Raw genomic sequence first — 57,671 nt, 5'->3', positions numbered from 1 at the left:
GCAGGACGAGCTGCAGCTCGTCGCCCGACCGCTCGTACGCGGGGCGCGCGACACGTGGATCCGGGCGGATGCCACCTGGGACGCGGTCCGCCGATCCACCGGCCGCTTCGACCCGACGCACGCCGCGTGGTTCGCCGAACTCCACGCCCTCGCCCAGGCCATGCGCACCACCGGACCGTTCGTCGCCGCGAGCGACACCGTCGCCCTCGACGCGATCGCCTCGCCACTCCTCTGGCCGCACCTGCGGGCGGCGGCGGGGCTCGGCATCCCTCTCGTCTCCATGCACCCGCAGCAGAACGTGCTGCTGGCGTCCGAGGCGTCGGCGAGGGTGGCCGTCGACACCGGTGCGGGCGGCGCGCTGCGCCTGTCGGCGGCGATCGAGATCGACGGACGAGCGGTGGATGCCACGCGCGTTCGGCCCCTCGGCACGGCGGGGCTCTTCTGGTTCGAAGTCGACCGCGACCCGATTCCGGTGGTCCTCGCCCCCGCATCCTTGCCGGCACCGCTGCCGGCGCTGCTCGCCGACGGACCCGTCATCGTGCCGGCGGAGGACGCGGGGGAGTTCCTCCGGGACGCGTACCCGAGGCTCGCGCGGCGGGGGCCGCTGGCCGTGGGGCCGGGCGTTCCCGCCCCTCCGCCGCCACGACCGACGCTGGAGGCGACGGTGTCGTACCTCGACGACGAGTCCGTCGAGTATGCGCTCGACTGGGTCTATCCGGGCGGCATCCGCGCCGCGTACGGACTGCCGGCGGACGACGAGCGCGACCCGAGGGCCGAGTCCGAGATCGCGAGGCGCGTCGAGGCCGCATGGGCTGAGCGCGCCGATCTGCCGGTCAGGGCGCGAGGGGTGCTGCGCGACGCCGACGCCGCCGCCTTCGCGACGCGCGTGCTTCCCGCCCTCGACCTCCTCGACGACGTGCGCGTGGTCACCCGCGGCACCGTCCCCGCGTTCCGTGAACTGCGCGGCGACCCGTCGCTCACGATCACCGCGGTGCCGTCGCCCGAGCGCGATTGGTTCGACCTCGGCATCGTCGTCGTGATCGACGGGCGGACCATCCCGTTCGGCACGCTCTTCTCGGCGCTCTCGCGCGGCCGCACGCGCATCAAGCTCTCGGACGGGGCGTGGTTCTCGCTCGCGCATCCGTCGCTGCAGCGGCTTCGGGATCTGCTCGAGGAAGCCGCCGAGCTCGACGAATGGGAGACCGGACCCCGCATCCCGCGCCGCCACCTCGCCCTGTGGAGCGACTTCGAAGACCTCGCCGACGAGTCGAGCGCCGCCACCGAATGGCGCGACCTCGCGCGAGCGCTGCGCGACGTGGCATCCGTCCCCGCCGTCGAGACGCCACCCGGGTTCCGCGCCGAACTCCGGCCGTACCAGCGCGAGGGTCTCGCGTGGCTCGCGCTGCTGCACGCGCACCGGCTCGGCGGCATCCTGGCCGACGACATGGGTCTCGGGAAGACGGTGCAGATCCTCGCGCTCATCGCGCACGCGCGGGAGACCGGGGAGCGTCGCCCCTGGCTCGTCGTCGCGCCGACGTCGGTCCTGCCGACGTGGGGCGCCGAGGCGGCCCGCTTCGCGCCCGACCTGCGCGTCGTCACCGTCGAGGCGACCTCCGTGCGGCGCACGCGGACGATCGCGCAGCTGGCCGACGGCGCCGACATCATCGTCGCGCCGTACGGCGTCGTGCGCACCGACGAGGCGGAGTTCGCCGTTCCGGCGTGGGCCGGGGTCGTGCTCGACGAAGCGCAGTTCGTGAAGAACCCCGCGACGCGCATCCACCGAGCCGTCGCCGCGCTCCGCGCCGACTCGGTCTTCGCGGTCACCGGAACCCCGATCGAGAACGGCCTCGACGATCTGTGGGCGCTGCTGGCGCTCGCGGCACCGGGACTGTATCCCTCGGCGCGACGGTTCCGCGAGGAGTACGTCCGCGCGATCGAGCAGCTGCCGTCCGACGCCCCGACCGAGCTGTCGGCCGCCGCGGCCGAGGAGCACCGGCGCGGCAGCCTCGCGCGTCTGCGTTCGCGCGTCCGCCCGTTCCTGCTGCGCCGCACGAAAGACGTCGTGGCCGCCGACCTGCCGCCGAAGCAGGAGCAGACGATCGCCGTACCCCTCGCCCCCGGGCATCGCGAGCTGTACGACCGTGTGCTGCAGCGCGAGAGGCAGAAGGTGCTGGGGCTCCTCGACGACCTCGACCGGCAGCGCTTCATCGTGTTCCGGTCGATCACGCTGCTGCGCATGCTCGCGCTCGCCCCCGGCCTCATCGACGAACGCGACGCGCACCTCGGCTCGGCGAAGCTCGACGTCCTGCTCGAGCGTCTGGTCGAAGTGGCATCCGAGGGTCATCGTGCGCTCGTCTTCAGCCAGTTCACCTCGTTCCTCGATCTCGCGGCCGAACGCCTGGATGCCGCCGGCCTCGCCTACGCGCACCTCGACGGCTCGACCTCCCGGCGCGGCGAGGTCGTCGAGGGGTTCCGCGGGGGAGACGCCCCGGTGTTCCTCATCAGCCTCAAGGCGGGCGGGTTCGGACTGACGCTCGTGGAGGCCGAGTACGTGTTCCTCCTCGACCCGTGGTGGAACCCCGCCGCCGAGGCGCAGGCCATCGACCGCACGCACCGCATCGGGCAGACGAACAGCGTGTTCGTCTACCGCCTCATCGCCGCGGGCACCGTCGAGGAGAAGGTCCTCGAGCTGCAGCAGCGCAAAGCCGCCCTCTCGCGCGCGGTGCTCGACGACGGCGCGGCCTTCGCGAACGCGCTGGATGCCGACGACATCCGCAGGATCCTCGGCGGCTGAGGCGGGCGCGGGGGACGCGGGACCTTGTGCCCACCGTGTGCACAGTCACCCCCGCGTAGACTCGACGGGTTCTCACGGACAGGAGCGATATGAAGATCACTGGCCTTGGCCACGCGGGAATGTTCATCGAGACCGCGGGCGGCAGCATCCTCTGCGACCCCGTGATCGGTCCGAGCTTCTTCGGCTCGTGGTTCCCGTTCCCCGACAACCGCGCGCTCGATTGGGAGCGCTTCGGCAGGGCCGACTTCCTCTACATCTCGCACCGCCACCGCGATCACTTCGACCCGGCGATGCTCCAGCGCTACGTCTCGAAGGACATCCGGGTCCTGCTCCCCGAGTACCCGACCGATGACCTCGAGCAGGACCTCATCGCCCTCGGCTACACGAACCTCGTCCGCACCGAAGCGGGTGTGCCGCTGCAGTTCGGCGACCTGAAGCTCATGGTCACCCCGCTCCGCGCGCCCTCCGACGGCCCGATCGGGGACTCCTCCTTGTCGCTGGACGACGGCACCGCCAGCATCCTGAACCAGAACGACTCGCACCCGCTCGACCTGGAGACGCTGTTCGACTTCGGCAAGCCCGACGCGTACTTCACCCAGGTCTCCGGCGCGATCTGGTGGCCCATGGTCTACGACCTGCCCCAGGACGCCAAGCAGAACTTCGCGCAGCTCAAGCGCGACGCGCAGAACAAGCGTGCGATGTACTACATCGAGAAGGTGGATGCCGCGCACGTCTTCCCCATGGCGGGTCCGCCGATGTTCCTGCGCGAGGCACTGTTCCGCTACAACGGCACGGGCCTCGACAACGACTCGATCTTCACGGACCAGCGCGAGTTCCTCGCGCATATGAAGGAGCAGCGGCCCGAGCAGAACGGGTACCTGTTCCTCCCCGGCACCGAGGTCGAGGTGCGGGGATCCGACGTCACCGTGACCCAGACCCTGTACACGGATGCCGAGATCGACCGGATCTTCGGCGACAAGTGGGACTACCTCGCCGAGCAGCGCGACAGCCGCCAGGCCGAGATTCAGGCGGAAGAGGCATCCCGTGCCGAGATCATCCCGCCGGCCGAGATGCTCGCGGCGCTGAAGGAGTGGTGGGAGCCGCTGCTGCGGCGCGCCCGCACGATCCGCAACGGCGTGGGCGGCGTGGTGCGGTTCCGCATCGGCGAGCTCGACATGGTCGTGGACTTCCCGAAGGCGAAGCTCCGCGAGTACGCCGGCGAGGAGTGCATCTACTGGTACACGATCCCCGCCGACCTCGTGTCGACGAACATCCGCGATCACGAGATCGACTGGTCGAACTCGATCTTCCTGTCGATGCAGTTCGAGGTGGGCCGTTCGGGCAAGTTCAACGAGTTCCTCACGACGTTCCTGAAGTGCCTGTCGCGCGACCGCATCGAGTACGTCGAGAACTGGTACGCCGAGCAGTCCGACCAGACCGAGGATGCCGAGATCGACGGCTGGACCGTCCAGCGCCGGTGCCCGCACCTGCGTGCCGACCTCACCAAGACCGGCAAGATCGAGGATGGCGTCCTCACCTGCTCGCTGCACGACTGGAAGTGGGACCTCGCCTCCGGCCGCTGCCTGACGACGACGGGTCACCCGATCCGTTCGACGCCGAGCGGCGAGCGCGCCGCGGCCGCCGCCGCCGAGGTCGCCGCGGGCTGAGCGCCCAGGCCCGCGGGCAACGCAGACGCGAGCGGAGGAGATTTCGCCGGGGGAGGACCGCATCCGTGGCATCCGTCCTCCGCCCGCCGTATCTCCTCCCGTCCCGCCCGGCGCTCGCTCGCCCGCCTCGGCGCACCCCCTCCTGCACAGCACGGGGCGCCCGGCATCCGTCATCCACACCCGCTACACTCGACTCAGAACCACGGCAACCTTTAACCCCGTCCCGTGAGGCGGAGAAGGGAGCGGCGGATGAGTACGCGCACCGTCATGCACGATGCCGACATCGCCCGCGCTTTGACGCGAATCTCGCACGAGATCCTGGAGTCCAACAAAGGACCGGAAGGACTCGTCCTCCTCGGGATCCCGACGCGCGGTGTCACCCTCGCCGAGCGCATCGCCCCGCTGATCAGCGAGTTCGGGGGAGCAGCCGTTCCGGTCGGCGCCCTCGACGTCACGATGTACCGCGACGATCTGCACCGCAATCCGACGCGCGCGCCCCAGACGACCCGCATCCCCGCGGGCGGCATCGACGGCAGAGTCGTCGTGCTGATCGACGACGTGCTGTTCTCGGGTCGCAGCATCCGCGCCGCCCTCGATGCCCTGCAGGACATCGGGCGCCCCGCCGCCGTGCGGCTCGCGACGCTCATCGATCGCGGCCACCGCGAGCTGCCGATCCGCCCCGACTTCGTGGGCAAGAACCTCCCGTCGGCGCGCGACGAGCGCGTGAACGTGCGCCTCGCCGAGGTCGACGGCATCGAGGAAGTGACGATCGAGTCATGAGGCACCTGCTCGATACGCGCGACCTCACCCGCGCGGAGGCGCTCGAGATCCTCGACGTCGCCGAAGACATGGCCGACACGCAGCGGCGAGAGGTCAAGAAGCTCCCGACGCTCCGCGGCAAGACCGTGGTGAACCTCTTCTTCGAGGACTCCACGCGCACGCGCATCTCGTTCGAGGCGGCAGCGAAGCGTCTCTCCGCCGACGTCATCAACTTCTCGGCGAAGGGCTCGAGCGTCAGCAAGGGCGAGTCGCTGCAGGACACCGCGCAGACCCTGCAGGCGATGGGGGCGGATGCCGTCGTCATCCGCCACGGCGCCTCCGGCGCCCCGCGCACCCTCGCCACGTCCGGGTGGATCACCGCGGGAGTGGTGAATGCCGGGGACGGCACGCACGCCCACCCCACGCAAGCGCTGCTGGACGCGTTCACCATCCGCAAGCGCCTGTTCGGCGCGGACAGCCGCGGGCGCGGGCTCGACGGCATCCGGGTGACGATCGTCGGCGACGTGCTGCACTCGCGCGTCGCACGCTCGAACGTGTGGCTGCTGCACACCCTGGGCGCGCACGTCACGCTCGTCGCGCCGCCGACGCTCGTGCCGCAGGACGTCAGCGGGTGGCCCGTCGAGGTGGATTACGACCTGGACCGTGCGATCGCCGCGGGTCCCGACGCGCTCATGATGCTCCGCATCCAGCTCGAACGCATGAATGCCGCGTATTTCCCGACTGAACGGGAGTATTCCCGCCGCTACGGCCTCGACGCGCGGCGCTTGGACGCCCTGCCGGACGGTAGCATCGTTCTACACCCGGGCCCCATGAATCGCGGCCTGGAGATCTCCGCCGAAGCCGCCGACTCGCCGCGCTCGACGGTTCTCGAGCAAGTGGCGAACGGCGTCTCCGTGCGCATGGCCGTGCTGTACCTGCTGCTGGCGGGCGCGCGGACCGACTCCGAGAAAGAGGACCTTCGATGAGCCACGCCCCCTCCCACACCCTGCTGGTGCGCGGCGCGCGGATCGAGGGTCAGGATGCCACCGACCTGCTCGTCCGCGACGGCGTGATCGCCGAGACGGGCACCGGACTCTCGCACGCCGGTGCCACGGTCGTGGATGCCGACGGCCTCATCGCCCTGCCCGGACTCGTCGACCTGCACGTGCACCTGCGCGAGCCCGGGTACGAGGCCTCCGAGACCGTCGCCACCGGCTCCCGCGCCGCGGCGGCCGGCGGCTTCACGACCGTCTTCGCGATGCCGAACACCTCGCCGGTCGCCGACACCGCCGGCGTCGTCGAGCAGGAGCTCGCGCTGGGCGAGGCCGCGGGCTTCGTGCACGTGCAGCCGATCGGTGCGGTCACGGTCGGGCAGAAGGGCGAGCGACTTGCCGAGCTGGGCGCGATGGCCGACTCGCGCGCCCGCGTCCGCGTCTTCAGCGACGACGGCTTCTGCGTCTTCGACCCGCTCATCATGCGGCGGGCGCTGGAGTACGTGAAGGCCTTCGACGGCGTGATCGCGCAGCACGCGCAGGACCCGCGACTCACCGAGGGCGCGCAGATGAACGAGGGCGCCGTCTCGGCGGAGCTCGGGCTCACCGGCTGGCCGGCCGTCGCCGAGGAGTCGATCATCGCCCGCGACGTGCTGCTCGCGGAGCACGTGGGCTCGCGCCTGCACGTGTGCCACCTGTCGACGGCGGGATCGGTCGACATCATCCGCTGGGCCAAGAAGCGCGGCGTGAACGTCACCGCCGAGGTCACCCCGCACCACCTGCTGCTGACCGACGAACTCGTGCGCGACTACGACGCGCGTTTCAAGGTGAACCCGCCGCTCCGCCGCGAGGAAGACGTTCTCGCCGTGCGCGAGGGTCTCGCGGACGGCACGATCGACATCGTCGCGACCGACCACGCGCCGCACCCCGCCGAGGCGAAGTCGTGCGAGTGGGCGGCCGCGGCGAACGGCATGGTGGGCCTCGAGAGCGCGCTGCGCGTCGTCCACGAGGCCATGGTCTCGACCGGCCTCCTCGAGTGGAGCGACGTCGCCCGCGTGATGTCGCGCACGCCCGCCCGCATCGGCCGCCTCGACGGGCACGGCACTCCGCTCACGGAGGGTCGGCCCGCGAGCTTCACGCTCTACGACCCCCGGCCCGCGCGGACCTTCGGGCTCGGCGACCTCCGCGGGCGCAGCAAGAACTCGCCGTACCTCGGCCGCGAACTGCCCGGCGAGGTCCGCTGGACCGTTCGTTCCGGCATCCCCACCGTCGTCGACGGCGCGGTGCTCGATGCTCCGGGCGTGCTCTCGTGAGCCGCGAAGGCGCACTGCTGGTCGTGGCCGCGGTGGCCGTGGTCCTGCTCGCGGTGCTCGCGGTGGCGTGGCTCCGACGAACGCGGCGCGATGCGCGCTACTCCGCCCCGGTGGGAGAGCTTCCCGACGGCGCCGTGGAGACGGGCGTGTTCCCGGGGCTCTACGTCGCGACCACGCGTCACGGCGAGCCCCTCGAACGCCTCGCGATCCGCGGCCTCGGGTTCCGCTCCCGCGTGGACGTCACGGTCACCTCGGCCGGGATCGCCCTCGACCTGCCGGGCCAGCCCCGCATCGCGCTCACCCGTGACCGCCTCGTCGACGCGGCTCAGGCGACCGTCGCGATCGACCGTGTCGTCGAGCGCGACGGCCTGACGCGCGTCAGCTGGCGCATCGACGACGACACCGTCGTCGACACCTACCTCCGACCCCAGGATGCCTCGGCCCGATCCCTCGCCGACGCCATCCGTCCGCTCATCACGACAGGAAGCGACGCATGACCGCCCTGATCTCCCCTCCGCGCCTCTCGCGCGAACCCGCCGTCCTGGTACTGGAAGACGGCACCCGTTACCCCGGCCGCGCCTACGGCGCCCGCGGCGAGACCTTCGGCGAGGTCGTCTTCGCCACCGGCATGACCGGGTACCAGGAGACGCTCACCGACCCGTCCTACGCCGGCCAGATCGTGCTGCAGACCGCTCCGCACATCGGAAACACCGGTGTGAACGACGAAGACCCCGAGTCCCGCCGCATCTGGGTGGCCGGCTACATCGTGCGCGACCCCTCGCGCGTCGTGTCGAACTGGCGCGCCAACCGCTCCCTCGACGACGCGCTCGAAGACGACGGGATCGTCGGCATCTCCGGCATCGACACCCGCGCGCTGACGCGCCGCATCCGTTCCTCCGGCAGCATGCGCGGCGGCGTCTTCTCCGGCGACGCGGTGAACCTCGACGAGGACGAGCAGCTGCGCCGCGTGCTCGCCGCGCCCGGGATGGCCGGCCGGAACCTCTCGGCCGAGGTGTCGGTCACCGAGGTCGAGATCACCCTCGCGACCGCCGAGCGCATCGGCAACCTCGCCGTGCTCGACCTCGGCGTGAAGCAGTCCACGATCGACAACCTGGCCGCGCGCGGGTTCGACGTGCACGTCTTCCCGCAGTCCGCGTCGATCGACGAGATCCGCGCGATCGAGCCGGTCGCGGCGTTCTACTCCAACGGCCCCGGCGACCCGGCCGCGAGCGACCAGCACGTCGAGCTGCTGCGCGCCGTGCTCGACGAAGGCCTGCCCTTCTTCGGCATCTGCTTCGGCAACCAGCTGCTCGGCCGCGCCCTCGGCTTCGGCACCTACAAGCTGCCGTTCGGTCACCGCGGCATCAACCAGCCGGTGCTCGACAAGACCACGGGTCGCGTCGAGATCACCTCGCAGAACCACGGCTTCGCCGTCGAGGCGCCGCTGGACGCGGTCGTCGACAGCCCCCACGGCTACGGCCGCGTCGAGGTGAGCCACATCGGCCTCAACGACAACGTGGTCGAGGGCCTGCGCGCCCTCGACATCCCGGCGTTCAGCGTGCAGTACCACCCCGAGGCCGCCGCCGGACCCCACGACGCCAACTACCTGTTCGACCGCTTCCGCGACATGGTGCTCGCAACTCAGGAGACGAAGAAGAATGCCTAAGCGCGACGACATCCGCTCCGTCCTCGTCATCGGCTCCGGCCCGATCGTCATCGGTCAGGCCTGCGAGTTCGACTACTCCGGCACCCAGGCGTGCCGCGTCCTCCGCGAGGAGGGCGTGCGCGTGATCCTCGTCAACTCCAACCCGGCGACGATCATGACCGACCCCGACTTCGCCGACGCGACGTACATCGAGCCGATCACCCCCGAGGTGATCGAGACGATCATCGCGAAGGAGAAGCCGGATGCCATCCTCCCCACGCTCGGCGGCCAGACGGCGCTGAACGCGGCCATGGCCCTCCACGACCGCGGCATCCTGGTCAAGTACGGGGTGGAGCTCATCGGCGCCAAGGTCGACGCCATCCGCAAGGGCGAGGACCGCCAGATCTTCAAGGAGCTCGTCATCGAGTCGGGCGCCGACGTCGCCGACTCCGTGATCTGCCACTCGATGGAGGATCTGCTCGCCGGGGCCGAGAAGCTCGGCTACCCGCTGGTCGTGCGTCCCTCCTTCACCATGGGCGGCCTCGGATCGGGCTTCGCGTACGACGAGAACGACCTCCGCCGTATCGGCGGCGCGGGTCTGCACGACTCGCCGACGCACGAGGTCCTGCTCGAGGAGTCGATCCTCGGGTGGAAGGAGTACGAACTCGAGCTCATGCGCGACACCCACGACAACACCGTGGTGGTCTGCTCGATCGAGAACGTCGACCCCGTGGGTGTGCACACCGGCGACTCGATCACCGTCGCCCCCGCGCTGACCCTCACCGACCGCGAGTACCAGAAGATGCGCAACATCGGCATCGACATCATCCGTGCCGTGGGCGTCGACACCGGTGGCTGCAACATCCAGTTCGCGGTCGACCCGGCCACGGGGCGCATCATCGTCATCGAGATGAACCCGCGCGTGTCGCGCTCCTCGGCGCTCGCGTCGAAGGCCACGGGCTTCCCGATCGCGAAGATCGCCGCGAAGCTCGCGATCGGCTACCGCCTCGACGAGATCCCCAACGACATCACCAAGGTGACCCCGGCGAGCTTCGAGCCCACGCTCGACTACGTCGTGGTGAAGGTGCCGCGGTTCAACTTCGAGAAGTTCCCCGCCGCCGACACGGCCCTCACCACCACCATGAAGTCGGTGGGCGAGGCGATGGCGATCGGCCGCAACTACACCACGGCGCTGCAGAAGGCGCTGCGCTCGCTCGAGAAGCGCGGCTCCAGCTTCCACTGGGGCGAGGAGTCGCGGTCGGTCGAGGAGCTCCTCGAGATCTCGAAGACGCCGACCGACGGGCGCATCGTCGTGCTGCAGCAGGCGCTGCGCCTGGGCGCCACGCCCGAGCAGGCGTTCGACGCGACCGCGATGGACCCGTGGTTCATCGACCAGATCGTGCTCATCAACGAGGTCGCCGAGATCATCCGCGCGGCCGGCGAGCTGGATGCCGACACCCTCCGCCTCGCCAAGGAGCATGGCTTCAGCGACGCCCAGATCGCGCAGATCCGCGGGCTCGACGAGGCCGAGGTGCGCGGCATCCGGTATGCGCTGGACGTGCGCCCGGTCTACAAGACGGTCGACACGTGCGCGGGGGAGTTCCCGGCGCTCACGCCGTACCACTACTCCAGCTACGACTGGGAGACCGAGGTCACCCCGTCCGACCGCACCAAGGTCGTCATCATCGGTTCGGGCCCCAACCGCATCGGCCAGGGCGTCGAGTTCGACTACTCGTGCGTGCACGCGTCGTTCGCGCTGTCGGATGCCGGGTACGAGACGATCATGGTCAACTGCAACCCCGAGACCGTGTCGACCGACTACGACACGAGCGACCGCCTGTACTTCGAGCCCCTCACGCTCGAGGACGTGCTCGAGGTGCTGCACGCCGAGAGCCGCTCCGGCGAGATCCTCGGCGTCGTCTGCCAGCTCGGCGGACAGACGCCCCTCGGCCTGGCCAAGGGCATCGAGGCCGCCGGGTACACCATCCTCGGCACCAGCCCCGAGGCGATCGACCTCGCCGAGGAGCGCGAGCTCTTCTCGCGCCTGCTCGACGACGCCGGGCTCGTCGCTCCGCGCAACGGCACCGCGATCGACGTCGAGGGCGCGGTCACGGTCGCCGAGGAGATCGGCTACCCGGTGCTGGTGCGGCCGAGCTTCGTGCTCGGCGGCCGCGGCATGGAGATCGTGTACTCGACCGAAGCGCTGCGCGACTACTTCGTCCGCGTCGCCGACCAGGCCATCATCGGCCCCGGGCTCCCGCTCCTGGTCGACCGCTTCCTCGACGACGCGATCGAGCTCGACGTCGACGCGCTGTACGACGGCACCGACCTGTACATCGGCGGGGTCATGGAGCACCTCGAGGAGGCCGGCATCCACTCCGGCGACTCGTCCTGCACCCTCCCGCCGGTGTCGCTCGGCCGCACCGAGGTCGACCGCGTCCGCGAGGCGACGCTCGCGATCGCGAAGGGCGTCGGCGTCCGCGGGCTCCTGAACGTGCAGTTCGCGATCTCCGCCGGCGTGCTCTACGTGATCGAGGCGAACCCCCGCGCCAGCCGCACCGTGCCGTTCGTGTCCAAGGCGCTCGGCATCCCGCTGGCCAAGGCCGCGAGCCGCATCATGGCCGGCAGCACCGTCGCCGAGCTCATCGCCGAGGGCCTGCTGCCCGAGAGCGACGGTTCGCGCGTGCCGCTGGACGCCCCCGTCGCCGTCAAGGAGGCCGTCCTGCCGTTCAAGCGGTTCCGCACCGCCGACGGCCGCACGGTCGACTCGGTGCTCGGCCCCGAGATGCGTTCGACCGGCGAGGTCATGGGCATCGACCGCGACTTCCCGACCGCGTTCGCGAAGTCGCAGGAGGCCGCATACGGCGGCATGCCGACCTCGGGCACGGTGTTCATCTCCGTCGCCGACGCCGACAAGCGCGCCGTGATCCTGCCCGCCCACCGCCTGCAGGAGCTCGGCTTCGAGCTCATGGCCACCGAGGGGACGGCCGAGATCCTCGCCCGCAACGGCATCCGCGTCCAGGTCGTCGAGAAGTACTCCGAGACGCAGGGCTCCGGTCAGCAGAACGTCGTCGACCTCATCAACGACGGCAAGATCGACATGATCGTCAACACCCCGAGCGGGGGCACGGCACGCGCCGACGGATACGAGATCCGCGCCGCAGCCGTGGCCGCCGACAAGGCGCTGTTCACGACCATGGCCGTGCTCGGCGCCGCCGTGAGCGCCCTCGGCGCGATGAAGGACGGCTTCGAGGTCCGCAGCCTCCAGGAGTACGCCGTCGACCGCGCGGGTCGCCTGTGAGCGAGACGTTCGGGCAGCGGCTGGCGACAGCCCTCCAGACCCACGGCGCCCTGTGCGTCGGCATCGACCCCCACGCCGCGCTGCTGTCAGCGTGGGGGCTGGATGCCACGCCCGACGGCGCACGCACCTTCGGCCTCCGCGTGGTCGAGGCGGCCGCAGGACGCGTCGGCGTCGTGAAGCCGCAGGTGGCGTTCTACGAGCGCTACGGCTCGAAGGGCTTCGCCGCGCTCGAAGACGTGATGGCCGCGGCGCGCGCCGCGGGACTCATCGTGATCGCCGACGCCAAGCGCGGCGACATCGGCACCACGATGGAGGGCTACGCCCACGCCTGGCTCGAGCCCGGATCGCCCCTGGAAGCGGATGCCGTGACCCTGACGCCCTACCTCGGCGCCGACTCGCTGCGCGAGACGCTGTCGCTGGCGGTGCACCACGGCAAGGGCGCTTTCGTTCTGACCGCGACGAGCAACCCCGAGGCCCGGGCGGTGCAGAGCGCCGTCGTCGACGACGCGCTGGCCGTGGGCGACCACGAACACGTCGCCGCCCGCGTGGCGCACGACGTGAACCAGGCGAACATCGGCGCACCCGGGGCCCTGGGCCCCGTGGGTGTCGTCGTCGGCGCCACCGTCGATCGCGCGGCCTTCGGCCTGGGCGACATCGCGCTGGCCGGTATGCCGATCCTCGCCCCGGGGTTCGGGGCGCAGGGCGCCGATCCCGCCGACCTCCACCGCCTCTTCGGCTACGTCGCCAAAGCCGTCGTCGCCAACGAGAGCCGCAGCGTGCTCGCCGTCGGTCCGGCCCGGCTCGCGGAGCGCATCGAGACGCGCGCCGATCTGTACCGGGAGGCCCTGCATGGCTGACTCGCGTCGTCCCCCCGAAGTCGACCGGGCGGCGGCCTCCCGCCGCGCCGTCGCCGCGCGCCGCGAACGCGCCGCCCTCAAGCGCGACGTCTCCACGCGCGTGATCACCCCGCAGGAGCTCCTGCGTCGCGGACTCGCCGACCCGCTGTCGGCGGCCGGTGCCATGCGGGTGACCGAGTTCCTCACGGCGATCCCCGCGATCGGCGAGAGCAAGCGGGACCGCATCCTGACCTCCCTCGGGATCTCGCCGGTGAAGCGTCTCGGCGGTCTCGGCTCGCGCCAGCGCGACGCGCTCCGCGACTACCTCGACGCCCGCTGGCCCGAGCCGGGTCCGCGCGAGGGTCGCAGCCGTCTCGTGGTGCTCGCCGGTCCGACGGCCGTCGGCAAGGGCACGGTCGCGGCGCACATCAAGGAGCACTTCCCCGAGATCCACCTGTCGGTCTCGGCCACGACCCGTGCGCCGCGCCCCGGCGAGGTCGACGGCGAGCACTACTACTTCGTCGACGACGCCGAGTTCGATCGGCTCATCGCGGCGGGAGAGCTGCTGGAGTGGGCGACGGTGCACAACGCCCACCGCTACGGCACGCCCCGCGAGCCCATCGACCGCGTCCTGGCGGCCGGTGGCACGGCTCTGCTCGAGATCGATCTGCAGGGCGCCCGCCAGGTGCGCGCCGCCGATCCGTCCGCCACGCTGGTGTTCCTGCTCCCGCCGAGCTGGGACGAACTCGTCCAGCGCCTCGTGGGCCGGGGGACCGAGGATGCCGAGGAACGGGCGCGGCGCCTCCGCACCGCACGCACCGAACTCGCCGCGCAGAACGAGTTCGACTACCGGGTCGTCAACGACGAGGTCGCGCGCGCCGCGGCCGAGGTCGTGGCCCTCGCCGCACGTCGCCCCGACGTCGGATAGAATACGAGGATGCTTCGGCGCCGACGGGCGCCGCATCCACCCCATCCCGCCGAACCAGGAGGTTCCCCATGGCCGGACGTGACAAGGGCATCATCGACCCGCCCATCGACGCGCTGCTCGACAAGGTCGACTCCAAGTACCAGCTCGTGATCTACGCGTCCAAGCGCGCGCGCCAGATCAACGACTACTACTCCGACCTTCACGAGGGCAACCTCTTCGACAATGTGGGCCCGCTCGTCGACTCCACCGTCGAGGACAAGCCGCTGACGATCGCGCTGCACGAGATCCACGAGGACAAGCTGCGCCTCAAGGCTGCGGAGTAATCCACAGCCGACGCATCTCGTGATCTGTTCACAGATGTGACGATGCCCCGGGCGGCTGTCCGCCGTCCGGGGCATACTTGTGCCCGTCCCCAGCCCGAAACCGACCGGGAGTCGTCTTGACCGACCTGCGCCTGTTCACGTCCGAGTCCGTCACGGAAGGACACCCCGACAAGATCTGCGACCAGATCTCCGACAGCATCCTGGATGCCATCCTCACCGAGGACCCGTCCGGACGCGTCGCCGTCGAGACCCTCGTGACCACCGGCCTGGTGCACGTCGCGGGTGAGGTCTCCACGAGCGCATATGTCGAGATCCCCGCGATCGTGCGCGACGTCGTCAACCGCATCGGGTACACCTCCAGCGAGACCGGCTTCGACGGCGACTCGTGCGGCGTCAGCGTGTCGATCGGCGCGCAGTCGTCCGACATCGCCGCCGGCGTGAACAAGGCGTTCGAGCAGCGCGAGCGCGGCTCGATCGATCCGCGCGACCTGCAGGGCGCGGGCGACCAGGGCATCATGTTCGGTTTCGCCACCAACGAGACGCCCCAGCTCATGCCGATGGCCGCGTGGACGGCTCACCGCATCGCCGAGCGCCTGGCCTCCGTCCGGAAAGACGGCACGCTGCCGTTCCTGCGTCCCGACGGGAAGACCCAGGTCACCCTGGGCTACGACGGCCACACGCCGCGGACGGTCGACTCCGTCGTGCTCTCGACGCAGCACCACCCCGACATCTCGCAGGAGGAGTTGCGCGCGCTCGTGCAGGCCGAGGTCATCGACCCGGTGCTGCGCGACACCGGTCTCGACCTGCCCGACGTGCAGTACTACATCAACCCGGCCGGCCCGTTCGTGATCGGCGGCCCCAAGGGCGACGCCGGCCTCACCGGCCGCAAGATCATCATCGACACCTACGGCGGGGCCTCGCGTCACGGCGGCGGAGCCTTCAGCGGCAAGGATCCGTCCAAGGTCGACCGCTCGGCGGCCTACGCCATGCGCTGGGTCGCGAAGAACGCCGTCGCGGCGGGCCTGGCCGACCGCCTCGAGGTGCAGGTCGCGTACGCGATCGGCAAGGCGAACCCGGTGGGGCTGTACGTCGAGTCGTTCGGCACGGCGCACGTCGCCGACGAGACGATCGTGAACGCCATCCGCGAGGTGTTCGACCTGCGCCCGAAGGCGATCATCGACCAGCTCGACCTGCTGCGCCCGATCTACGCGCAGACCGCGGCGTACGGTCACTTCGGCCGCGAACTGCCCGACTTCACGTGGGAGCGCACCGACCGCTTGGACCCGCTGCGCACCGCCGCCGGTCTCTGACGTGGGGGCGCCCGCGCCGGGCGTGCACCGCGTCGCCGCAGCCCTGGCATCCGTTCCCCGCGCTCCGCGTCGCCGTGCGCGCCGGAGTGCGGACGGAGCCGCCGCGTGAGCGCGCGCCGCGTCGCGCGGGTGCAGCTGGACTCCCCGGTTCCCCAACTCGACCGCCTGCTCGACTACGCGATTCCGCATCCGCTGGTCGCGGACGTCGTCCCCGGCGTGCGCGTCAAGGTGCCGCTGCGGTCCGCCGGACGGATGATGGATGCCTTCGTGATCGAGGTCGTGTCCGACGACGGCAGCGAACGACCGCTGTCGTCGGTCGAGAGTGTCGTCTCGACGATGCCGGTGCTCCCGGAGCGGCTCTTCGCGCTCGCGCGCAGGGTCGCCGACCGTGCCGCCGGGTCGGTGAGCGACGTGCTGCGCCTCGCCGTCCCGAAACGCATGGTGCGGGCCGAGAAGGCCTGGCTGGCGTCGCCCACGCCCGAGGCGCCGGTGGTGCCCGCGGCATCCCTGGTTCGTGCCGACGCGCTGCTGGCGCCTTTCGTCGGCCTGCCGGACGCCCTCGACTCCGGCGAGCGCATCGCGCTCGACGCCCCTCCGCACACGACGGGCGACCTTCCGCGCGGCGCGTGGGCCGATGTCCTCGCCGCGGCAGCGGTGCACACGCTCGCACGGGGGAGGAGCGCGGTGCTGGTCGTGCCCGACTACCGCGACCAGGCGCAGCTCATGGCGGCACTGGCCGACCTCGTGCCACCCGAGGCCGTGGTCCGCGACGACGCCGACCAATCGGGTCCGGTGCGTTACGGCCAGTACCTGCGCACCCTCGCACCCGTCCCGGTGATCGTCGTGGGGCGCCGCTCGGCGGTGTACGCCCCCGCCCACGACACGGGCCTCGTCGCGCTCTGGGACGACGGCGACTCGCTGCTCGCCGAGCCCCTCGCCCCGGGCGTGCACGCGCGCGACGCGGCGCTCGTGCGGCAGGAGCTGGAAGGGTCCGCGCTCGTCTTCGCCGGCCACACGCGCTCGACGGACGTGCAGCGCCTGGTCGAGGTGGGCTACGTGCGGGAGGTGGCGCCGAAGCGCCGACAGAGTCCGCGGGTGGTGCTCAGCGCGACGAGGGAGGGGGAGTCGCGCCAGGCACGCGTCCCGTCCTCGGCGTTCGCGGCGGCGCGCGAGGCGCTCGCCCAGGGGCCCGTCCTCGTGCAGGTCGCCCGCCCCGGCTATGCGCCGTCGCTGGTCTGCGCCGACTGCCGTCGCCCCGCGCGCTGCGCCCACTGCGCCGGCCCCCTCCGGGCCGCACGTCCGGGTGCGGTTCCGGTGTGCGCGTGGTGCGGTCGCAGTGCCCACGCGTGGACCTGCGGGCATTGCGGCTCCGCGAAGCTGCGGATGGCCTCGTCGGGCAGCGAGCGCACGGCGGACGAACTGGGCCGCGCCTTCCCGAACACGCGCGTGATCATCGCCGACGGCGCCCACCCGGTCGCGGAGGTGGATGCCGCCCCGGCCCTGGTGATCGCCACGCGCGGGGCAGAACCGATCGCGCGCGGCGGATACCGGGCCGTGATCCTGCTCGACGGCGACCGCATGCTGCAGAACGAGGCGCTGCGGGTCGGCGAGCACTGTCTGCGCTGGTGGTCGAACGCAGCCGCCCTCGCCGCCCCCGGCGCGCCCGTGCATCTGGTGGGCGTCGCCGGTCCCGTGGCCCGCGCACTCGCAACCTGGACCCAGCCCGCCTACGCCCGTGCCGAGCTGGTCGACCGCGCACCTCTGCGGATGCCGCCCGCCGTGCGCGTCGCGAGCGTCGAAGGACACGCGCGGAGCGTCGACACGCTCCTCGCCGAGGTGCGCGCCGCGGTCCCCGATCTCGATGCCCTCGCCGTCCTCGGCCCGGTCGACACGTCCACGGCGCCCGATGCCCCGACGTCGCGTGCCCTGGTGCGGTTCGACTACGCGCACGGCCGCGCCGTCGCGGACGCGCTCCGCGCCGGCGTGATCGCCGACGCCCTGCGTGCGCGCAAGTCGACGAAGGAGAAGGGGCCGAGACCGCGGAATACACTCAGAGTGCGGCTCGACCTCCCCGAGCCCGACCTCTGAGCGCCGCCGCCCGGTCCCACCCACCCGCATCCGAAGCGTGAGGAGAACCATGCGCCTCGTCTTCGCCGGCACCCCCGCCGTCGCCGTCCCCTCCCTCCGCGTCCTGGCGGAGGGTCCGCACGAGATCGCTGCCGTCGTCACCCGTTCCGACGCGCCGCTCGGCCGGAAGCGCCTGCTGACCCCGTCCCCGGTCGCCCAGCAGGCGGAGGAGCTCGGGCTCCCGACGATCAAAGCCGACCGTCTGGATGCCGACGCCACCGCCCGCATCACCGCGCTGGAGCCGGATCTCGGCGTCATCGTCGCCTACGGCGGTCTCGTACGCGAGCCGCTGTTGTCGGCGCCCGCGCACGGCTGGATCAATCTGCACTTCTCGCTGCTCCCGCGCTGGCGCGGCGCCGCCCCCGTGCAGCGCGCGTTGATCGCCGGCGACCGCGAGACCGGCGCGAGCGTGTTCCAGCTGGTGGCCGAACTGGATGCCGGCGACGTCTTCGCCGAGGAGCGGTACGAGGTGCCGTGGAACGCCACCGCGGGCGAGGTCCTCGACGCTCTCGCCGTGGTCGGCGCGCCGCTGCTCGCGCGTGTCGTCGACGGCATCGCCGAGGGGACGGCGCTCGCGGTCCCGCAGCAGGGTGAGCCGACGCTCGCGCCGAAGCTGACCCTCGACGACGGCGCCCTCGACTTCTCGCGGGATGCCGAAACCCTCCGCGCGCGGATCGCCGGTGTCACGCCCGAACCCGGCGCGCACACGACGTTCGAGGGGGCACGGTTCAAGGTGCTGCGCGCCGCTGCGAGCACGGCGGACCCGGTCCCGCCGGGCCGGGTCGTGGCATCCGGTCGCGAGATCCTGGTCGGAACGGCGAGCGCGCCGTTGCGACTCGAGACCGTGCAGCCCGCCGGCAAGGGCGCGATGCCCGCGGGCGACTGGTTCCGCGGCCTCCGCGTCGAGAACCCGGTGCTGGGCTCATGAGCGTGCAGGGAGCGCGCGCCGTCGCGTACGACGTGCTGCGGGCGGTCTCCGCCGACGAGGCGTACGCGAACCTGTCCCTGCCGCACGCGATCGAGCGGGCGAAGCTGGATGCCAAGGACGCGGGTCTCGCGACCGAGCTGACGTACGGCACGCTGCGGCGACGCGGCACGTACGACGCGATCATCGCCTCCGCGGCCGACCGGACCGTGGACCGCATCGATCCGCCCGTGCTCGACGCGCTGCGGCTCGGTGTCCACCAGCTGCTCTCGACGCGCGTGGCCTCGCACGCCGCGGTGAACGAGTCCGTCGAGCTCGCCCGTCGCCACGGCGGCGGGCGCGGGGCCGCGGGATTCGCGAACGCCGTCCTGCGGCGCGTCTCGCGCGAGACGCCCGGGCACTGGATGGACCGCATCACCGCGTCCGCCCGGAGCGACGACGAGCGGCTCGGGCTCACGACCTCCCACCCGGTATGGATCGTGCGCGCGTTCCGTCGCGCACTGGCGGCGGAAAGTCGCGCCGACGAGCTCGACGCGTTGCTGGCCGCCGACAACGACGCCCCGCGGGTGGCGATGGTCGCCCTGCCGGGGCTGGCCGCGATCCCCGATGACGCCCGTCCCGCCCGGTACGCGCCAACGGCGTTCACGACCCGCGGCGGAGACCCCGAGGCGCTCATCCGGGCGTCGGACGGTCGCCTCCGCGTGCAGGACGAGGGATCGCAGCTCGCGGCCCTCGCCCTCAGCCGCTTCCGGCCGATCGAGCCGGGGGAGCGGTGGCTCGACCTGTGCGCCGGGCCCGGCGGCAAGACGGCGCTGCTCGCGGCGGAGGCGCTCGCGGGCGGCGTCCGACTGGATGCCAACGAGATCTCGCCGCACCGGGCCGCGCTCGTCCGCCGGGCCGTGGCATCCGTCCCGCTCGAGGTCGAGGTGACCGAGGAGGACGGCCGTGACCGCGCGGCTCGCACTCCGGGGGAGTACGACCGCATCCTCGTCGACGCGCCGTGCACCGGAATCGGGGCGCTCCGTCGGCGACCCGAGGCCCGGTGGCGGAAGACCCCGGCCGACGTGCCCGATCTCACCGCCCTGCAGCTCGAGCTCGTGCGGGCGGGGCTCGGCGCGGTGAAGCCGGGAGGGGTGCTGGCGTACGTCACGTGCTCGCCGCACCTGGCCGAGACCTCCGGGGTGCTCGCCGAGGTGCGCCGCGAGTTCGGCGGCAGCGTGGAGGAGCTGGACGCGCGCGCCGTCGTGCGCGACATCGCGGGCTCGGACATCGACCTGCCCGACCAGTCCGACGGCTCCCTCCGCGCCCAGCTCTGGCCGCACCGCCACGGCACCGACGCGATGTCGATCGCCCTCCTGCGGCGGGTCTCCTGACGCGTGAGGGGTCAAGATCTGTCGCCTGTGCGCGACCCAAGCGACAGTTTCTGACCCCTCACGCGAGGGTGCGGCGGACCGGGCGCCGATAATGGAGGTGTGCCCCGCATCAATCCGAGCATCCTCGCCGCCGACTTCGTGAACATGCAGGCGGAGCTCGCCCGCATCTCGGGGGCGGACTTCGTGCACGTCGACGTCATGGACAATCACTTCGTGCCGAACCTCACCTTCGGCCCGCAGATGGTCGGTCGCATCCAAGAGACGAGCCCCGTCCCGCTCGACGTGCACCTGATGATCGACGACCCCGACCGGTGGGCTCCGGAATACGCCGAGCTCGGCGCGGCATCCGTCACCTTCCATCTCGAGGCTGCGGCGTCGCCCGTCGCCCTGGCCCGGACGCTCCGTTCGATCGGCGCCCGCGCGGGCGTGGCCGTGAAGCCCGCGACGCCGGTGGAGAACCTGTTCGAGGTGCTGAACGAGTTCGACCAGATCCTCGTGATGACCGTGGAGCCCGGCTTCGGAGGCCAGTCCTTCATGCCCGAGACCATGCCGAAGCTGCGGAGCCTGGCCGACGAGGCCCGCCGCCGCGGGTCGAGCGTGTGGCTGCAGGTCGACGGCGGCATCGGCGAGTCCACGATCGCGCAGGCCGCCGAGGCCGGGGCCGACACGTTCGTCGCCGGTTCCGCGGTGTTCGGCGCCGACGACCCGGACCGCGCGATCCAGTCGCTGCGCTCCGCCGCCGCCCGCCACGCGCACTGAACGCAGCCGTCCCGACCGCGCACGACATCCGGCGCCCCGCCGAGCCGATACCCTAGAAGAGTGAAGACCTTCGACGACCTGTTCGCCGAGCTCAGTGCAAAGGCCGTCGAGCGCCCCACCGGCTCCGGCACCGTTGCCCAGCTCGATGCCGGGGTCCACGCCATCGGCAAGAAGATCGTCGAGGAAGCCGCCGAAGTGTGGATGGCCGCCGAGTACGAGTCCGACGAAGCCGCTGCGGAGGAGATCTCGCAGCTGCTGTACCACCTGCAGACGCTCATGCTCGCGAAGGGCCTGACGCTCGCGGACGTCTACCGACATCTCTGAGCCCGCACCCGCGCTCACCCCCTTCACCTCACACGAAAGCCCCCGTCATGCTGCGAATCGCCGTGCCGAACAAGGGGTCGCTCGCCGAGACCGCCGCCGAGATGCTCTCGGAGGCCGGGTACACCGGACGTCGCGACTCGAAAGACCTGTACACCGTCGACCCCGTCAACGAGGTCGAGTTCTTCTATCTCCGTCCGCGTGACATCGCGACGTACGTCGGATCGGGGGCCCTGGACGTGGGCATCACGGGCCGCGACCTCCTGCTGGACGCGCGGATGCCCGGCGCCCGCGAGGTCGAGTCGCTCGGCTTCGCCGGTTCCACGTTCCGCTTCGCCGGGCGCCCCGGCCGTTTCACCGATGTCGAAGACCTGCAGGGTCTCCGCGTCGCCACCGCGTACCCCGGCCTCGTCGACGCGTTCCTCGACGAGCGCGGCGTCGCGGTCGACATCGTGCCGCTGGACGGCGCGGTCGAATCCGCCGTGCAGTTGGGCGTGGCGGATGCCGTGGCCGACGTCGTCTCGACCGGGACGACGCTGCGCCAGGCGGGGCTGGAGATCTTCGGTCCCGTCCTCCTGGAGTCGGATGCCGTGCTGATCGCCGGCCCCGAAGAGGTCGAGGGCACCGAGACGCTGCTCCGGCGCCTGCGCGGCGTGCTCGCCGCGCGCAAGTACGTCCTGATCGACTACGACCTCCCGACCGCGCTCATCGAGCAGGCGATCGCCGTGGCCCCGGGCCTCGAGTCGCCCACGATCTCGCCGCTGCGAGACCCCGAATGGGTGGCCGTGCGCGTCATGAGCCCCCGTCGCGACGTGAACCGCGTCATGGACGAGCTGTTCGCGATCGGCGCCCGCGCGATCCTGGTGACCGAGATCCTCGCCGCGAGACTCTGATGACCCTCGCCCGCCGCATCATCCCCTGCCTCGACGTCGCCGCCGGCCGCGTCGTGAAGGGTGTGAACTTCCTGGACCTCCGCGACATGGGCGACCCCGTCGAGCTCGCGAAGCTCTACTTCGACCAGGGCGCCGACGAGATCACGTTCCTGGATGTCACCGCGACCGTCGACGAGCGCGCGACGACGTACGACGTGGTCCGCCGCACCGCCGAGCAGGTGTTCATCCCGCTCACCGTCGGCGGGGGAGTCCGCTCCGCCGAGGACGTCGCCCGGCTGCTGTCGGTGGGCGCCGACAAGATCGGCGTCAACTCCGCCGCGATCGCCCGTCCTGCGCTCGTCGACGAGATCGCCGACCGTTTCGGCGCGCAGGTCATCGTGCTCTCGCTCGACGTGAAGCGGGCGGCATCCACCCCCTCCGGCTTCGTCGTGACGACGCACGGCGGCCGCACCGAGACCACGCTCGACGCGCTCGAGTGGGCTCGCGAAGCGGTCGAGCGCGGTGCGGGCGAGCTGCTCGTCAACTCAATCGACGCCGACGGCACGAAGCAGGGCTTCGACCTCGAACTCGTGCGCCTCATGCGCGAGGTCGCCGCGGTTCCCGTGATCGCCTCGGGTGGCGCCGGCGCCCTCGAGCACTTCGCCCCGGCCGTCGAGGCCGGAGCCGATGCCGTGCTCGCGGCATCCGTGTTCCACTCCGGTCAGCTCACGGTCGGCCAGGTGAAGGACGCGATGGCGGCCGAAGGGATCGAGGTGCGCCGATGAACGTCGAGGCGTTCGAGCGCGTGAAGTACGACGCCCAGGGCCTCGTGACCGCGGTCGTGCAGCAGTTCGACTCGCGCGAGGTGCTCATGGTCGGGTGGATGGATGCCGAGGCCCTGCGCCGCACCCTCACCACCGGCCGTGTGACGTTCTGGTCGCGCTCGCGCCAGGAGTACTGGCGCAAGGGCGACACGTCCGGCCACATCCAGATCGTCAAGGGCGCGCGCCTGGACTGCGACGGCGACACGCTCCTCATCGAGGCCGACCAGGTGGGCGCTGCGTGCCACACCGGTGACCACACGTGTTTCGACGCCACCGACCTCGACCCCGTCGTGGGGCAGGGCTGATGCGCCGAGCGCGCTCGCTGTCCGTCGTCGGGATGCTCCTCGCCGGCGCGATCGGGGTGATCTCCTCGACGCAGACGTGGATCGACGTGACCCTCGCCGACGGCGCGCAGCAGACCCTCGCCGTGCCGGGGTCCGACGCGGTGCCGGTACTGACGCCCCTGAGTCTCGCGGCGCTCGCCCTCGGGGCGGCGCTCTCGATCGTCGGTCCGGTGCTGCGCTACGTGCTCGGCGCCATCGCCCTCGCGATCGCGGCTGCCGTCGGCGTCGCGACCGCCCTCGTGCTGTTGACCCTGCCCGTATCGGCGACCGCGGCGACGGTCACCGAGGCGACCGGGATCTCGGGGGCGGATGCCGTCGCCGACCTCGTGGCATCCATGTCACTCACCCCGTGGCCCGCGGTGACCCTTCTGGCCGAGCTGATCCTGGCCGCGGCGGCGGTGTTCACGCTCGTCACGGCGCGCAGCTGGCCTGGAAGCGCCGGCCGAAAGTACCGCACGGCCGCGGACGCCCCCGCGGACGCCTCGCGCCCCCACGACGCCATCGACTCGTGGGACGACCTGTCGCGGGGCGACGACCCGACCGCCTGACTCGGGCCACGCGCGGAACATCGGTTCGATGTTTGCCCTGAGCGCGCTGTGCCCGATAGCCTCGGGACCGCGGGCAGGGTCATCACCTTCTTGTCTGCTCTCTGTGCGACGCGCGAGCCGTGCGCTGCGCACGGGCCCCCGGGGGAGGGACACATGAGCGCGCGCCCACACGTTCGACGACGAGTTCGCATCGATCGTCGTCATGGCATTCTCCGATCGTCGGTCGCGATGCTGATCGTCGCGGTCCTGAGCCTCGGCGCCGCCCCCGCGGCGATGGCGGCATCCACGGCCTCCACCGCCGCCTCTGCCTTCACTTCTGCGCCGAACCCGACGTTCAGCGGAGCCATTTCGGTGGGTTCCACGCTCACCGCGGCCACGGGGACATGGACACCGACCCCCGACACCTTCACCTACCAGTGGAACCGCAACGGCGCGGCGATCCTCTCAGCCACCGCGAAGACCTTCACGCTGAGCGCGGCCGACGTGGGCAAGAAGATCACGGTGACCGTCACTGCCCGCAAGACCGGTTACACCACGACGGCCAGAACGAGCACGGGTCGGACCGCCGTCTCCGGCGTCTTCTCCGTGGCGCCCACCCCGACTTTCACGGGGTCGATCTCGGTGGGTTCCACCCTGACCGCGGCCACGGGCACGTGGACCCCTACTCCCGACGCCTTCGGCTACCAGTGGAACCAGAACGGGGCCGCGATCAGCGGGGCGACCGCGAAGACCTACACTCTGACGACCGCCGAAGTCGGCAAGAAGATCACCGTCACCGTGACCGCCAGCAAGTCCGGATACACCTCTGTCACCCGAACGAGCACCGGACGGACCGTCGTCGCCGCCTTCACCACCGCACCGACCCCCACCGTTTCCGGGAAGACGATCGTCGGATCGACGCTCAGCGCCGCCACCGGAACCTGGGTTCCGTCGCCCGATGCGCTCACCTTCCAATGGAAGCGCGACGGACAGGCGATCCCCGGCGCGACCGTGCGGACCTACCAGCTCGCACCCGCCGACAGCGGGAGAAGGATCACGGTCAGTGTCACGGCGACCAAGGCCGGCTACGCGACCACCACGACGACCAGCGCCGAGCGGGTCCCCGCCCCGGGCCCGTTCACGACGACCTCCGCACCGAGTATCACGGGCACTCCGGAACTCGGCGCGACCGTGACCGCGTCGACAGGGACGTGGACGCCCGCGCCCGACTCATTCACCTACCAGTGGAAGCGCAACGGGTCCGCGATCGCCAACGCCACCGGGAAGATCTACCAGATCGGTGAGCTGGATGCCGGAACGAGCCTCACCGTCACCGTCACCGCCGCCAAAGCGGGGTATGCCTCCGTGACCAAGACGAGCGAGCCGATCTCGGTCCCGGCCAGGCCCGTCGTGCAGATCACCAGCGACATCACTGCGGACACTGCCTGGACCCCGACCGTTCCGACGGTGTACGTGATCAGCAGTCCGATCAGCGTCACGTCGGGCGCGACCCTCACGGTCGGTGGCGCGGCAACCGTGAAGTTCAAGGAAGATGCCGGGCTCAGCATCTCGGGCAGTCTTGTGGCTCACGGCACCACCGGGACGCCGGTGACGTTCACGTCGATCGACGACGGCGGACCGAACGAAATCAAGGTCACCTGGAACGGGATCACCGTTGCCGCCGGCGGAAATCTGTCACTGGAGCAGGCGCGCATCGCCTACGCGCCGGGTGTGACCGGCGACCAAGCCGCCTCGATCCGGGTGACGGAGTCCGACCTCTCCGCCGTCGTCTCCAGCAGCGCACGAGGTGCCGTGACGATCGCCGACAACACGCTCCGTCGCGTCCGCGTCGACCGCCCCGACGGACCCGCGTTCGCGTTCCCCGTCACCGTCACCGGGAACAGCACGGCATCCGGCATCGAGATCTCCTCGCAGAACGCCGGAGCACCGCAGATGGTCGTCACCGGCAACCAGATCACGGGGTACAGCGACGCCTTCGCCCTCCAGATCACCGACGTCCAGCTGCGGCCGAGCACGTTCACCAGCAACATGGTCGTCGGCGGTGCGGCGGGCTTCGTCAGCTACGGCGGAACGCTGGTCGAGAACTGGACCCTCCCGACCTCGGGATCCCAGCTCGTCTTCGATTCCCTCACCGTCGCCCCCGGCGTGACGGTCACGGCCCCGGCCGGGACGGTGACCAAGAATCGATTCAACGCTCGGTGGACGATCCGTGGTTCCCTCGTGATTCAGGGCAACGCGACCTCCCCTGTGACCTTCACGTCCCTGTTCGACGACAGCGTCGGGGGCGAGCCCTATAAGCACACGGGGATCAGCCCGGACCAGTACCCCTGGAAGGGCATCGAGGTCGCCGACGGCGGAAGCGTCACCGGCACCAACCTCGTCGTGCGGTACGCGACCGGCGGCATCACGAGCCCGAACTGAGCGCGCGACCGCCCATGGGTCGACGTCGAGCCATCGGCACCGGCCGCCCCCGCGCGTTTCGATAGACTGGTCCCACGCTGTTCCCCGCGCCCGCGCGCGACTCGAAGGAGATCCATGAGCAACCCCATCGGCGATCCCGGCCACGGACACTCGCCCGCCGCCTGGACGGCCGTGATCATCATCCTCCTCGCGATCACGCTGGGCACGCTGTTCTTCTGGTTCGACATGCCGGTCCTCGTCTGGGCCTCGGTGGGTCTGCTTCTGGTGGGCGCCATCGTCGGCTGGGCGATGACAAAGGCCGGCTACGGCGCCAACGGCGCGAAGTCGAACCCGAAGGCCCACTGACCGTGCTGGCCGATCTGACGGCCGGAGCGGTAGAAGACGCCGAACGGCGCGCCGAGACGCGGCCCGTGGCCGAGGTCGAGCGCGACGCCCTCGCGCAGACCCCCGCGCGCGACGCGCTCGCGATGCTCGCCCCGGCCGAACGGGTGAAGATCATCGCCGAGGTCAAGCGCGCGAGCCCTTCGCGCGGCGACCTCGCGGCGATCCCGGACCCCGCACGCCAGGCGCGCCTGTACGAAGAGGGCGGCGCGTCGGCCATCTCGGTGCTGACCGAGGGCCGGAAGTTCAAGGGCAGCCTCGCCGACCTCGAGTCGGTGCGCGCGGCCGTGTCCGTTCCGGTGCTCCGCAAGGACTTCCTCGCGACGCCGTACCAGGTGCTCGAAGCCCGTGCCTCCGGCGCCGATCTCGTGCTGCTCATCGTCGCCGCCCTCGATCAGAAGACCCTGACCGAGCTCTACGCGCTCACGACCGACCTCGGCATGACGGCCCTCGTCGAGACGCACTCGGCAGACGAACTGGAGCGGGCGGCGGACCTCGGCGCGAAGCTCATCGGCGTCAACGCCCGGAACCTGTCGACCTTCGAGCTCGACCGCGACCTCTTCGGTTCGTTGGCGGACCGCTTCCCCGCGGATGCCGTGAAGATCGCCGAGTCGGCCGTCCTCGCCCCCGCCGACGTGGCCCATTACCGCGCCGCCGGCGCCGACGTCGTGCTCGTCGGCGAAGCGCTCGTGACCGGCGATCCCGTCGCGACCCTGCGCGCGTTCCTCCAGGAGACTGCATGACCACCGTGAGCCTGCGCGACCAGAAGGGGCCGTTCTTCGGCGACTTCGGCGGCCGCTACATGCCCGAATCACTGATCGCCGCGATCGACGAGCTCACCGAGGTGTGGGAGGCGGCGATGGCCGATCCCGCGTTCCTCGCCGAACTGAAAGCCCTCCTGCACGACTACGCCGGTCGTCCTTCGGTTCTCACCGAGGTGCCGCGGTTCGCGGAGCACGCGGGCGGCGCACGCGTCTTCCTCAAGCGCGAAGACCTCAATCACACCGGTTCGCACAAGATCAACAACGTCCTCGGTCAGGCGCTGCTCACCCAGCGCCTGGGCAAGACGCGCGTGATCGCCGAGACCGGCGCCGGCCAGCACGGCGTCGCCACCGCGACCGCCGCGGCGCTGTTCGGCCTCGACTGCGTCATCTACATGGGTGAAGTCGACACCGAGCGTCAGGCGCTCAACGTCGCCCGCATGCGCCTCCTCGGTGCCGAGGTCGTGCCGGTCACGACCGGTTCGCGCACCCTGAAGGACGCGATCAACGAGGCCTACCGCGACTGGGTCTCGACCGTCGAGACGACGAACTACATCTTCGGCACCGCCGCAGGTCCCCACCCGTTCCCCGCGATGGTGCGCGACTTCCAGAAGATCATCGGCGAAGAGACGCGCGCCGAGTTCCTCGAGCGCCTCGGCCGCCTCCCGGACGCCGTGTTCGCGTGCGTCGGCGGCGGATCGAACGCGATCGGCATGTTCGACGCGTTCCTGGATGACGAGGGCGTCGCGCTCTACGGCGTCGAGGCGGCCGGAGACGGTGTCGACACCCCGAAGCACGCGGCCTCGATCGAGCGCGGCCGGCCGGGTGTACTGCATGGCGCCCGCACGTACGTGCTGCAGGACGAGGACGGCCAGACCACCGAGTCCCACTCGATCTCCGCGGGCCTGGACTACCCGGGCGTCGGTCCGGAGCACGCGTGGCTCGCGGACATCGGTCGCGCGCAGTACATCCCGGCGACCGACGACGAGGCGATGCAGGCCCTGCGCCTGCTCTCGCGCACCGAGGGGATCATCCCGGCGATCGAGTCGGCCCACGCCCTGGCCGGTGCCCTCCGCATCGGCAAGGAGCTCGGCCCGGATGCCGTCATCGCGGTGAACCTCTCCGGTCGCGGCGACAAGGACATGGACACCGCCGCCCGCTACTTCGACCTCTACGACGCCGAGCACGCGCCCGCCCCGGAGGGCCACCCGGCCCAGACCGCGGGCGCCGAGGCCGTGGCATCCGCTCCCGGTTCACCGGTGGACGTGACGCCCGCTCCGGACGCCGCCAGCGGTGCGGGGGTCGAGCTGTGACCTCGCGCGTCTCGGCCGCGATCGACGCCGCCCACGCGGCCGGACGCGGCGCCTTCGTCGGCTACCTTCCGGCGGGCTACCCGGACGTCGCCACGAGCATCGAGGCGATCGTCGCCCTCGCCGAATCCGGTGCGGACGTCATCGAGCTCGGACCGCCCTACAGCGACCCCGTCATGGACGGCCTCGTCATCCAGGAAGCCACCCAGACGGCTCTGGCCAACGGCTTCCGCATGCGCGACCTGTTCACGATCATCCGCGAGGTCACGGCGCGCACCGACGTGCCGGTGCTCGTGATGACGTACTGGAACCTCGTCGAGCAGTACGGCGTCGAGCGCTACGCCGACGACCTGCTCGCCGCGGGAGGCGCGGGCCTCATCACGCCCGACATCACTCCCGACGCCGCCTCCGCCTGGATCGCCGTGAGCGAGCGCACCGGCCTCGACCGCGTGTTCCTCGCCGCCCCGACCTCGACCGACGAGCGCCTCGACATGATCGTGCGCGCCTCGACCGGCTTCGTGTACACCGTGTCCACGATGGGCATCACGGGGGAGCGGGCGCAGCTGGATGCCGCGGCCCGCGGCCTCGTCGAGCGTCTGCGCGCGCACGGCGCCGCCCACGCGTGCGTGGGGATCGGCATCTCCAACGCCGAGCAGGTCGCCGGCGTGATCGAGTACGCGGACGGCGCGATCGTCGGCACCGCTCTCGTGAAGGCCCTGCGCGACGGCGGCGTCGACGCCCTGCGGAGCCTCGCACGAGAGCTGTCGGAGGGTACGGCGCGGCGCGCTTAGACTCGTCTGCATGACGTTCGCCCTCTCGAGCGCCGCCTCCGGCGTGCTCGCCAGCATCCCGAGCCCCTCGATCTCGTACATCGACCTCGGACCCCTGCGCATCCATTTCTATGCCCTGTGCATCGTCGCGGGCATCATCGTGGCGGTGTTCCTCACGAACGCGCGTCTGACGCGTCGCGGCGCCGAGAAGTGGGTCGTCATCGACATCTGCCTGCTGGCGGTCCCGATCGCGATCGTCTTCGCGCGGATCTACCACGTCGTGACCCACCTGGGCTTCTACTTCGGCCCCGGCTCCAACCCCTGGAACCCGTTCCAGCCCGGTTCGGTGTGGGCGATCTGGGAGGGCGGCATCGCCATCTACGGCGCCCTGATCGGCGGCGCCCTCGGCGCGTGGCTCGGCTGCAAGTGGACCGGCATCCGGTTCTGGACCTTTGCGGACGCGCTGGCGCCGGGCCTGATCATCGCGCAGGCGATGGGACGCTTCGGCAACTGGTTCAACCAGGAGCTCTTCGGCCAGCCGACCGACCTCCCGTGGGGTCTCGAGATCGCCCGCCCCAACTCGGCGATCCCCGTCGGACTGCCAGAGGGCACGCTTTTCCAGCCGACTTTCCTCTACGAGGTCATCTGGAACCTGCTGGGCGCAGCCGTCATCCTGTGGGTCGGGAAGCGCTTCACGCTGCAGTGGGGCAAGCAGTTCGCGGTGTACCTCGTCTGGTACAGCGCAGGCCGCATCGTGTGGGAATCCATCCGCATCGACCCCAGCGACATCATCCTGGGCCTGCGCACCAACGTCTGGGCCGCGATCTTCGGCGTCCTGCTCGGCATCGCCATCTTCATCGTTCAGACGCGCCGACACCACGGTCTCGAGCCCTCGCCGTACCAGCCGGGGCGCGAGAGCAAGGCTCCCGGGGCTGTAGACTCGACCGACCCCACTGACTTCGTCGACGTGAGCGAGCCGCCCGCGACGAACGACACCGTCGGCACCAGCGCCACAAGCAGCCCCGCCACGAAGTAACTCCCTGGGCCGACGTCGTCCCATTCGCAGCATCAACGTGAGGACGGTTGGTATGGCTTCGAGCTCCCGTTCCGGCGCCGTCGGCGGCGCTTTCCCCGCCCGGCAGGGCATGTACGACCCGGCATTCGAGAAGGACGCCTGCGGCCTCGCGATGGTCGCCACCCTTCGCGGTGAGCCCGGGCACGACATCATCGACCTGGCGCTGACGGCGCTGCGCAACCTCGAGCACCGCGGTGCCATCGGATCGGATGCCGGTACCGGCGACGGCGCGGGCATCCTGACGCAGATGCCCGACGCGTTCCTGCGCGCGGTCGTCGACTTCGACCTGCCGCCGGTGGGGGAGTACGCCGCGGGTCTCGTCTTCCTGCCGCTCGGTCACGAGGAGCGGGAAGCGCAGAAGGCCGGCATCGAGAAGCTCGCCGCGGCCGAGAACCTGACGGTGCTCGGCTGGCGCGAGGTCCCCACCGAGCCCGAGAACCTCGGCAAGCTCGCCTTCGAGGCGCGCCCCGCGTTCGAGCAGCTGTTCGTGTCGCACCCGGCGGTCGGCGATCAGGCCGCGCTGTCAGGCATCGAGCTCGACCGCCGCGTCTACCGGCTGCGCAAGCGCGCGCGTCACGAGCTCGACGCGTACTTCGTGTCGCTGTCCAGCCGCACGCTCGGGTACAAGGGCATGGTCACGACGCTGCAGCTCGAGCCGTTCTACCCCGACCTGCAGGACGAGCGCTTCGCCTCCGAGCTCGCCGTCGTGCACTCCCGCTACTCGACGAACACGTTCCCGTCGTGGCCGCTGGCGCAGCCGCTGCGGATGCTCGCGCACAACGGCGAGATCAACACGGTCAAGGGCAACCGCAACTGGATGCGCGCGCGGCAGTCGCAGCTGGAGTCCGAGCTGATCGGCGACGTGCGCCCGCTGCTGCCCATCTGCACCGACGGCGCGAGCGACTCGGCATCCTTCGACGAGGTTCTCGAGCTCCTGACCCTCACCGGTCGCAGCCTGCCGCACGCCATCATGATGATGGTGCCCGAGGCGTACGAGAAGCAGGCCACGATCGACCCCGATCTGCGCGCCTTCTACGACTACCACTCGATGCAGATGGAGCCGTGGGACGGTCCGGCCGCGCTCATCTTCACCGACGGCACGCTCGTCGGTGCGACGCTCGACCGCAACGGACTGCGCCCCGGCCGCTGGACCGAGACGACCGACGGCCTCGTGGTGATCGGTTCCGAGACCGGCGTGCTCGACTTCGCGCCCGAGCGGATCAAGCGCCGCGGCCGCCTGCGGCCCGGTCGCATGTTCCTCGTCGACACGGCGGAGCGCCGCATCGTCGAGGACGAGGAGATCAAGCAGCAGCTCGCGACGCTCGAGCCGTGGCAGGAGTGGCTGGATGCCGGCCGCGTGCGCCTGTCCGAGCTCCCGGAGCGCGAGCACATCGTGCACCCCATCGCCTCGATCACGCGTCGTCAGCGCACCTTCGGTTACACCGAGGAAGAGGTGCGCCTGCTGCTGACCCCCATGGGTCAGAACGGCACCGAGCCGCTCGGTGCGATGGGCAGCGATGCCCCCGTCGCGGTGCTCAGCGACCGTCCGCGGCTGCTGTTCGACTACTTCACGCAGCAGTTCGCACAGGTCACGAACCCGCCGCTGGACTCGATCCGCGAAGAAGTGGTCACGTCGCTGTCGCTGGGTCTCGGACCCGAGCGGAACCTCCTCGACTGGGGTCCGGAGCACACGCGGACCGTGACGCTCGACTTCCCCGTGATCGACAACGACGAACTCGCCAAGATCCAGCACATCGACACCGCCCTGCCGGGACGTTCGTCGGTGACGATCCGCGGCCTGTACCGCGTCGAGGCCGGCCACAAGGGCATGCAGAAGCGCATCGCGCAGATGTGCTCCGAGGTCGACCACGCGATCGAGGACGGCGCCGAGTTCATCGTGCTCAGCGACCGCGACTCGAACAAGGACCTCGCGCCGATCCCGTCGCTGCTCATGCTCGCCGCGGTCCACCACCACCTCATCCGCAAAGAGACCCGCATGAAGGTCGGTCTCGTGGTCGAGGCCGGTGACGTGCGCGAGGTGCACCACATCGCGACCCTGATCGGGTACGGCGCCTCGGCGGTGAACCCGTACCTGGCCATGGAGACCGTCGAATACCTCGTGCGCGCCGGTTTCATCACGGGCGTCACGCCCGAGAAGGCCGTCAAGAACCTGATCTACGCGCTCGGCAAGGGCGTTCTGAAGATCATGTCGAAGATGGGCATCTCGACCGTGTCGTCGTACGCGGGCGCCCAGGTGTTCGAGGCCGTCGGCCTCTCGCGCGAATTCGTGGATGCCTACTTCACCGGCACCGAGACCAAGCTCGGCGGCGTGGGACTCGACGTCATCGCGGCCGAGAACGCCGCGCGCCACGAGTACGCCTACCCCGAGGATGCCGCAGCCCGCGCCCACGAACGTCTGTGGACCGGCGGCGAGTACCAGTGGCGCCGCGACGGCGCACCGCACCTGTTCAACCCGGACACGGTGTTCCGTCTGCAGCACGCCACGCGCGAGCGCCGGTACGACATCTTCCGCGAGTACACCAAGCTCATCGACGACCAGGCCCACGAGCTCAAGACGCTGCGCGGCCTGTTCTCGCTGCGCACCGGCCAGCGGCCGCCCGTGCCGATCGACGAGGTCGAGTCGGTGTCGTCGATCGTGAAGCGCTTCTCGACCGGAGCGATGAGCTACGGCTCGATCTCCCAGGAGGCGCACGAGACCCTGGCCATCGCGATGAACCGCATCGGCGGCAAGTCGAACACCGGCGAGGGCGGCGAAGACGTCGATCGTCTGCTCGACCCCGAGCGTCGCAGCGCCATCAAGCAGGTGGCATCCGGTCGATTCGGTGTCACGAGCCTGTACCTCACCGAGGCGGACGACATCCAGATCAAGCTCGCCCAGGGCGCCAAGCCCGGCGAGGGCGGTCAGCTGCCGCCGACCAAGGTGTACCCGTGGGTCGCGCGCACCCGTCACGCGACGGCCGGCGTCGGACTCATCTCCCCGCCGCCGCACCACGACATCTACTCGATCGAAGACCTCAAGCAGCTGATCTTCGACCTGAAGCGCGCGAACCCGTCCGCTCGCATCCACACCAAGCTCGTGAGCCAGTCGGGCATCGGCGCGGTCGCGGCGGGTGTGGCGAAGGCGCTGAGCGACGTCATCCTCGTCTCCGGGCAGGACGGCGGCACGGGTGCGAGCCCGATGAACTCGCTCAAGCACGCGGGCACGCCGTGGGAGCTGGGCCTGGCCGAGACGCAGCAGACGCTCATGCTCAACGGCATGCGCGACCGCGTCGTCGTTCAGGTCGACGGTCAGATGAAGACCGGTCGCGACGTGATCATTGGCGCACTCCTGGGCGCCGAGGAGTTCGGTTTCGCGACCGCGCCGCTCGTCGTCTCCGGCTGCATCATGATGCGCGTGTGCCACCTCGACACCTGCCCCGTGGGCGTGGCGACGCAGAACCCGGTCCTGCGCCAGCGCTTCAACGGCAAGGCCGAGTACGTCGTGAACTTCATGGAGTTCATCGCGCAGGAGGTGCGCGAGTACCTCGCCGCCCTCGGCTACCGCTCGATCGACGAGATCGTCGGCCGCACCGAACTCCTCGACGTCAACGGCGCCGTGGAGCACTGGAAGGCGCGGGGTCTCAACCTCGCCCCGATCCTCGAGGGCCCGCGCTTCGCCGAGGACGAGCCGCGTCGCCACGGCCGCAACCAGAACCACGAGCTCGAGGAGCACTTCGACGTTCAGCTCATCGAGCGCGCGCAGGATGTCGTCGCACACGGCGGTCGGATCACGATCGAGCTGCCGGTGCGCAACACCGCGCGCGCGGTCGGGACGATGCTCGGCCACCACGTCACCAAGGCGCACGGCGAGCACGGTCTCACCGACGGCGCGATCGACGTCCGCCTGACCGGGTCCGCGGGGCAGTCCTTCGGCGCGTTCATGCCCTCGGGCATCACGCTGCGCCTCGAGGGCGACTCGAACGACTACGTCGGCAAGGGTCTCTCCGGGGGTAAGATCGTCGTGCGTCCGCCGCGCGGCTCGACGTTCGACGCGTCCGAGAACGTCATCGCCGGAAACGTCATCGGGTACGGCGCCACGCAAGGACAGATGTTCCTCAACGGCGTCGTGGGGGAGCGGTTCCTCGTCCGCAACTCCGGTGCGACCGCGGTCGTCGAGGGCGTGGGCGACCACGCGCTGGAGTACATGACCGGTGGTCTCGCCGTGATCCTCGGTGCGACCGGCCGCAACCTCGGTGCCGGCATGTCCGGCGGGCAGGCGTACGTCTACAAGCTCGACACCGACCTGGTGAACCGTGAGGCCGTGGCATCCGGTGAGCTCGAACTCGGTCCCCTCGGATCGGGGGATGCCGAGATCCTGCGCGACCTGCTCGAGAAGCACGTCGCCGAGACCGACTCCACGCTGGCCCGTCGTCTGCTCGCGGACTTCGACGCCGAGGTGGGGAACTTCGTCCGGGTGCTGCCGCGCGACTACGCCGCTGTTCTGCAGACCCGCCAGGAGGCTGTCGCCGAGGGGCTCGACCCCGACGGCGACGTCGTCTGGACGCGCATTCTGGAGGTGACGGGTGGCTGACCCGAAGGGCTTTCTGAAGACCACGCAGCGGGAGCTTCCGCCGCGTCGTCCCGTCCCCGTGCGGATCATGGACTGGAAAGAGGTGTACGAGCCGGGTGACCCGGCCGTCGTGCGCCGCCAGGCCGGGCGCTGCATGGACTGCGGCATCCCGTTCTGTCACCAGGGCTGCCCGCTCGGGAACCTCATCCCGGAGTGGAACGACCTCACGTGGCGCGGCGAGGGCCGCTCGGCGATCGAGCGCCTGCACGCGACGAACAACTTCCCGGAGTTCACGGGGCGCCTCTGCCCCGCGCCGTGCGAGAGCTCGTGCGTGCTGGGCATCAACCAGCCCGCGGTGACCATCAAGCAGGTCGAGGTCTCGATCATCGACGAGGCGTTCTCGAACGGCTGGGTCGAGCCTGAGCCGCCGGAGCGCCTCACCGGGAAGACGGTCGCCGTCGTCGGATCGGGTCCCGCCGGCCTCGCGGCCGCTCAGCAGCTCACCCGGGCCGGCCACACGGTCGCCGTGTACGAGCGCGATGACCGCATCGGCGGACTCCTGCGCTACGGCATCCCAGACTTCAAGATGGAGAAGCGCCATCTCGAGCTGCGCCTGCGTCAGATGCAGGCGGAGGGCACGCGCTTCCGCGCGGGCGTCGAGATCGGCACCGACATCTCGTGGAGCGACCTCCGTGCCCGCTACGACGCCGTCGTGGTGGCCACCGGCTCGACCGTCCCGCGTGACCTGGCGATCCCGGGTCGCGACCTCGACGGCGTGCACTTCGCGATGGAGTACCTCGTCGAGGGCAACAAGGCCGTCGCGGGCGACCAGGTCCCGCAGCAGATCACCGCGCACGGCAAGCACGTCGTCGTGATCGGCGGCGGCGACACCGGCGCCGACTGCATCGGCACGGCGCACCGTCAGGGGGCGCTCAGCGTCACCAACCTCGCGATCGGCAAGCAGCCGCCCACCGAGCGTCCGATGGACCAGCCGTGGCCGATGATGCCGAACCTGTTCGAGATGGCCTCCGCCCACGAAGAGGGCGGGGAGCGCACGTTCCTCGCCTCGACGGTCGAGTTCCTCGGCAACGGGGCGGGCGAGGTGCGCGCTCTGCGCGTCGCCGAGACCGAGTACGTCGACGGACGCCGCGTGCCCAAGAGCGGCACCGAGCGTGAGATCCCCGCCGACCTGGTGCTCATCGCGATGGGCTTCACCGGCCCCGAGCGCGAGTACCTCGAGCAGCAGCTGGGTGCGCAGTTCACCTCGCGCGGGAACGTCGAGCGCGACGCCACCTACGCCACGACCGCCCCCGGCGTGTTCGTGGCCGGTGACGCCGGGCGCGGACAGTCGCTGATCGTGTGGGCGATCGCCGAGGGCCGTGCCGCGGCCGCCGAGGTCGACACGTTCCTCATGGGCGAGACGGTGCTCCCGGCACCCGTACGCCCGACCGATGTCGCCATCGGCCTCTTGCCCGCCTAAGCTGGCAAGGGCCGATCGGCCACTTCCCGAATATCCTCACGGAGCTTGAAAACGGATGAGACGCGCCAAGATCGTCGCAACCCTCGGCCCCGCCACGTCGTCGTATGAGATGGTTCGCGCCATCATCGATGCCGGGGTGGACGTCGCCCGACTGAACCTGAGCCACGGAGACTACTCCGTGCACGACGCCAACTTCGCCAACGTGCGCAAGGCGGCCGAGGACGCGGGCCGCCCGGTCGCGGCCCTCGTCGACCTCCAGGGTCCGAAGATCCGCCTCGGCAAGTTCGAGAACGGCCCGCACGACCTCGCCCCCGGCGACATCTTCAAGATCACCGTCGAGGACATCCTCGGCACGAAGGAGATCGTCGGCACGACGTTCAAGGGCCTGCCCCACGACGTCAAGCCGGGCGACTTCCTCCTCATCGACGACGGCAAGGTCCGCGTCGAGGTCGTCGAGACCGACGGCACCGTGGTGACCACCAAGGTGATCGTCGGCGGCCCGGTGTCCAACAACAAGGGCATCAACCTGCCCGGCGTGGCCGTGAACGTCCCCGCGCTGAGCGAGAAGGACGAGGCCGATCTGCGCTGGGGCCTGCGCGCCGGCGCCGACCTCATCGCGCTGTCGTTCGTGCGGGATGCCAAGGACATCGAGCGCGTGCACGAGATCATGGGCGAAGAGGGTCGGTACATCCCGGTCATCGCCAAGATCGAGAAGCCGCAGGCGGTCGACAACCTCGAAGAGATCATCGACGCGTTCGACGGCATCATGGTCGCCCGCGGCGACCTCGGCGTCGAACTGCCGCTCGAGGCCGTCCCGATCGTGCAGAAGCGCGCCGTCGAGCTGTCGCGCCGCATGGCGAAGCCCGTCATCGTCGCGACGCAGATGCTCGAATCGATGATCACCAACCCGGTGCCCACCCGCGCCGAGACCAGCGACGTCGCCAACGCGGTGCTCGACGGCGCCGACGCGGTCATGCTCTCGGGCGAGACGAGCGTGGGCGCGTACCCCGTCGTCGTGGTCGAGACGATGGCCCGCATCGTGCAGTCCACCGAGGAGCACGGCCTGGAGCGCATCGCGCCCCTCACCAACAAGCCGCGTACGCAGGGTGGCGCCATCACGCTCGCCGCCGTCGAGGTCGCCGACTTCGTCGACGCGAAGTACCTCTGCGTCTTCACCGAGTCGGGAGACTCGGCGCGCCGCATGTCGCGTCTGCGCTCCACGATCCCGATGATCGCGTTCACGCCCGAGCCCGGCATCCGCCGTCGCCTCGCGCTCACGTGGGGCGTGCGCTCGACCCTGGTCGAGCACGTGTCGCACACCGACAAGATGTACCTGCAGGTGGACGACTACCTGCTGTCCCACGACCTGGCCAAGGTCGGCGACAAGGTCGTGGTCATCTCGGGTTCCCCTCCCGGAATCGTCGGTTCGACCAACGACCTGCGCGTGCACCGCGTGGGTGACGCCGTGCACGGCGCGGCTCCGGTCTACCGCGAGAACTGATCCAGGGCGACGCGCGCCGGTTCCGCCGGCGCGCGTCGTCGTTCCCGCCGGGTAGGTTGGGGACGCAGAACACCTGCCGGTGTGGCGGAATGGCAGACGCGGGGCACTCAAAATGCTCTGTCCGCAAGGGCGTGTGGGTTCGAGTCCCACCACCGGCACGATGGATGAGCCGACTCCCGTCCGGAGTCGACCAGGTATCCTTTTCCCCCGCGGTGCTCGTCGGCGCCGCAGTCCGGGATCACCGTTCGCGTGATCCTTGCAGCCACAGTCTTAGGATGGAACCGTGACAGATCACGAAGCCGCGCCGGTGAGCGCGCCCACCGCCCCCCGCCGTGTCGTCGTGGCGGAAGACGAGTCGCTCATCCGCCTCGACATCGTCGAGATCCTCCGCGACAACGGCTTCGACGTCGTCGGCGAGGCCGGTGACGGTGAGACCGCCGTGCAGCTGGCCACCGAACTGCGTCCCGACCTCGTCATCATGGACGTCAAGATGCCGCAGCTCGACGGCATCAGCGCGGCTGAGAAGCTGAGCAAGAACCACATCGCCCCGGTCGTGCTGCTCACGGCCTTCAGCCAGAAGGAACTCGTCGAGCGGGCGAGCGAGGCCGGCGCGCTCGCGTACGTCGTGAAGCCCTTCACGCCGAACGACCTGCTGCCCGCGATCGAGATCGCCCTGGCCCGCTACGAGCAGATCATCACGCTCGAGGCCGAGGTCGCCGACATGGTCGAGCGCTTCGAGACCCGCAAGCTCGTCGACCGCGCGAAGGGCCTCCTCAACGAGAAGATGGGGCTGAGCGAGCCCGAGGCCTTCCGGTGGATCCAGAAGGCGTCGATGGACCGTCGCCTGACGATGCAGGACGTGGCGAAGGCCATCATCGAGCAGCTGGCCCCCAAGAAGGCCTGATCGCCCGATTCTTCGAGAATGGATGCCACTCCGGTGGCATCCATTCTTCTGTTCAGGCCGGGGCCGGGGCGTCCTTGATCATGTTCGTGATCCGGATGGTCGAGCAGCGGCGGCCCTGCTCGTCCGTGACCGCGATCTCGTGCACGGTGAGCGAGCGACCGAGGTGGATGGGCGTGCACACGCCGGTGACGATGCCGGAGGTGGCGGAGCGCGTGTGTGTGGCGTTGATGTCGATTCCGACCGCAAGTTTGCCGGACCCGGCGTAGAGGTTCGCAGCCATCGAGCCGAGGGATTCGCCGAGGACGACGTACGCACCGCCGTGGAGGAGGCCGACCGGCTGCGTGTTGCCCTCGACGGGCATGGTGGCGACGCTGCGCTCGACCGAGAACTCGACCCATTCGATGCCCATCTTCTCGGCGAGGGCGCCCATTCCGCGCTCCTTCGCCCAGTCGAGGCCGGACGTGGTGTCGGGTGTCGTGGAGGTCATCGTCGCCTTCGAGGAGCCGGGGCCGGGGGAGTGTCCGTGGTTCTCGTTACGCTGGACGAGTGACGGATGCCGAAAAGCCTACTCTCCTCGTCGTCGACGGCCACTCGCTGGCGTACCGGGCGTTCTACGCCCTTCCCGTCGACAACTTCTCCACGAAGGACGGCCAGCACACCAACGGCATCTACGGCTTCCTGTCGATGTTCGTCAATCTCGTGAAGGCCGAGAAGCCGACCCACCTGGCCGTGGCGTTCGACACGTCGCGGCAGTCCTTCCGCACGAAGGAGTACAGCGAGTACAAGGCCAACCGCAGCGAATCCCCGGCCGAGTTCAAGGGACAGATCCCGCTCCTGCAGGACTGCCTCCGAGCCCTGAACGTCGCGGTCCTGACCAAGGAAGAGGTCGAGGCCGACGACATCCTCGCGACCCTCGCCACCGAGGCGTCCGAGGCCGGGTTCTCGGTTCTCGTCTGCTCCGGCGACCGCGACACGATCCAGCTCGTGAACGACGACATCACCCTGCTCTACCCGAACGTGCAGGGCGTGTCCCAGCTGAAGCGCTACGACACCGACGCCGTGATCGAGAAGTACGGCCTGCCGCCGGCGCAGTACCCCGAGATCGCGGCCCTCGTGGGCGAGACGAGCGACAACCTCCCGGGCGTGCCCAAGGTGGGCGAGAAGACCGCGGTGAAGTGGCTCACCCAGTGGGGCTCGCTCGAGGCGCTGCTCGAGAACGCCGACAAGATCACCGGCGTCGCGGGGAACAACCTGCGCGAGCACCTCGACGACGTGAAGCGCAACCGCGCGCTCAACCGCCTGCTGCGCGACGTCGAGCTCGAGAAGGCTCCCGCCGATCTCGCGGTGCAGCCGATCGACGCCCAGGGGGTGCGCGACATCTTCGCGCGGCTCGAGTTCCGCACGCTGCTGCCGCGTGTCTTCGACGCGTTCGGCGCCGACCCCGTCGCCGACGAACCGGCGCTGCCCACCGCCCAGGCGCCGACGGCCGCCGTCCTCGACGGCGCCGGTCTCGCGGACTGGGCCGCCGCCGCCACCGGCACTGTGGGCGTCACCGTCGATCTGCTCGCGGCCGCCCCCACGCGTATCGGTCTCGCGACCGACACGGCCGCGGCCGAGGCCGAGTGGTCGGACGCCGTGCGCGACGCGCTCGCGGGGTGGCTGGCATCCGATGCTCCGAAGGCCTTCGCGGGGGCGAAGCCCCAACTGAAGGCGCTCGCACGCTCCGGCGTCGAGGTCGGGGGGATCGTGGACGACGTGATCCTCGCGGGCTGGCTCGTGCGGCCGAGCTTCCCGGACAAGACGCTCGCCGACCTCGTCGACCGCTACCTCGGCGAGAAGCTTCCCGAGGCCGATCCCACGCAGCTCGTGCCCGAGACCGACGGCGCCACGCCCGGGCAGCTGTCGTGGTACGTGCGCCGGGTCTCCGACGCGCAGCGCGGCGATCTGCCCGACCGTGTCGCGGAGGTCCTCGACGACATCGAGCTGCCGACACTCACCGCGCTGGCCGACATGGAGCTGGCGGGCGTCGCGGTGTCGCACGAGAAGTTGTCGCGTTTCTCCGGCGAACTGGCCGCGCGCGCCGACGAGCTCGCTCAGCAGGCGTACGCCTCGATCGGACACGAGGTCAACCTCGGATCGCCGAAGCAGCTGCAAGAGGTCTTGTTCGACGAGCTGCAGCTGCCGAAGACCCGCAAGACCAAGAGCGGGTACACCACGGATGCCGCAGCCCTCGCGGACCTGCAGGAGAACGCCCACCACCCGTTCCTCGACCTGCTGCTGCGTCACCGGGAGGCCACGAAGCTCAAGCAGATCATCGACGCCCTCGACGCGGCGATCGGCGCCGACGGCCGCATCCACACCACGTACGTGCAGACCGGCAGCCAGACCGGGCGCCTGTCGAGCACCGACCCGAACCTGCAGAACATCCCGATCCGCACCGAGGAGAGCCGTCGCATCCGCGCCGCGTTCGAGGTCGGCGACGGCTACGAGACGCTTTTGACCGCCGACTACTCGCAGATCGAGATGCGCATCATGGCGCACCTCTCGGGCGATCCGGGCCTCATCGAGGCCTTCAACTCCGGCGAAGACCTGCACCGGTTCGTCGGGTCGCGCGTCTTCGGCGTCGAGCCGTCGGAGGTCACTCCGGCCATGCGCACGAAGGTCAAGGCGATGTCGTACGGCCTGGTCTACGGCCTGTCGGCGTTCGGCCTCTCGAAGCAGCTGCGCATCGAGCAGTCCGAGGCGAAGCAGCTCATGCTCGAGTACTTCGCGCGGTTCGGCGCGGTGCGCGACTACCTGCGGGGTTCGGTCGAACAGGCCCGTCAGGACGGCTACACCGAGACGATCTTCGGGCGCCGTCGTCCGTTCCCCGACCTCACGAGCATGAACCGCGTGCTGCGCGAGAACGCGGAGCGCGCGGCGCTGAACGCCCCCATCCAGGGCAGCGCCGCCGACATCATGAAGATCGCCCTGTTCCGCATCCGCGGCGAGCTGGCCTCCTCGGGGCTGCATTCGCGGGTGCTGCTGCAGATCCACGACGAACTCGTGGTGGAGGTCGCGCCGGGGGAGTGGGATTCCGTCGAGGGGATCGTGCGCGCCCGCATGGCCGACGCCGCCGACCTGTCGGTCCCGCTCGACGTGCAGATCGGCCGCGGCGGCGATTGGGACGAAGCGGGCCACTGACCTCGCACCCGGGGCGGCGTTCGGTCGTCCCGGGTGGTCAGGCCCCCGGGCCTTCCCTAGGCTCGACTCATGACTGATTCAGAACGCACTCCCACGCCGATCGACACGATCGCCGACGCGTGGGTGGACACCCTGGCCGAGCGTCTGCCGACGCTGGCGACCTACATCGGACGCACCGAGTTCAACGACCGGTTCGGCGACTACAGTCCCGAGGGCGCGAACGAGCTGGCCGATCAGGCGCGCGCGACGAAGGCCGCCCTCGACAACGCCACTCCCGTCGACGCCGTCGACGAGGTCACGAAGATGGACCTCGGCCGCGAGCTCGACCTCCACCTCGAGCTGCACGCGGCGCAGACGCACCTGCGCGACGTGAACGTCATCGCCTCGCCCGCGCAGGACCTGCGCCAGGCATTCGACCTCATGCCGACCGCCACCGTCGAGGACTGGTCGACGATCTCCACCCGCCTCAAGGCGCTCCCCGGCGCGATCGACGGCTACATCGCGACGCTCCGCGAGGGCATCTCGAAGGGCGTCGTGCCCGCACGTCGCCAGGTGGTGGAGGTGGCCACGCAGATCGCGCGCTACACCTCGGACACGGGGTTCTTCGCGGAGTTCGTCGGCGACGCCGCTCCCGAGGAGGGGCAGCTTCCCGCGTCGCTGGCACGCGATCTCGATCACAACTCCGGTGCCGCCCGCGTCGCGTACGACGCCCTGGCCTCGTTCCTGACGTCGGAGCTGGCGCCCGCCGCGGGAGACACGGACGGAGTGGGCCGCGAGCTGTACGCGCTGCACTCGCGGCAGTTCCTGGGTGCGACGATCGACCTCGATGAGACGTACGACTGGGGCGTGGAAGAGCTCGCGCGCATGGTCGCGGAGCAGGAGTCCATCGCGAACGAGATCCTCCCCGGCTCCACGGTCGAAGAGGCCGTCGCGTTCCTCGAGCAGGACGACTCGCGCAAGCTCCACGGCACCGCAGCCCTACAGGAGTGGATGCAGCGGACGAGCGACCGCGCGGTCGAGGAGCTGGGTCGCACCCACTTCGACATCGCCGAGCCGATCCGTCGCCTCGAGTGCATGATCGCCCCCACGAAGGAGGGCGGCATCTACTACACCGGCCCGACCGACGACTTCTCGCGTCCCGGACGCATGTGGTGGTCCGTGCCCGAGGGCGTCGACAGCTTCGACACGTGGCGCGAGCTGACCACCGTGTACCACGAGGGCGTCCCGGGTCACCACCTCCAGATCGCGCAGGCCGTGTACAACCGCGGGCAGCTCAACTCGTGGCGCCGCCTCCTCGCCGGCACCAGCGGTCACGCCGAAGGCTGGGCGCTGTACGCGGAGCGCCTCATGGAGCAGCTCGGTTACCTCGACGACCCCGCCGACCGCCTGGGCATGCTCGACGGCCAGCGGATGCGCGCGGCGCGCGTGGTGCTCGACATCGGCGTCCACCTCGGCAAGCCGCGTCTGGACGGCGAGGGCGTGTGGGACCACGACTACGCGCTCGCGTTCATGCTGCGCAACGTCAACATGCCCGAGGAGTTCGTGAAGTTCGAGGTCAACCGGTACCTCGGCTGGCCGGGCCAGGCCCCGTCGTACAAGGTGGGGCAGCGCATCTGGGAGCAGGTGCGCGACGAGGCTCGCGAGCGCGAGGGCGCCGATTTCTCGATGAAGGCGTTCCACACCAAGGCGCTGGGCATCGGCGGCGTCGGTCTGGACACGTTGCGCGCGGCTCTGGCATCCGCGTGATCGGAATCGGGGCGTCTCTGCGCGGAGGCGCCCCGATTCTCGGGAATACCGCCGGGGGGCATAAAGTTCATTCATCCGAATGCAAGGAGACGCAATGAACGATCGTCAGCTCGAGCTCGGTCTCGACACCTTCGGAGACATTTCCCGCGGCCCCGACGGGAGTCTGCAATCCGACGCCCAGACCATCCGGAACGTCGTGGACCAGGCGGTCCTCGCGGACCAGGTCGGCCTGTCGTTCTTCGGCGTGGGGGAGCACCACCGCAAGGACTTCGCCGTCACCAGCCCCGAGATCGTGCTGGCTGCCGCCGCGGCCCGCACGACGAACATCCACCTCGGCACCGCCGTCACGGTGCTCTCGTCCGACGACCCGGTGCGGGTGTACGAGCGGTTCGCGACCCTGGATGCCGTCTCGAACGGCCGGGCCGAGGTGATCCTCGGGCGCGGGTCGTTCATCGAGTCGTTCCCCCTCTTCGGGTACGACCTCCGCGACTACGAGCAGCTCTTCGAGGAGAAGCTGGAACTGTTCTCGCTGCTCCTCGACGAGAAGCCGGTGTCGTGGCAGGGCCAGACCCGTGCCGCCCTGCAGGACGCGGACGTGTATCCGAAGACCGAGAAGGGCCTCACGGCCTGGGTCGGGGTCGGTGGTTCCCCCGAGTCCGTCGTACGCGCCGCACGGTACGGATACGGCCTGGTGCTGGCGATCATCGGCGGATCCTCCGCCCGCTTCCGCCCCTTCGCCGACCTCTACCGTCGGTCGCTGGAGGAGTTCGGCAAGCCGCAGATGCCGATCTCCGTCCACTCGCCCGGGCACATCGCCGAAACCGACCAGCAGGCCTGGGAGGAGGCGTACGAGGGCGTCGCAGAACTGAACAACACGATCGGCCGTGAGCGCGGCTGGCCGGAGTACAACCGACTGCGCTTCCAGCACGACGTCGGTCCCGAGGGGGCGATGTACATCGGGTCGCCCGAGACGGTCGCCCGCAAGATCGCCGCGACCGTGCGCGCGCTCGGCAATTCCCGCTTCCAGCTGAAGTTCGCCAGCGGCTCGATCTCGCACGACCGGCTCCTGTCGAGCATCGAGCTCTACGGCACGCGGGTCCTCCCGCTCGTGCACGAGATGCTCGCCGAGACCGAGACCGCCGGCATCCGGTGACCACCTCGACCGACGTCGCCCGCATCGCGGACCGCCTCGACGCCCTCCCGTTCACCCGCCGGCATGCGCGCGTGCTCGGCGGGTCGGGCCTGGGGTGGGCGCTGGATGCCATGGACGTCGGGCTCATCTCGTTCGTCATCGCCGCGTTGTCGGCGCAGTGGCAGCTGGCTCCGACGGAGGCGTCGTGGATCGCCTCGGCCGGCTTCGAGGGCATGGCGATCGGCGCGAGCGTCGGCGGCCTGCTCGCGGACCGGTTCGGACGCCGCCACGTCTTCGCGCTGACCCTGCTGGTCTACGGCGTCGCGACCGGCGCGAGCGCGCTCGTCGGCGGTCTGGCGGCGCTGCTCGCGTTGCGCTTCGTCGTCGGTCTCGGCCTCGGTGCCGAGCTGCCGGTCGCCTCCACGTACGTGAGCGAGTTCGCCCCCGCGCGCATGCGCGGGCGCGTGATCGTCTTCCTCGAGGCGTTCTGGGCGATCGGGTGGACGGCCGCCGCCCTCATCGGCTACCTCGTGGTGCCGGCATCCGCCGACGGCTGGCGCTGGGCGTTCGCCCTCGGCGCGATCCCCGCCGCCTATGCGCTCCTCGTGAGGTGGGGACTGCCCGAATCGCCGCGCTGGCTCGCGAGCCGGGGGAGGGATGCCGAGGCCTCGGCCATCGTCGGCGACTTCGAGGCCGCCGCCGGTCGGGTGTCGTTCACCGCCGCCGCCACGGAGGTCGGCGAGGAGCACCGGGCGCCGCGCGCCCGGGTGCGCGCTCTGTGGGCCGCGCCGCTGCGGCGGCGGACGGCAGCGCTCTGGCTCCTGTGGTTCTGCGTGAACTTCTCGTACTACGGGGCGTTCATCTGGATCCCGACGATCCTCGTGTCGCAGGGATACGACCTGGTCCGCTCGTTCGGTTTCACGCTGATCATCACGCTGGCCCAGCTTCCCGGGTACGCCGTCGCGGCCTGGCTCATCGAGGCCTGGGGTCGCCGGGCCACATTGGCGACCTTCCTCGCCGGTTCCGCCGTCTCCGCGGTCTTCTTCGGAACGGCTTCCGGCGAGGTCGCGGTCATCGCCGCCGGGATGGCGCTGTCGTTCTTCAATCTCGGCGCCTGGGGGGCGCTCTACGCGGCGACCCCCGAGACGTATCCCACGCCCCTCCGGGCCACGGGCTCGGGGTGGGCTGCGGGAGTCGGCCGCATCGCCTCGATCGTCGCCCCGCTGAGCGTGCCGCCGCTGCTCGGCCTCGGGGGCGCCCCGCTGCTGTTCGTGGTCTTCGCGGCGTTCTTCGCCGTCGCCGTGGTCGCGGCGCTGTTCCTCCGTGAGGAGCGCGGGCGGGCGCTGGCCGAGGGCTGACGCCCGAGACCCGGCTCGCGCTCCCGGCCTCGGCTCCCCCTGCTCGTCGGGTTTGGGGCGCATTTCGCGCTTTGGGGCGTGAATTCTCCGCCCCAAAGCGCGGATCGCGCCCCAAACCCTGGCATCCACGTTCGACGTCCGGGGCGTTCCCGCGCGCGTAGGCTGGCGGGATGGCATCCGTGCGCTACGTCGCGATCGGCGACTCGTTCACCGAAGGCGTCGGCGACGAACTCCCCGACGGGACGGTCCGCGGCTGGGCCGACCTCGCGGCGCAGGGATGGGCGGATGCCACGGGCGAACCGATCCAGTACGCGAACCTCGCGATCCGGGGGAAGCTCGTGCAGCCGATCGTCGAACAGCAGCTCGAACCGGCCCTCGCCCTGAAGCCGACGCACCTGTCGTTCAACGGCGGAGGCAACGACATGCTGCGTCCGCGCACGGGCATCAGCCGGATCGTCGACGTCTTCGAGCACGTGCTCCGTCGGTGCGATGACGAGGGCGTGCAGCTCATCGTCCTCTCGGGCGCGAATCCGTCGGCGGGGCTTCCGCTCGGGCAGGTCGTCCAGGGTCGCGGCGACCGCCTGTCGCACGCGGTCGAGGAGATGATCCGCTCCCGGCCCGACGTCATCACGGCCTACAACTGGTTCGACCGCGAGCTCGCGGGGCCGGAATTCTGGTCCGTCGATCGGCTCCACATGAACGCCCGCGGACACCATCGCGTGGCCGCGCGCGTGCTGGAGTCCGTCGGCCTCGCGGCGCCGGCGGAGTGGTGGCATCTCCCCGAGATCCCCGACATCCCGCGGCTGAAGGGCACCGCCTACTACCGCGAACACGTCGCCCCCTGGGTGCGGCGCCGCCTGACCGGGACGTCGTCCGGCGACGGCCGCGCCGCGAAGTTCGGCGGGGGCTGGACGGAGCTGACACCGCTCTCGTCCTGATCCTCAGCGCGAGCCGCCGACGACGAAATCGCCGAGCACCGTCCGCCCGTCCGAGGCGTAGACCGGGATCGTGATCGACGTCGTGCCCCGTTCCTCCTGCCAGGCGAGCGCGTCGGCGGGGGAGCGGAACGACCGCGCGGCCGTCGTCCCGTCCGCGTCCTCCAGGTCGGTCCGCCGCACGTAGCCGTCGCGCCCGTTCGTCGCGATGACCGCCACGAGATCGGGGGTCTCGCCGGCGACGATCGACCCGAACGTCAGGCCGTCCGGATTGGTCTCGAGCGGAAGCGTCTCGCGCGACACGTACTGGCCGGCGAGCGACCAGCGGACCCGGGCGTCGGTGACAACCCGGAGGTTCGTCGGGTCGACGGCATCCAGCGCGACGGTCCACGATGCGGCGCTGTCGCCGGGCTCCGTGCAGACGACCGACCCGGTACCGGGCAGGTCGAACGTGCCCGCGTCCCGGCACTGCAGCGTGAGCGCGACGTCCGTGGCGCCGTCCGGTACCGGACCGAGGTCGAGAGCCCCCGTCCCTGCTCCCTCGACCGACCGCTCCACGCCGAGAGCGGTGTCCTGCGGCGCACCGGGAAGCGGGAGAACTCCGGATGCCACGGCCGCCGACGTTCCGCCGAGGACGACGGCCGCGGTCGCTCCCGCCGCCCACACGCCCCAACGTCGGCGTCGACGACGGGGGGAGCGAGCCTCGGCGACCAGGTGCGCGCGCAGAGCGGAGGAGAAGGCGGGGGAGAGTGCGGGGGTGTTCATGATGTCTCCGTGAGATACCCGGTCCGGGTGTCGGCGCCGAGGTCTTGCCGCAGGGCAGCGCGAATGCGGTGGAGACGGACACGCGCCGCCCCCGGAGTGAGACCGACGAGCGCGGCCGCATCGGCGATCTCGAGGTCGCCGAGGGCCACGAGCGCGAGAAGCCGGGCGTCGCGGGGCCGGAGGCGCGCCACGGCCGCAACCAGCACGGCGTCCAAAGGGTCCGCGGGAGGATCCACGACCACGGCGTCTCGCGGCAGCGCGTCGAGGACCGACTGATAGCGGCGACGCGAGCGTGTCAGGTTCCGCGCACAGTTCGTCGCCGTCAGCAGCAGCCAGGGGAGGACGGATCCGTCGACGAGACGGACGGCACCTCGGCGGCGCCAGAGCTCCAGGAATGCCGCCGCCAGGACGTCTTCCGCGTCCGCGATGTGCGGGACCAGCCGGTAGGAGTGTCGGAAGACGCGGTCGCGATGCCGATCGAACACCGCGCCGAACGCGTCGCCGTCTCCCGCGAGCGCGTCGCGCCACAGGTCGGCGTCGCTGTCGAGGTTCCCCATGCTCTGTGATGTCCGGTCGAGGTGGGCGCGTTACGCGAGCAGTCCGAAAAGCGGTGCGGCGGGTCAGTCGAGCACGACGGCCACCGCGGTGGCGACGATCGGACGCGACGTCACGGCCCGAACCTATCGGACCGTCCGCCGATGACACCGACGGGCGTTCGGATCAGGACGACTCCGTCGAGCCCCTCGAGTTGACACGCACAAGTACCTCAACGATCATTGAGCAAATGGAATCTTCGCCGCTCGCCGTCCGCGCCGCGCGCCATGCCGCGCTGGCGGACGTCGCGCGCCTGCGGATCGTCGACGCGCTCGCCCTCGGCGACCTGTCGCCGCACGAGCTGGGGGAGCGGCTCGGGCTGGCATCCAATCTGTTGGCACACCATCTCAAAGCGCTCGAGAACGCCGGCCTCATCGAGCGTCGCCGATCCGAGGGGGACGGGCGCCGCAGCTACGTGCGTCTCGTCACGGACGCGATGCGCACCGAGACGGGCGACGTCGAACTCGTCGTCCCGCGCGTCGTGTTTGTCTGCACCGCGAACTCCGCCCGGTCGCAGCTCGCCGAGCACCTGTGGCGCGCGCACACGTCGATCGACGTCGCGTCCGCCGGAACCCTGCCCGCCGAGGGCGTCGCCCCGGGGGCCGTGGCCGTCGCCGCCGCGCACGGACTCGACCTGGCGGACGCCCGCCCCCGAACGCTCGACGACATCACGCGCCCCGCCGACCTGCGGATCACCGTGTGCGATCGCGCCCGCGAGTCGCTGGCATCCACCGATCTGCACTGGTCGATCCCCGACCCCGTCCGCATCGGCACCCACGACGCCTTCGAGTCGGCCTTCGACGAGATCTCCCACCGCATCGACGCCCTGCTGCCGCACGTGCGCGCCGCCTGACCCCCGAGGGAAACCCATGTCGCGTCCCACCGTCCTGTTCGTGTGCGTCCACAACGCCGGCCGTTCCCAGATGGCCGCGGGCTATCTGCAGCACCTCGCGGGCGACCGCGTCGATGTGCTGTCGGCGGGCTCCGAGCCGAAAGACCGCATCAATCCCGTCGCGATCGAGGTCATGGCAGAGGAGGGGGTCGACATCGCGGGGAACACCCCGAAGATCCTCACGGTGGATGCCGTCCGCGAGTCCGACGTGGTCATCACGATGGGTTGCGGCGACGCGTGCCCCATCTTCCCGGGCAAGCGCTACGAGGACTGGCAGCTGGACGATCCGGCCGGACAGGATGCCACGGCCGTCCGGCGGATCCGCGACGACATCCGCGGCCGCGTCGAGGCGCTGATCGGCGACCTCACGGGGGAGTGACATCGCGACGCCGCGGGACCGCTACGCTCAGCCCATGACCGCGCCCGCCGCACCCCCGCGCACCAACACGCTCGCCCTCGTCGGCTTCATCGCGGCCTTCGTCGTCCCGGTCGCCGGGCTCGTCCTCGGCATCCTGGCCAGGAACCAACTCGCTCGCCCCGGCAACGTCGAAACCGGCACCGGATTGGCGCGCTGGGCGATGATCCTCGGCGCGCTCGGCTCAGCCGCCACGCTGCTCCTGATGATCCTGTGGTTCAGCGTCTTCTTCACCGTGATCGGCGGCCACACAGCCTGACGCCACGTCGGTGGTCGGGTCTAGGGTCGTGCCATGACCCGCATCGCTCTCGTCACCGGTACCTCCAGCGGCATCGGTCTGCACACCGCCGTCGGCCTCGCGCAGGCCGGCCTCTCCGTCGTCGCGACCGTCCGCGACACCTCCCGCGCCGACGCCCTGCGCGACGCCGCCGACGCGGCCGGGGTGACGCTCGACGTCCGCGCGCTCGAGGTCACCGACGCCGACGCCGCGGCGGCCCTCATCGCCGACCTGGGCGTCGTCGACGTCCTCGTCAACAACGCCGGGCGCGGAGCCGTCGGTACCCTCGAACAGCTCTCGGATGCCGACCTCCAGGCGCAGCTCGACACCAACTACCTGTCCGTGGCGCGGCTCACGCGCCTCGTCCTGCCCGGCATGCGCGAGCGCGGGTACGGCCGCATCGTGACCGTCACCAGCGTCGGGGGAGCTGTGGGGCAGCCGTTCGCCGACGCCTACTGCGGTGCGAAGTTCGCCGTCGAGGGGCTCATGCAGTCGCTCGCCCCGGTCGTCGCCCCCTTCGGCATCGACGTCGCGATCGTCGAGCCCGCGGCCGTGGCGTCGTCGTTCACCGCGTCGGTGGATCGCTACGACGGCGGTCCGTACCAGGCGCAGCTCGACGCGTACATCGAGCGCACGACCGCGTCGTTCGCGCAGGCGCAGGCGGCGGAGGACGCGGCGAAGACCGTGATCGAAGCCGCCGTCACCGACACCCCGAAGTTCCGGTGGCAGACCTCCGAGGCCGCGGTCCGGTTCGCAGGGCTCTCGCTCGGCGATCTCGACGGCTCGCGCGTGATCGGCGTGACCTCCGAGTGGATCCGCTGACGCCCGGCGCGCGCGACGTCACCCGCGTGTGGGGGGGCGAGCCCCCGAGGGGAACGCGGAGCCCGCCGGCCGAGCGGCGCACCACGTCGGTCGTGGCATGGGTGGTCGACGTTGCGTCAGAGCCACGAGATCAGGAGCAACCCCACGACGATCTCGAGGAGGACTCCCACGGCGAGGAGGCAGGGGAGTGTCGGGCGTGACGTGGTGGCGCCCAGCCCCAGCGCGATGAAGCCGAGGATCCCCCAGATCACGGAAGAGAACCAGAAGACCGCGATGGGGAGGAGCACCACCATGCTCGACGCACCCGACACCGTCGCGTTCAGACCGAAGGTCCAGAGCAGGATGAGGGTCAGAGCCGTCAGCGAGATCGCCGACAGCACGATAGACGCGGTGCGTCGACGGTCGCGGGGGAGTCGGGGGGAGCTCATCCGGTCAGCGTAGCCGCGAGGACTCCCTGCGCTCAGATGCCCAGGAGGACGATGAGGAAGACCGCGCACGACATGAGGATCCCCACGCACCCCCACACGATGACCATCCACCGCCGAAGGCCGGCGCCGTCTTCCGCGAACCTCCGACGAAGCATGTCGAGAATTCGGCGCGAGCGGACCACGAGCACGACGCCGAACATCGCCTGAGCGGTACCGATGACAATGAACCCTCCGGTCGAGGCGCAGTCTACGACTGGGGAGCGCGACGCACGGTGTTCGGTGTCCTCCCGATCCAAACTGACATAATGTGCATTATCGGCTATCGCCCGTGTTCGTGTTCCGAGAGAGTCTCTCTGGTACGAGCCCGCGCAACGATCCGGTCGCAAACTGCGTGACGAACACGCGTCGCTGCAAGGATGCGAGCATGCGCCGTCTGAGCATCGCGTCACTCGCCCTGCTGCTGGTCGCGGGTGTGGCCGGGTGCACGAACAGCCTGGGCGCCGTGAGACTTGACACCATCCCGGACGAGCTGGCATCGTCCAGCGACCTCCTCGACCCTCAGCCGACGGTCGCCTGGGACCCGGATGAGGACGCCTGGCTGATTCTCACGTACGGCAGTTCCTCCTGCCCGACCGAGCCTCGGGAGATCTCCGAAACCGCCGACAGCTCTTTCGAGATCACACTCGAGACCAGTGGTGGGCCGGTGTGCACGGCCGACCTCGGTCCCACCGCCTATCGCGTGCCGGCTCCTGTTCCCCGCGGCACGCCCGTCACGATCGACCTGGGCCCGGGCACACGCATCACGCTCTGACGCGCCACGCCGTCCGCCGACGTCCCGCGACCGGGTTAGGCTCGGCTCGATGGAATCGCGACGTCGCCCCCGCGGCGCGCGGGCATGCCCGGGAGCCGCCGAGTGAGCGGCATCCTCACCGGCTTCGCCGTCATCGCCCTCGCCGTCGTCGTCGGGTACGTCATCGCGCGGATCGACCTGCTCGGGCCGCACGCCCGCCCGGTGCTCAGTCGTCTGACGTTCTTCGTCCTGTCACCGTTCCTGCTGTTCGTCGTACTGGCCCGCGCCGACGTGAAGACGCTGTTCTCCGCGCTTCTCCCCGTGTCGATGATCACCGCGGCGATCATCATCCTCGGGTACGCGCTGGTGTCGAGATTCGTGCTGCGCCGACGTACCGCCGAAACGGTCATCGGCTCGCTGTCGGCGGGCCAGGTGAACAGCAACAACATCGGCATCCCGATCTCGCTCTACATGCTCGGCGACGCGGCGTACTCGGCGCCCGTGATCCTGTTCCAGCTGCTGGTCCTCATGCCGATCGCCCTGGGGATCCTGGATGCCGCGACCTCCGGCTCCCGCTCCCCGCGGCGGATCCTCGCGCAGACGGCGAAGAACCCGATGCTCATCGGCTCCGCGCTCGGCGTGCTCGTCGCGGTGCTCGGCATCCACCTGCCGCCCATCGTCATGGATCCGCTGGCGTTCTTCGCCGCGGCGTGCGTGCCGATCCTGTTGATGTCGTACGGGATGTCGCTGTACGGACAGCGCGTGCTGACCGAGCCCGGGCGACGCGTCGACGTCATCATCGCGTCGACGCTCAAGCTCGTGGCGATGCCGGTGATCGCGTGGGGCGTGGCGCTCGCGTTCGGTTTGCCGGCCGATCAGGTTCTGATCGTCGTGACGCTCGCGGCGCTCCCGACGGCGCAGAACGTCTTCAACTTCGCACAGCGCTATGGGGTCGGCGAGATCCTCTCGCGCGACGTCGTGTTCATCTCCACCCTCGGGTGTCTCCCGGTGCTGTTCGGAGTCGCCCTGTTACTGGGCTGAGACCGCTCCCCCACGACGTTCACCCCAGGGTCTAGGGTGGGGCTCGAAGCTTTCAGCGTTCACCCAGGAAAGGCTCGCCATGACCACCTCCACCTCGTCCGGTACTCCCGCCCTGCGGGCTGTGCGCACGGCTCTGGCCGTCAGCGGTGCGATCTCACTGATCGTGGGTCTGCTGATCCTGCTCTGGCCCGGGCGCAGCGCCCAGGTCGCCGTCGCCATCATCGCGGTCTACGTCATCATCGCCGGTCTGGTCAACATCGGGATCGGCATCTTCTTCCGCGCCGGCTGGGCCCGGATCGGCTACATCGTGCTCGGCCTGCTGTTCATCGCCGCGGGCATCTTCTCGTTCGCGAACCTCGCCGCCACGACCGTCTGGTTCGGCGTCTTCATCGGGACGCTCGTCGGCATCCTGTGGATCATCGAGGGCGTCGTCTCGCTCACGACGCTCGGCCACGGCTCGGGACGCGGCTGGACGATCTTCTTCGCGATCATCAGCATCGTCGCCGGAATCGTCCTGCTGTTCTCGCCGCTGCTGGGCGCGGTGACGCTCTTCATCCTGATCGGCGCCTCGCTCATCGTCCTGGGTGTGTTCCAGATCGTCCGGGCGATCCAGTTCGGCAAGGCCGCCTGAGACATCGAACGACGAGGGGCCCGGATGCCACGGCATCCAGGCCCCTCGTTCTCGTTCAGGCGACGGGGAGGTGCCGCGCCCACCACTCCAGGACCGCGTCGAACCGCTGCACGCGATGACGCGGACGACCGGCGCGGGTGAGTTCGTGATCCTCGCCGGGGAAGACGAGCATCTCGGCCTCGACGCCGTTGAGCTTCAGCGCCGAGTAATAACGCGTCGCCTGTTCGAGCGGGCAACGGTAGTCGAGCTCCGAGTGCAGTACGAGCGTGGGCGTGCGCACCTCATCGACGACCGCCATCGGGCTCTGCGCCGCGATCCGCGCCGGGTCGGTGCCGACGTACTCCTGACCGAAGAACGAGCCGATGTCGCTCGAGCCGGGGAACGCCGTCGGGTCGAGGAATCCGCGCTCCACGATCGCCCCGGCGAACCGGTGGTCGTGCGCGATGATCCACGCCGTCATGTACCCGCCGTAGGACCCGCCCTGGATGCCGACGCGCTCATCGTCGAGCCGCGGGTCGGAGCCGACCACGCCATCGAAGAAGTCGATGACGTCGAAGTAGTCGAGGGTGCCCATCGCCTGACGGATCGAGCGGCCGTGGGCACGGCCGTATCCGGCGCTCCCCCGCGGGTTGCTGTACACCACCGCGTAGCCGGCATCCACGAGCACCTGCGTCTCGTCGAAGAGATGGATGCCGTAGGACGCGTAGGGACCGCCGTGGATCTGCAGGATCACGGGGAACGGCCCCTCGCCCTCGGGGACGGCGACCCAGCCGTGAACGGGGTACCCGTCGCGTCCGGCGATCTCGCGCTCCTCGGGAACGACGATGTTCTTCTCGCGGGCCGGCCCGCCGTGGTCGGTGAGGCTGCGCCACGTGTCGTTCTCGACGAGGACGAGCTCGCCGAACGACGTCGGCGCGGCGACCGCGGCGACGATGCGCCCGCCGGCGGACGCGTGCCCCGTCACCTCGACGTCGCCGCCGACGACCTCGGCGGCGTCCGCCTGACGCGAGACGCGCAGCAGGCGCACGCGGCCGCGGGTGCGGTCCTGCACGAGCACGTCGTCGCCCGCGAACGACAGGTGCGAGCCGACCTCGCCGAGGTCGATGGTCTCGGGGTCGGTGAGCGCACGCGGACCATCGTCCTCCAGCAGCCACACGGCGATACCCGGGGCGACGAAGTCCACGCCCGAGGGCCCGACGTCGTTGCCGCGCAGGAACACCGCGCCGTCCGGGGCGATCGCGACCTCGTCCACGGACAGATTCGCCGCGGTGCCGACGACCTCGCGCTCCCCCGCGCCGTCGACCGAGACGGCGACGACGCGCGACCGTAGGTCCGGGACGCGATCCTCGATCACATCGGGGATGCTCAGCAGTTCGCGTCCGTCCGCGGTCCACGCCAGACCCGACCAGCTCGTCGCACCGTCCGTGAGTTGGCGCGGAGTGGCGGCGACGATCCGCTTCTCGGGGGTGACGACGTCGGGCGCCGGCTCGTAGAACGGCTCGGCGTCGGTCGCGGGCACGTCCACGACGAACAGGTGCGCGGGACGATCCAGGTAGCCGTGCCCGTTCGCGTGCCAGCGGATGCCGGTGATCCGCCGCGGCGGTTCGGCGACGGCATCCCGGCCCTCCACCGTTCCGTAGCGGCCGGGCTCGACGATCCGGGCCGTGAACGCCACCCGCGTGCCGTCGGGCGACCAGGACAGGTCGGTCACTCCCCCGGCCTGGTCGGTGACCTGCACGGGCTCGCCGCCCGCGGCCGCGACGACGAAGACCTGTGCGCGCCCGCGCGCGTCGGCGCGCAGGAACGCGATCGCGGAGTCGTCGGGCGACAGCCGCGGCGCGCCGTCCGCGACACCGCGCGTGAGGCGGCGCGGCGTGCCGTCGGGCAGGTCGACGCGCCACAGCTGCCCCACGGCGCGGTCGGCCGCGATGTCGGGGCGGGATGTGGCGTAGACGGCGAAGGCACCGTCGGACGCGAGCGCGGGGCGCCCGACCGACACAAGGGTCTCGATGTCGTGGGCGCGCATGCTCACTCCCCTCCGAACGAGTCCGTGTCTCCGACGAGGCGGGTGTTGTCCGCGGGGACCGGGTCGAGGGCGGCACGCGCCACCTCGGCGGCGAACTCGGCGACGTTGTAGAGCTTGCCCGCGTCTTCGCGGCGCGCGGCGATCGCACCCGGGTTCGCACGCTCGAGCAGCGTCGCGGTGATGGTGCCCTCGATCATGTCGCCCGAGACGACCGTGAAACCGACCCCGCGCTCCTCGAGGGCGGGGATGCGCTCGCGCAGGGCGTCTTCGCCGGCACGCTTGGACAGCGCCACGGGCTCGTACTCCGGCATCGTCGGCGTCGTCCGGATGAAGTGCGCCTGGTGGCTCGTGACGAACACGACGCGCGATCCCTCGCGCAGGATCGGCAGCGCGGACTCGAGGACGTTGACCTGCGCGTCGCGGTTGAGCTTCAACGCGTAGTCCTCGGCCATGCCCGACTCCATGCCGCCCGAGGCATTGAGGACGAGCACGTCGAGACCGCCGAACGTCCGCTCGACCTCGTCGAACATCGCCTGCACCGACGCCGGGTCGGTGAGGTCGGCACCGACCACGAGCGCCTCGACGCCCAGCTCGCGCAGCTGCGCGGCGAGCTTCTCGGCGCGGGGGGCCTTGTTGCGGAAGTTGATGACGACGTTCGCGCCGGCCTCGGCGAAGTAGCGCACCGTGTCGGCGCCGATGCCGCGCGACGAGCCGGTGACGAGGGCGGTCTTGCCGCTCAGGGAGCCGGACGGGAGGGTCTGGGACACGGGAACTCCTGATGGTTCGAGATCGGATGCCGACCGCCGACGCCGGCGGACACGACAAGACCCCAGCCTACCGACCGGGATGCCGCGAGCCCGAGGAGGGGGGTCCCGGGGATGGTCCACGGCATCCGGCCTCGGCCCCGTGGGCGCGTGCTACGTTCGGGCACAGGAGGTGCGAAATGGACGTTCTCTCCACCATCGACACGTTCGCCTGGATCTTCTGGCTGCTGTTGATCCTGGTCTTCCTCGTCATCGAGATGCTCACCGTCGAGCTGACGTTCCTCATGCTGGCGCTGGGCGGCATCGTCGGGCTCGTCGCCGACCTCGGGGGCGCGCCGCTGTGGCTGCAGGTGATCATCGCCGCGACGGCCACGATCGCTCTGGTGGTGTTCCTCCGACCGCGCATGCTCCAGCGCCTGCAGCGCTCCGCGGACACGCGCCCCTCGAACGTCGAAGCGCTCCTCGGCCTCGAGGGAGAGGTGCTGATGACCGTCTCGCGGGTCGCGGGGCAGGTCAAGCTCGCGAACGGCGACGTGTGGACGGCCCGCAGCGACGGTGACACGCGTCTGCACCCGGGGGCGCACATCGAGGTCGCGCGTATCGACGGCGCCACGGCCGTCGTCCGTGCGCGAGGGCAGGAGACCACACCGTGAACGCCGACAATCTGCTTCCCACCGCGATCGGCTGGGCGCTCGCGATCGCCGTCGCGATCCTGGCGATCGTCACCATCTTCCGGGC

52 protein-coding genes and 1 tRNA gene (2 of these 53 cut by a window edge) are annotated in these 57,671 nt (G+C 70.6%); 46 read left to right on the top strand and 7 right to left on the bottom strand.

Going from position 1 to position 57,671, the window contains the following annotated elements; all coding sequences use genetic code 11:
• The 32 genes from CSIV_RS03905 to CSIV_RS03750 all read left to right on the top strand — a co-directional run.
• On the top strand, window positions 1-2,794 hold the 3' portion of the coding sequence (locus CSIV_RS03905; RefSeq protein ID WP_077050101.1) for a DEAD/DEAH box helicase. 155 nt of this gene lie to the left of the window's left edge; the window shows 2,794 of its 2,949 coding nt (coding positions 156-2,949); the start codon falls outside the window, past its left edge; the stop codon is at window positions 2,792-2,794.
• Window positions 2,795-2,883: 89 nt separating this feature from the next.
• Window positions 2,884-4,461, top strand: a complete 1,578-nt coding sequence (locus CSIV_RS03900) for a Rieske 2Fe-2S domain-containing protein (protein ID WP_077050100.1) — start codon at window positions 2,884-2,886, stop codon at window positions 4,459-4,461.
• A gap of 249 nt (window positions 4,462-4,710) precedes the next feature.
• Window positions 4,711-5,241, top strand: coding sequence for a bifunctional pyr operon transcriptional regulator/uracil phosphoribosyltransferase PyrR (gene pyrR / locus CSIV_RS03895; protein ID WP_077050099.1), 531 nt, complete (start codon window positions 4,711-4,713; stop codon window positions 5,239-5,241).
• Window positions 5,238-6,206, top strand: coding sequence for an aspartate carbamoyltransferase catalytic subunit (locus tag CSIV_RS03890; RefSeq protein WP_077050098.1), 969 nt, complete (start codon window positions 5,238-5,240; stop codon window positions 6,204-6,206). Before pyrR ends, CSIV_RS03890 begins: the two co-directional genes overlap by 4 nt.
• Complete coding sequence (locus CSIV_RS03885; protein WP_077050097.1) at window positions 6,203-7,525, top strand: dihydroorotase; 1,323 nt, start codon at window positions 6,203-6,205, stop codon at window positions 7,523-7,525. The genes CSIV_RS03890 and CSIV_RS03885 overlap by 4 nt, the downstream gene beginning before the upstream one ends.
• On the top strand, window positions 7,522-8,022 hold the full coding sequence (locus CSIV_RS03880) for a PH-like domain-containing protein (RefSeq protein ID WP_077050096.1): 501 nt from the start codon (window positions 7,522-7,524) through the stop codon (window positions 8,020-8,022). Before CSIV_RS03885 ends, CSIV_RS03880 begins: the two co-directional genes overlap by 4 nt.
• Window positions 8,019-9,191 (top strand): glutamine-hydrolyzing carbamoyl-phosphate synthase small subunit, encoded by a 1,173-nt coding sequence (gene carA / locus CSIV_RS03875; protein ID WP_077050095.1) that lies wholly within the window; start codon window positions 8,019-8,021, stop codon window positions 9,189-9,191. The genes CSIV_RS03880 and carA overlap by 4 nt, the downstream gene beginning before the upstream one ends.
• The gene (gene carB, locus CSIV_RS03870; protein WP_077050094.1) at window positions 9,184-12,471 is read left to right on the top strand and encodes a carbamoyl-phosphate synthase large subunit; all 3,288 of its coding nucleotides are present in this window, start codon (window positions 9,184-9,186) and stop codon (window positions 12,469-12,471) included. The genes carA and carB overlap by 8 nt, the downstream gene beginning before the upstream one ends.
• A complete protein-coding gene (gene pyrF / locus CSIV_RS03865; protein WP_077050093.1) occupies window positions 12,468-13,328 on the top strand; it encodes an orotidine-5'-phosphate decarboxylase in 861 nt (286 codons plus the stop codon). The genes carB and pyrF overlap by 4 nt, the downstream gene beginning before the upstream one ends.
• Entirely contained in the window at window positions 13,321-14,235 is a 915-nt protein-coding gene (gene gmk / locus CSIV_RS03860; RefSeq protein ID WP_077050092.1) for a guanylate kinase, read from the top strand. The genes pyrF and gmk overlap by 8 nt, the downstream gene beginning before the upstream one ends.
• Before the next feature lie 68 nt (window positions 14,236-14,303).
• On the top strand, window positions 14,304-14,558 hold the full coding sequence (rpoZ, locus tag CSIV_RS03855; RefSeq protein WP_076490512.1) for a DNA-directed RNA polymerase subunit omega: 255 nt from the start codon (window positions 14,304-14,306) through the stop codon (window positions 14,556-14,558).
• A 116-nt stretch (window positions 14,559-14,674) separates the two neighbouring features.
• Window positions 14,675-15,868, top strand: coding sequence for a methionine adenosyltransferase (metK, locus tag CSIV_RS03850; protein ID WP_077050091.1), 1,194 nt, complete (start codon window positions 14,675-14,677; stop codon window positions 15,866-15,868).
• Between the two features lie 105 nt (window positions 15,869-15,973).
• Window positions 15,974-17,956, top strand: a complete 1,983-nt coding sequence (locus CSIV_RS03845) for a hypothetical protein (RefSeq protein ID WP_077050090.1) — start codon at window positions 15,974-15,976, stop codon at window positions 17,954-17,956.
• A 49-nt stretch (window positions 17,957-18,005) separates the two neighbouring features.
• Entirely contained in the window at window positions 18,006-18,923 is a 918-nt protein-coding gene (gene fmt / locus CSIV_RS03840; RefSeq protein ID WP_077050089.1) for a methionyl-tRNA formyltransferase, read from the top strand.
• Complete coding sequence (locus CSIV_RS03835; protein ID WP_077050088.1) at window positions 18,920-20,293, top strand: RsmB/NOP family class I SAM-dependent RNA methyltransferase; 1,374 nt, start codon at window positions 18,920-18,922, stop codon at window positions 20,291-20,293. The genes fmt and CSIV_RS03835 overlap by 4 nt, the downstream gene beginning before the upstream one ends.
• A 99-nt stretch (window positions 20,294-20,392) precedes the next feature.
• A complete protein-coding gene (gene rpe, locus CSIV_RS03830; RefSeq protein WP_077050087.1) occupies window positions 20,393-21,052 on the top strand; it encodes a ribulose-phosphate 3-epimerase in 660 nt (219 codons plus the stop codon).
• A gap of 60 nt (window positions 21,053-21,112) precedes the next feature.
• Window positions 21,113-21,376 carry a phosphoribosyl-ATP diphosphatase gene (locus CSIV_RS03825; protein ID WP_077050086.1) on the top strand — a complete coding sequence of 88 codons (264 nt, stop codon included), beginning with the start codon at window positions 21,113-21,115 and terminating at the stop codon, window positions 21,374-21,376.
• A gap of 47 nt (window positions 21,377-21,423) precedes the next feature.
• The gene (gene hisG, locus CSIV_RS03820; protein WP_077050085.1) at window positions 21,424-22,266 is read left to right on the top strand and encodes an ATP phosphoribosyltransferase; all 843 of its coding nucleotides are present in this window, start codon (window positions 21,424-21,426) and stop codon (window positions 22,264-22,266) included.
• Entirely contained in the window at window positions 22,266-23,030 is a 765-nt protein-coding gene (hisF, locus tag CSIV_RS03815) for an imidazole glycerol phosphate synthase subunit HisF (RefSeq protein WP_077050084.1), read from the top strand. Before hisG ends, hisF begins: the two co-directional genes overlap by 1 nt.
• Window positions 23,027-23,374: a phosphoribosyl-AMP cyclohydrolase gene (hisI, locus tag CSIV_RS03810; protein WP_077050083.1), complete on the top strand. Its 348-nt coding sequence runs from the start codon at window positions 23,027-23,029 to the stop codon at window positions 23,372-23,374. The genes hisF and hisI overlap by 4 nt, the downstream gene beginning before the upstream one ends.
• Window positions 23,374-23,961, top strand: a complete 588-nt coding sequence (locus tag CSIV_RS03805; protein ID WP_077050082.1) for a Trp biosynthesis-associated membrane protein — start codon at window positions 23,374-23,376, stop codon at window positions 23,959-23,961. Before hisI ends, CSIV_RS03805 begins: the two co-directional genes overlap by 1 nt.
• Window positions 23,962-24,189: 228 nt before the next feature.
• Window positions 24,190-26,382, top strand: a complete 2,193-nt coding sequence (locus CSIV_RS03800) for a hypothetical protein (protein ID WP_077050081.1) — start codon at window positions 24,190-24,192, stop codon at window positions 26,380-26,382.
• Between the two features lie 114 nt (window positions 26,383-26,496).
• Window positions 26,497-26,727: a DUF6704 family protein gene (locus CSIV_RS03795; RefSeq protein WP_077050080.1), complete on the top strand. Its 231-nt coding sequence runs from the start codon at window positions 26,497-26,499 to the stop codon at window positions 26,725-26,727.
• Window positions 26,728-26,729: 2 nt separating this feature from the next.
• A complete protein-coding gene (gene trpC / locus CSIV_RS03790) occupies window positions 26,730-27,506 on the top strand; it encodes an indole-3-glycerol phosphate synthase TrpC (RefSeq protein ID WP_077050079.1) in 777 nt (258 codons plus the stop codon).
• Window positions 27,507-27,511: 5 nt separating this feature from the next.
• Complete coding sequence (gene trpB, locus CSIV_RS03785; RefSeq protein ID WP_238592330.1) at window positions 27,512-28,837, top strand: tryptophan synthase subunit beta; 1,326 nt, start codon at window positions 27,512-27,514, stop codon at window positions 28,835-28,837.
• Window positions 28,834-29,625, top strand: a complete 792-nt coding sequence (trpA, locus tag CSIV_RS03780) for a tryptophan synthase subunit alpha (protein ID WP_077050077.1) — start codon at window positions 28,834-28,836, stop codon at window positions 29,623-29,625. Before trpB ends, trpA begins: the two co-directional genes overlap by 4 nt.
• Before the next feature lie 10 nt (window positions 29,626-29,635).
• On the top strand, window positions 29,636-30,640 hold the full coding sequence (lgt, locus tag CSIV_RS03775; RefSeq protein ID WP_077050076.1) for a prolipoprotein diacylglyceryl transferase: 1,005 nt from the start codon (window positions 29,636-29,638) through the stop codon (window positions 30,638-30,640).
• Window positions 30,641-30,692: 52 nt separating this feature from the next.
• On the top strand, window positions 30,693-35,270 hold the full coding sequence (gltB, locus tag CSIV_RS03770) for a glutamate synthase large subunit (RefSeq protein WP_077050075.1): 4,578 nt from the start codon (window positions 30,693-30,695) through the stop codon (window positions 35,268-35,270).
• Window positions 35,263-36,729 (top strand): glutamate synthase subunit beta, encoded by a 1,467-nt coding sequence (locus CSIV_RS03765; RefSeq protein ID WP_077050074.1) that lies wholly within the window; start codon window positions 35,263-35,265, stop codon window positions 36,727-36,729. Before gltB ends, CSIV_RS03765 begins: the two co-directional genes overlap by 8 nt.
• 55 nt (window positions 36,730-36,784) lie before the next feature.
• Window positions 36,785-38,230: a pyruvate kinase gene (gene pyk / locus CSIV_RS03760; protein WP_077050073.1), complete on the top strand. Its 1,446-nt coding sequence runs from the start codon at window positions 36,785-36,787 to the stop codon at window positions 38,228-38,230.
• 75 nt (window positions 38,231-38,305) lie between these two features.
• Window positions 38,306-38,388, top strand: a tRNA-Leu gene (locus CSIV_RS03755).
• Window positions 38,389-38,513: 125 nt separating this feature from the next.
• Window positions 38,514-39,134 (top strand): ANTAR domain-containing response regulator, encoded by a 621-nt coding sequence (locus CSIV_RS03750; RefSeq protein ID WP_076490530.1) that lies wholly within the window; start codon window positions 38,514-38,516, stop codon window positions 39,132-39,134.
• A 52-nt stretch (window positions 39,135-39,186) separates the two neighbouring features.
• Here CSIV_RS03750 and CSIV_RS03745 read toward each other — a convergent pair whose 3' ends face one another.
• Window positions 39,187-39,621, bottom strand: a complete 435-nt coding sequence (locus CSIV_RS03745; RefSeq protein WP_077050072.1) for a hotdog fold thioesterase — start codon at window positions 39,619-39,621, stop codon at window positions 39,187-39,189.
• A gap of 59 nt (window positions 39,622-39,680) precedes the next feature.
• Between CSIV_RS03745 and polA the strand changes: the two genes are divergently transcribed.
• The 5 genes from polA to CSIV_RS03720 all read left to right on the top strand — a co-directional run bounded on the left by polA (window position 39,681) and on the right by CSIV_RS03720 (window position 47,491).
• Complete coding sequence (polA, locus tag CSIV_RS03740) at window positions 39,681-42,317, top strand: DNA polymerase I (RefSeq protein ID WP_077050071.1); 2,637 nt, start codon at window positions 39,681-39,683, stop codon at window positions 42,315-42,317.
• Window positions 42,318-42,386: 69 nt separating this feature from the next.
• Window positions 42,387-44,063, top strand: coding sequence for a DUF885 domain-containing protein (locus CSIV_RS03735; RefSeq protein ID WP_077050070.1), 1,677 nt, complete (start codon window positions 42,387-42,389; stop codon window positions 44,061-44,063).
• Window positions 44,064-44,157: 94 nt separating this feature from the next.
• On the top strand, window positions 44,158-45,216 hold the full coding sequence (locus tag CSIV_RS03730) for an LLM class flavin-dependent oxidoreductase (protein ID WP_077050069.1): 1,059 nt from the start codon (window positions 44,158-44,160) through the stop codon (window positions 45,214-45,216).
• Window positions 45,213-46,553: an MFS transporter gene (locus CSIV_RS03725; RefSeq protein WP_077050068.1), complete on the top strand. Its 1,341-nt coding sequence runs from the start codon at window positions 45,213-45,215 to the stop codon at window positions 46,551-46,553. Before CSIV_RS03730 ends, CSIV_RS03725 begins: the two co-directional genes overlap by 4 nt.
• A 170-nt stretch (window positions 46,554-46,723) precedes the next feature.
• Window positions 46,724-47,491 (top strand): SGNH/GDSL hydrolase family protein, encoded by a 768-nt coding sequence (locus tag CSIV_RS03720; protein ID WP_175627545.1) that lies wholly within the window; start codon window positions 46,724-46,726, stop codon window positions 47,489-47,491.
• 3 nt (window positions 47,492-47,494) lie between these two features.
• Here CSIV_RS03720 and CSIV_RS03715 read toward each other — a convergent pair whose 3' ends face one another.
• Together CSIV_RS03715 and CSIV_RS03710 are read right to left on the bottom strand one after the other, a co-directional pair.
• Complete coding sequence (locus tag CSIV_RS03715) at window positions 47,495-48,253, bottom strand: hypothetical protein (protein WP_077050067.1); 759 nt, start codon at window positions 48,251-48,253, stop codon at window positions 47,495-47,497.
• Entirely contained in the window at window positions 48,250-48,810 is a 561-nt protein-coding gene (locus tag CSIV_RS03710; protein ID WP_077050066.1) for an RNA polymerase sigma factor, read from the bottom strand. The genes CSIV_RS03715 and CSIV_RS03710 overlap by 4 nt, the downstream gene beginning before the upstream one ends.
• A gap of 227 nt (window positions 48,811-49,037) precedes the next feature.
• On the opposite strand from CSIV_RS03710, the gene CSIV_RS03705 reads away from it, so the two are divergent.
• The 4 genes from CSIV_RS03705 to CSIV_RS03690 are packed head-to-tail and all read left to right on the top strand — an operon-like array spanning window position 49,038 to window position 51,253.
• Window positions 49,038-49,700 (top strand): arsenate reductase/protein-tyrosine-phosphatase family protein, encoded by a 663-nt coding sequence (locus tag CSIV_RS03705; RefSeq protein WP_077050065.1) that lies wholly within the window; start codon window positions 49,038-49,040, stop codon window positions 49,698-49,700.
• Between the two features lie 16 nt (window positions 49,701-49,716).
• The gene (locus CSIV_RS03700) at window positions 49,717-50,118 is read left to right on the top strand and encodes an arsenate reductase ArsC (protein ID WP_077050064.1); all 402 of its coding nucleotides are present in this window, start codon (window positions 49,717-49,719) and stop codon (window positions 50,116-50,118) included.
• 34 nt (window positions 50,119-50,152) lie between these two features.
• Window positions 50,153-50,413: a DUF4190 domain-containing protein gene (locus CSIV_RS03695; protein WP_077050063.1), complete on the top strand. Its 261-nt coding sequence runs from the start codon at window positions 50,153-50,155 to the stop codon at window positions 50,411-50,413.
• 33 nt (window positions 50,414-50,446) lie between these two features.
• Entirely contained in the window at window positions 50,447-51,253 is an 807-nt protein-coding gene (locus tag CSIV_RS03690) for an SDR family NAD(P)-dependent oxidoreductase (RefSeq protein ID WP_077050062.1), read from the top strand.
• Between the two features lie 116 nt (window positions 51,254-51,369).
• Here the strand turns inward: CSIV_RS03690 and CSIV_RS03685 are convergent, their stop codons facing one another.
• Both CSIV_RS03685 and CSIV_RS18230 read right to left on the bottom strand, forming a co-directional pair.
• Window positions 51,370-51,681, bottom strand: a complete 312-nt coding sequence (locus CSIV_RS03685; protein ID WP_139340594.1) for a hypothetical protein — start codon at window positions 51,679-51,681, stop codon at window positions 51,370-51,372.
• Between the two features lie 32 nt (window positions 51,682-51,713).
• The gene (locus tag CSIV_RS18230) at window positions 51,714-51,881 is read right to left on the bottom strand and encodes a hypothetical protein (protein ID WP_160897377.1); all 168 of its coding nucleotides are present in this window, start codon (window positions 51,879-51,881) and stop codon (window positions 51,714-51,716) included.
• Between the two features lie 224 nt (window positions 51,882-52,105).
• On the opposite strand from CSIV_RS18230, the gene CSIV_RS03680 reads away from it, so the two are divergent.
• The 3 genes from CSIV_RS03680 (at window position 52,106) to CSIV_RS03670 (ending at window position 54,143) form a co-directional block, all read left to right on the top strand.
• Window positions 52,106-52,492 (top strand): hypothetical protein, encoded by a 387-nt coding sequence (locus CSIV_RS03680; RefSeq protein ID WP_077050060.1) that lies wholly within the window; start codon window positions 52,106-52,108, stop codon window positions 52,490-52,492.
• Window positions 52,493-52,594: 102 nt separating this feature from the next.
• On the top strand, window positions 52,595-53,512 hold the full coding sequence (locus CSIV_RS03675; RefSeq protein WP_139340593.1) for an AEC family transporter: 918 nt from the start codon (window positions 52,595-52,597) through the stop codon (window positions 53,510-53,512).
• Between the two features lie 79 nt (window positions 53,513-53,591).
• The gene (locus CSIV_RS03670) at window positions 53,592-54,143 is read left to right on the top strand and encodes an HdeD family acid-resistance protein (RefSeq protein ID WP_077050058.1); all 552 of its coding nucleotides are present in this window, start codon (window positions 53,592-53,594) and stop codon (window positions 54,141-54,143) included.
• A gap of 55 nt (window positions 54,144-54,198) precedes the next feature.
• On the opposite strand, the gene CSIV_RS03665 is transcribed toward CSIV_RS03670, so the two are convergent.
• Entirely contained in the window at window positions 54,199-56,169 is a 1,971-nt protein-coding gene (locus CSIV_RS03665; protein WP_077050057.1) for a S9 family peptidase, read from the bottom strand.
• Window positions 56,170-56,171: 2 nt separating this feature from the next.
• Complete coding sequence (locus tag CSIV_RS03660; protein WP_077050056.1) at window positions 56,172-56,936, bottom strand: SDR family oxidoreductase; 765 nt, start codon at window positions 56,934-56,936, stop codon at window positions 56,172-56,174.
• A gap of 176 nt (window positions 56,937-57,112) precedes the next feature.
• Here CSIV_RS03660 and CSIV_RS03655 point away from each other — a divergent pair, with 176 nt between their 5' ends.
• Both CSIV_RS03655 and CSIV_RS03650 read left to right on the top strand, forming a co-directional pair.
• On the top strand, window positions 57,113-57,586 hold the full coding sequence (locus CSIV_RS03655) for an NfeD family protein (protein ID WP_077050055.1): 474 nt from the start codon (window positions 57,113-57,115) through the stop codon (window positions 57,584-57,586).
• 11 nt (window positions 57,587-57,597) lie between these two features.
• Window positions 57,598-57,671, top strand: the beginning of a protein-coding gene (locus CSIV_RS03650; RefSeq protein WP_202400747.1) for an SPFH domain-containing protein. It continues 919 nt past the right edge of the window; 74 of the gene's 993 nt are visible here — the first part of the coding sequence; the start codon lies at window positions 57,598-57,600; the stop codon falls past the right edge of the window.

It is taken from the genome of Microbacterium sp. CSI-V (genome assembly GCF_001984105.1).
In the GTDB taxonomy this organism is placed as follows: Bacteria; Actinomycetota; Actinomycetes; order Actinomycetales; family Microbacteriaceae; genus Microbacterium.
This window is presented reverse-complemented; position numbering and strand designations above follow the sequence as displayed.

Bases quoted from the DNA above. Each gene is read 5' to 3' on its own strand.
- carA (WP_077050095.1), top strand. From the start codon at position 8,019: ATGACCGCCCTGATCTCCCCTCCGCGCCTCTCGCGCGAACCCGCCGTC.
- lgt (WP_077050076.1), top strand. From the start codon at position 29,636: ATGACGTTCGCCCTCTCGAGCGCCGCCTCCGGCGTGCTCGCCAGCATC.
- CSIV_RS03655 (WP_077050055.1), top strand. From the start codon at position 57,113: ATGGACGTTCTCTCCACCATCGACACGTTCGCCTGGATCTTCTGGCTG.
- gltB (WP_077050075.1), top strand. From the start codon at position 30,693: ATGGCTTCGAGCTCCCGTTCCGGCGCCGTCGGCGGCGCTTTCCCCGCC.
- CSIV_RS03735 (WP_077050070.1), top strand. From the start codon at position 42,387: ATGACTGATTCAGAACGCACTCCCACGCCGATCGACACGATCGCCGAC.
- CSIV_RS03730 (WP_077050069.1), top strand. From the start codon at position 44,158: ATGAACGATCGTCAGCTCGAGCTCGGTCTCGACACCTTCGGAGACATT.
- CSIV_RS03900 (WP_077050100.1), top strand. From the start codon at position 2,884: ATGAAGATCACTGGCCTTGGCCACGCGGGAATGTTCATCGAGACCGCG.
- CSIV_RS03800 (WP_077050081.1), top strand. From the start codon at position 24,190: ATGCTGATCGTCGCGGTCCTGAGCCTCGGCGCCGCCCCCGCGGCGATG.
- CSIV_RS03715 (WP_077050067.1), bottom strand. From the start codon at position 48,253: ATGAACACCCCCGCACTCTCCCCCGCCTTCTCCTCCGCTCTGCGCGCG.
- CSIV_RS03670 (WP_077050058.1), top strand. From the start codon at position 53,592: ATGACCACCTCCACCTCGTCCGGTACTCCCGCCCTGCGGGCTGTGCGC.
- CSIV_RS03745 (WP_077050072.1), bottom strand. From the start codon at position 39,621: ATGACCTCCACGACACCCGACACCACGTCCGGCCTCGACTGGGCGAAG.
- CSIV_RS03680 (WP_077050060.1), top strand. From the start codon at position 52,106: ATGCGCCGTCTGAGCATCGCGTCACTCGCCCTGCTGCTGGTCGCGGGT.
- fmt (WP_077050089.1), top strand. From the start codon at position 18,006: ATGCGCCTCGTCTTCGCCGGCACCCCCGCCGTCGCCGTCCCCTCCCTC.
- CSIV_RS03885 (WP_077050097.1), top strand. From the start codon at position 6,203: ATGAGCCACGCCCCCTCCCACACCCTGCTGGTGCGCGGCGCGCGGATC.
- CSIV_RS03695 (WP_077050063.1), top strand. From the start codon at position 50,153: ATGACCGCGCCCGCCGCACCCCCGCGCACCAACACGCTCGCCCTCGTC.
- CSIV_RS03720 (WP_175627545.1), top strand. From the start codon at position 46,724: ATGGCATCCGTGCGCTACGTCGCGATCGGCGACTCGTTCACCGAAGGC.
- pyrR (WP_077050099.1), top strand. From the start codon at position 4,711: ATGAGTACGCGCACCGTCATGCACGATGCCGACATCGCCCGCGCTTTG.
- CSIV_RS03795 (WP_077050080.1), top strand. From the start codon at position 26,497: ATGAGCAACCCCATCGGCGATCCCGGCCACGGACACTCGCCCGCCGCC.
- CSIV_RS03705 (WP_077050065.1), top strand. From the start codon at position 49,038: ATGGAATCTTCGCCGCTCGCCGTCCGCGCCGCGCGCCATGCCGCGCTG.
- carB (WP_077050094.1), top strand. From the start codon at position 9,184: ATGCCTAAGCGCGACGACATCCGCTCCGTCCTCGTCATCGGCTCCGGC.
- CSIV_RS18230 (WP_160897377.1), bottom strand. From the start codon at position 51,881: ATGTTCGGCGTCGTGCTCGTGGTCCGCTCGCGCCGAATTCTCGACATG.
- CSIV_RS03685 (WP_139340594.1), bottom strand. From the start codon at position 51,681: ATGAGCTCCCCCCGACTCCCCCGCGACCGTCGACGCACCGCGTCTATC.
- CSIV_RS03835 (WP_077050088.1), top strand. From the start codon at position 18,920: ATGAGCGTGCAGGGAGCGCGCGCCGTCGCGTACGACGTGCTGCGGGCG.
- gmk (WP_077050092.1), top strand. From the start codon at position 13,321: ATGGCTGACTCGCGTCGTCCCCCCGAAGTCGACCGGGCGGCGGCCTCC.
- CSIV_RS03665 (WP_077050057.1), bottom strand. From the start codon at position 56,169: ATGCGCGCCCACGACATCGAGACCCTTGTGTCGGTCGGGCGCCCCGCG.
- CSIV_RS03710 (WP_077050066.1), bottom strand. From the start codon at position 48,810: ATGGGGAACCTCGACAGCGACGCCGACCTGTGGCGCGACGCGCTCGCG.
- hisI (WP_077050083.1), top strand. From the start codon at position 23,027: ATGAACGTCGAGGCGTTCGAGCGCGTGAAGTACGACGCCCAGGGCCTC.
- CSIV_RS03700 (WP_077050064.1), top strand. From the start codon at position 49,717: ATGTCGCGTCCCACCGTCCTGTTCGTGTGCGTCCACAACGCCGGCCGT.
- CSIV_RS03690 (WP_077050062.1), top strand. From the start codon at position 50,447: ATGACCCGCATCGCTCTCGTCACCGGTACCTCCAGCGGCATCGGTCTG.
- CSIV_RS03890 (WP_077050098.1), top strand. From the start codon at position 5,238: ATGAGGCACCTGCTCGATACGCGCGACCTCACCCGCGCGGAGGCGCTC.
- hisF (WP_077050084.1), top strand. From the start codon at position 22,266: ATGACCCTCGCCCGCCGCATCATCCCCTGCCTCGACGTCGCCGCCGGC.
- hisG (WP_077050085.1), top strand. From the start codon at position 21,424: ATGCTGCGAATCGCCGTGCCGAACAAGGGGTCGCTCGCCGAGACCGCC.
- rpoZ (WP_076490512.1), top strand. From the start codon at position 14,304: ATGGCCGGACGTGACAAGGGCATCATCGACCCGCCCATCGACGCGCTG.
- pyk (WP_077050073.1), top strand. From the start codon at position 36,785: ATGAGACGCGCCAAGATCGTCGCAACCCTCGGCCCCGCCACGTCGTCG.
- CSIV_RS03805 (WP_077050082.1), top strand. From the start codon at position 23,374: ATGCGCCGAGCGCGCTCGCTGTCCGTCGTCGGGATGCTCCTCGCCGGC.